Genomic DNA, 57671 nt, shown 5'->3' with positions numbered 1-57671 from the left:
GTCGCACTCATTATCGCAATTGCCCGAGGTGTAACGGTATTGATGGATGGCGGCATGATCAGTGACTCTATTCTGCATGCCAGCGCCTCTATGGTTGAGGGGATGGATAAAGGCCTCTTCATTGTAGTGATGATGTTCCTGTTCGCAGGCGTATCGTTCTTTGTACCTTCTTCATCAGGTTTGGCAGTGCTGTCGATGCCTATCATGGCACCATTGGCCGATGTGGTCGGGATTCCGCGTGACAACATTGTCAGCTCATACCAATTCGGCATGGGGCTCATGGCCTTTATTACGCCTACCGGTTTGGTACTCGCTTCACTAGCCATGGTGAATGTCACCTTCGATAAATGGTTGCGGTTTGTTATGCCGCTACTGGGCATTCTCGTTGCGATGGCAGCCGCTACCTTGTTAATCAGCGTTTATATTTAATCCCACCTCAACATCATCTATCACTCTCAATTCATACTTTTGGATTGAGAGTGAGTCATAATATATTCACTATGCTTTAACTACCGAGCGTTTATTTCATTGGATAACTATGTCAGAAAGCCAGTCTGTCCCATCTATACCGCAATTTACAATCACGGTATTGCTCTATGACCAATTTGATTTGCTGGAGGTCTCCGGCCCGCTTGAAATGTTTGGCACCCTGCCCGAGCATTTTGACATTCAGTTCGTCTCGCAGTCAGGTCGCCCGGTAGCCAGTCGACAAGGTCCCAAACTAGTTGCTGATTTCAGTATCTATAACTCCCATAAAACAGATATTTTATGGGTTCCCGGCGGTGAGGGCGTAGAACAGGCAATAACCAATACATTACTCATTGACTGGCTCCAGCAGCAGAGCAGCAATGCCAGTTACATTTGCTCGGTCGGAACAGGGGCTGCTTTGCTTGCGCAGGCTGGCATACTAAAAGATAAAGCAGCCACAACAAACAAAAAGCGTTATCGTTGGGTTACCGGTATTGGCAGCGATATCAACTGGTATCCCGTTGCCCGCTGGGTTAAAGACGGCAGGGTGTTTACTTCATCCGGTGTCTCGGCAGGCATCGATCTCTCTCTGGCAGTAATCGCACAGCTACTCGATGAGGAGACCGCTCGTAAAACCGCGATAGAGGCTGAATACATCTGGATCAATGATCCCAGTGATGACCCTTTCGCTCCCCTGCATGTTGTTCATTAGTACAGTGATATTACGATGCAGACTGTTACTCCCACATGATGTAGCATTGCTCTTTTTCTGCCGCTTTCAGCATGTCGATAAGAGGCAAGGCACGTGTGTTCAGGCTAATCACAGGCTCTACATCTTGCTCATCACACGCGTCGACCTCCCGATCCTGTAATTCTCCGTTCTCCCGGGAATCAAGTTCTAGCTGATGTATTCTGCTCGCCGCCTGCTGCAGATTAGAAAGCGCCAGCGAAATATGCTCAGCGTCAATCGCACCGGGAATATTCTCGCACTGTCCCATCATTCTCAGCATTTGTTTAGCTACATCGCCAAACATGACAACGTTGCCGCTCACCTTGCAACTAAAAGTCACTAACATATTCGCTCCAATATTTAATCTATCGTTTTATTACCAAGCACCCTACTAGGTTACGAGTTCCCGTTGTTTATCACGTCGAGCAAAAATATAGCCTGCCAAAACGCCCGCCACTGCACCAAAGAAATGGCTTTCATAGCTGACCCAGCTATGAGCCGGGATGAACCCCCACACCATTGAGCCATATAAAAACATCACAATGACTGCAATTGCTATTGATTTAAGACTGCGGTACATAACGGCGTAGACCAGCAAATAAGCCCACAAACCATAAATAATACCGCTGAGACCGACATGAAAATGCATCCGGCCAAAAATCCAAACCCCGACACCGCTCCCGGCCCAACTGATCATAAACACTGCTATCAAGCGGGCTAAACCCGAGCGAGATACTAAGTAACCCAATACCGAGAAGGAAACCAAATTACTTATGAGGTGGGCCCATGAGCCATGTAGGAACGGATAAGCAACAATACCGGTGAAGTGACTAAAATGCCTCGGCAATAGCCCGTAATCATTCAACTGTCCACGAAAAAACACATTGGCAATATGTATCGCAGTGGTGAACAAACAAATGAAGCCAATCAGTATTAGTGAGTCTTTATCACTTTGTCTCAACAGCTCGCCCTCAAAAGTTTCATACTGTTAGTATAAGGCGTTTTTCTATCTGATTCAGTGAATTATACCCGAACTACTTCAAGGAGCCTGGGTATATACCCAAGCTACCTCAAGATGCAGGATTCAGAGTGAGGCCAGCGAGCTCAATTCAAGGACAGTAACGGTTAGAATGGCTTCAATATCAAGTAGCTCCCCGCTTTGACCTGGCTTACCAAAACGATTGGCGATGCTGGTAATCTATGTTGTTCTTGGAGCGCTGGCGCTTTCCGGCAATAAAGAAATTACGCCCAAGTAACAGTCGTATTTGGCTAAACGTTTCTCTTGCCAACAGGTTGCGCTCACTGCCAGTCCAGCAGCGGTTCATTGTATGCTTAATGGCTGCCAGTGCATCCGGGGATGCTTGCGAGATCTGGCGACAAAAAGCCTTGGCCGCCGCCATCGGATCATCGCTGACATCGGTGACTAATGACAGTTGTTGCGCTTGTTCACCAGAGACAATCTCACCAGTCATAGTAAGTCGCATCGCAACATCTTTAGGCACCACCTCTCTTAACGACAGTAATCCAGCCATGTCCGGAACCAACCCCCAGCGGACTTCCATAATAGAGAGCTCGCTGTCGGGAGTTACAAACCTGAAATCCGCCCCCATCACAATTTGCAGTCCACCGCCGTAACAGCGTCCTTCTATAACTGCAATAACCGGAACAGGGATCTGACGCCAATTCCGAGAGACCCTTTGTGCAAGGTTGGCATTCCCCGGCAAAATTTTTGCCAATAATCGCAAAGCCTTGCTTTTCGAAGTCGCGACACTTTTTATATCCAGCCCGCTACTAAAGCTTCCTCCGTTACCGGTCAGGATCACGGCGCGTATATCTTTTCTCTTTCTCAGCTGCTTACTGACCGAATCCAGTTCACGAAACATCTCCATATCCAGCGCATTCAACTTTTCCGGCCGATTTAAGGCCACCGTCACAATGCCCTGCTCTTCCGTCACTTCCAATTTGTTCCAATTCATGAATAATACCCTTATCTGGTCCGTCCAGTTAAACTTAACACAAAGAAAACAAAAGGCTAACTTTTAAGCGGAATAACTGATGCCATTGACAAGATTTATTTCTCCGAGTCGAGTTATACCAGAAACAACAGCATATTGGGCGATTGTTGTTCACCCTTTAAAACAACGATATAAATCAATTGCATATTGATATTTTCTCGGTACACTCTTCCAAAAACAAGAAGAAAGGCAGCAAGGTTTCAGTAAATATGAATGTTATTGAAAAGTTATGCGTAGTCACTGCTGTTTACGGTCTGGCGGCATGCAAAACTGAAAACCAACTCGATCTTAGTTCATTGAGCATTAATCCATACAATCGAGAAGTTGCTATTTCAGGTCTTGTCGTAACAAAGCAGCACAGCCCATTATCGGTTCCTGATGAATACACTCATATTCATACGCTTTCCTCTCACCTGTTCGAACATCATTGGTTGCAACACGCTAACTTTCTTGGTGATCTCGCCGAGTTAAAGGCTATGTTCAAGAAAACAAGCCTACCTGAAGCGGCTTCATTCATCACCGCTCTGGATAAATCCAAGGAACGTTATCTCAGTTACCTCAATAACGTTGACGCAATAGCAGTAGGAATGCAGCGGCAAATCGACAAAGATCTCAAGAACTATCGCCATTCAATATATGAACTAAGCAATAAGATTCACTTTTTAAAAACGTCTGAGATCACTTATCAAGAGAGAGTTAACTCACTTGAAGCAAAGGTAAAATCTCAATCTAGTCGATATAACCAACTCTCAGCAGCATTTCGTCAAGCATTACAGCGCACCATCAATAACCATGATTCCAGCATCAAGCTAATAGATGAACTCAGTTTCAGTTTTGACAACCGGCCGCATGACATTTGTCGTCAATATCATGGGATGTCAGAGCTACTGACAACAGTCACAACGAACTGTGTATACATTAACCGTGATCAGTTGCTAGCACCCTTTCCTGACTCTTTGAAAGACAAGGCATCGAAAGTGATTGATAGCTATGCAGCTGATATATGGCATGCGATGACCAAGCTCAATGGCTATTTTGATACGGCAAATAACACACAACATTTTCCCAAGAATCTAAACTACCAACTTGCGCAGGCCCGACGGGCACTAAGAGAAAAAACTTATATCAACGAACGTGAATCGGCATTGCTGCTTCACCGCTACCAACAAGAGCTGGCCCATATCGAGCAACAACGAGACGAAGTACTCAGCTTAGCTTTTCTCGATGAACACCTGCGCATTGACACACAATCCGAGGCCTTTATTCGCAAGCTCAACTTATCTGTTTCTCCCCTTGAGCCCTTCGCAAACCTTTATCAGTCAGCGGATATCAAACAGCGATTTACCCATGCGTATGCCGAAAAGATCATCCGCCAGTATCCATACGAGCTTTCCTTTAATGTCTCTTCATCTGGGTATTTCTCGATTCCGAATAAAAGTGACGCCACAGGTGTAATTTTCTATTTCAACGATATCAAACAATTTCTTAGCTACGACCTGACAAAACATGACCAACACCCGAAAATCATTAATCAAGACAGTGCTGGATTGTCACTCAGCACTCAGTCGCTAATCGATGTGGTAAGTGGTAAGCTAAAGCAACATTGGGCTATTTAGCCTCCCGTTCGAAACCAAAGGCTTCGGCGGTTATCAACCACTCACTGGCTGTTGCTGAAGAAATCGGCTCCCTATTGTGAATAATGGTTGTGAGATCTCCGCCTGTACACGTGGTGCCGTTCTGCTCGATCGTGGCACTAAACAAAGGAAGGTGATGATTCAGCGACACACACCACTCCCCTTTGAAAACACCATCTTTCAATTTACAGACCTGTGCCATTAACTCGATATATTCTTCCACAGATCCTTTTTCTTCATCAATACACCAAAACCGTTCATAGCTAATGTAACCATCACGCGGATGGTATATTTTACCGGGGATAACAGCTGTTACATCCAATACGCCCCCGCGGGTCGCTTTCACAAACTGCTCAGAGATTGTTGAAATATCATCAGAGGTGTTGGCGGTAGGCTTCGAATAAAGATCACTTATACACGATGCCGTAAATACACATGCAAAAACAAACAAGATCTTGGTTTTACTCATATTCAGCAATACCCCTACGCCATCTCATCATGCCATCGTCTATCTTCACGCAAGCATGTTACTAAGCATATACCCAAAGGCACCGAAATACTGAATCCTGCACCATCAGATATGGCGGCTAAAATAATCGAGAAACACCCGAATTTTTGGAGACACCAGCTCACGCTTTAGGTAAATGGCATAGGTAGAGCTCAGTACTTCATAGGGACTGAAGGTGTGTTGTGGCAGCACGTTAATCAGCTCACCACTTTGCAGCTCCTTTTGTACGGCCCATAAAGGCATCAACGCGAGACCGGCATGACTGAGCAACAACTGCTTTTGTCCGTTCACCGTATTTACCGTAATGGCACTGCCAATATCGAGCCGCTTGATGGGCGCTTCCATCCAATACCACTCACGCCATCCCGCATAACCATATCGAATACACTGATGATTACTGAGCGACTGGGGTGAGTCAGGTGTTCCTCGCTTTGCCAGATACTCCGGACTGGCACATAACAAGAAATTATTGGCTAGCAGCTTTTTGGCTATCATGGTTGAATCTGGCAAGCGGCCGCTGCGTATGGCCACATCTGTATTTTCTTCAACCAAATCAACTACCCGCTCTGTGAGTTCCAGATCAACATCAATATCTGGATACATAGCCAGGAAGTCTGGTATCAGTGGCAAGATGACAGACTCACCAAATCCAACCGTCATACTGACTCTCAGCCGTCCTTTCGGACTTTGCTGTAAATCGTTAACGGCCCGCTTCGCCTCATCAAGCTCGGCAACGATACGCTGCGAATAGTCATAGTAACGCTGTCCTGCCTCGGTGAGCCCCAGGTTACGGGTGGTACGATTTAGCAACCTCACACCAAGCTCTTGCTCCAACGTTGCTATTTGGCGAGATATCGATGAAGGTTGCACATCGAAAACTCGGCTGGCCTCTGAAATACTGCCTGTTTCTACCACGCAGTTGAAATATTGCAATCGGGTGATCATATCGAACCTTGATATTCTAGCTTTCAGTACATTAAACCACCTTTGCACAAAAGACAAAAGTGTATTTACCGCTGCCATATTGTTAGCCATAAGGGCAATAATTATGATGACAACCACTTAAACACTAGGTTTCAAAAGGAACGCATTATGAAAGCAATGGCCATTAAATCCCTGGGTAACAGCGATGTTTTTCAGCAGGTTGAACGGGAGAAACCACAGGCCAAGACGGGACATATGGTTATTGCAGTAAAGGCAACGAGTGTTAACCCACTTGATACCATGTTGCGCTCAGCCGAGACTCCTTGGTCTGCAAACCTACCGGAAATATTACATGGTGATGTCGCTGGTGTTGTTGTGGAGGTGGGTGACAGCGTAACAAACTTCACGGTCGGTGACGAAGTCTATGGCTGTGCCGGCGGCATTGCTGGAACAGACGGCGCCCTTGCCGAGTTCATGCTAGTTGATGCTGATTTAATGGCGCTGAAACCATCCTCCCTAAGCATGCGTGAAGCGGCTGCACTTCCACTGGTATCTATTACTGCCTGGGAAGCCCTGGTCGATAAGCTAAAAGTTCAGCCGGGAGAAAACGTGCTTATCCATGGTGCTACAGGCGGTGTCGGGCATATTGCTATTCAGCTAGCCAAGCACCTTGGTGCAACGGTTACCGCCACAACATTACCGCGCAACCTTGAAACGGCAGCAACATTGGGGGCCGATAACTTGGTGAACGTGACGGAGCAAGATGTGCAAAGCTACGTCTCCCAATATACTGGCGGCAATGGATTTGATGCTGTTTTTGACACAATTGCCGGCGAGAATATTCAACGCAGCTTCGAGGCCGCCCGATATAATGGTTCAGTTGCCACCACGTTGCCAATTAATGACGTGCTGCACGTTGCTCTTAAAAGCTTGAGCTTTCACAGTGTGCTCATGCTAATCCCTTTGGTACACGGCCTGAACCGCTGCTCACATGGCGAGATCCTTGCTCAAATTGCAACACTGGTTGATAACGGAGCAATCAAACCACTGATCGATGACTCACACCATTCAATCTGGGAGGTATCAGCAGCCCATCAACGTCTGGAATCTGGCCAGGCTGTCGGCAAAATTGTACTAACGGCGTAAGCTCAGTATCCGAAAGGCTGTCATACTTGTATGTCAGCCTTCTTGTATGCCAACTTAGGTAACTGTAATTTTCAGTACCGTCTTTCAGACGTCTCAGAGTTAACACATTTCTTCTCTTCCAAGCTCCCTACACTGAATTTAAGTGCAACAGCTGGGCCGGTAAAATGGAAGACAAAGTACTCATCGCAGACACTAAAGATATTTTAGATGCGTTTGTTGATAACGGATTGCATAAAGAATTCGCGATTTATTGCCAATTCCCCCACAGCAATAAAGTGCTCCACGATATCCGGATCCGTGAAGTTCGCTCTATTGAATTCAACGACGGTTTCAGGTTGCAAAGAAAATAACCAGACATAATAAAAGACCTCTTATCTGGAATAAGAGGTCTTGGATAATAGAACTACAATAATATTGCTAAATTAACGCTAAGTTAATGCCAGTAAGGTTTATGAACTGGCTTCACCGCTCAGGTCCATGTCAGATGCAAAATGGCTCTTTGTTCTATTGGCATAAGCCACCAGCGATAGCATTACAGGCACCTCGACAAGCACACCCACAACAGTAGCCAGCGCCGCCCCCGAGTGAATACCAAACAAACTAATAGCCACTGCAACTGCCAACTCAAAGAAGTTAGACGCACCAATCATACTACCTGGAGCAGCAACACAATGTGGTTGTTTCCACTTCTTCATCCAAACGTAAGTCACCGCGAAAATAAGGTATGTCTGGATGAGTAATGGAATTGCAATCAATACAATATCAACCGGGTTATCTAGAATTGTCTGCGCCTGAAAACCAAACAGCAGGATAACCGTACCCACCAAGCCCATAATTGAAAGCGGCTTCATTGTTGCAGAAAGCTTATCCAATTTAGACTTGTTGCGAACAAACTGACGCGTTAATGCACCGGCAACTAGCGGAATAACTACAAACAAACTTACCGACAGCAATAATGTATCCCAAGGAACAGTGACATCGGTTACTCCTAGCAAGAATGCAGCAATCGGTGCAAAAGCAACTACCATGATCAAATCATTAATCGCTACCTGGGCAACCGTATAGTTTGCATCACCTTTCGTTAGCTGGCTCCAGACAAACACCATCGCGGTACAAGGCGCTACACCAAGCAAGATCATACCAGCAATGTACTCTTCACCTAATGATGGCGAAATCCAGTCACCAAATACATAACGCATGAACAACATAGCAAGCAAAGCCATAGTGAAAGGCTTGATCAACCAGTTCACCGCAATAGTAATGATCAGCCCTTTTGGCCGACGGTGTATATCACGAACCGATTTAAAATCAACCTGCATCATCATCGGGTAGATCATCAACCAAATCAGAACCGCAATGACCAAATTGATCTGGGCATACTGTAATCCGCCCAAAAAAGAAAAAACGCCAGGGAACAGCGAACCACCCACCAAGCCCGCTAGCATGCCGAGCCCGACCCATATACTTAGAAAACGTTCAAAAATACCCATGCATTTACACTCGCATAGTTAATCGTCGATTGACGATATATTGTTGTTTAAAAAAGGCCATTCGTGATGGCCAACCTCTGTACAAGTTGCTATAAATACGACAGCAACTCTCGAAATTCTTCTAGCTTTTCCTGGTTTACCGTAAAACAGGTTCTTGGCGGCTTCGGCTCTGCAATCACCAGACCGGCAGCCTTCAAAATCCGCAGGTGTTCAGAAACAGTCGACTGTGCCAAACCCAGTTCACCGACAAGATCGCTGTTCAAGCAACCTTGCTGCCGGGTCAGGATCCTCAGAATTCGAACTCGGGCCGGGTGCGACAATGCTTTCGACAAACTTGCCAAGGCAAGCTCTTTTGTTTCATCGATTTCAATACCGTCCAATACCGTGACACAAGCCATTTTTCACACCTTTCGTTCATCGTCGAATGACGATGATAGGAATAAGACAAGCCACTGTCAATCTAATTTTCAAACAGATACCCCAGCCAGTTGGCAAGATCGGCTTTGCTATAATTGGTGATGTAGCGTTATCAAAGGATACTAGCGATGTTGCCTTTTTTTCGTCCAATCTTGATCAGCGTCGCCATAGTTGGTTGCAGCGCCGATGTCGCCACTGACTATGATGCCCAAGTTAACTACTACCAATTCAAAACCTATCAGTTTGCCTCTTCTCCTGCTAACACGGTGATCACCCTGGACTCCTCACGAGTCGAAAATGCCATCACTGCGCAGCTTGATAACAAAGGACTTACCGCTGAACCCAACGCAGCCGATCTCACCGTTAAGCACTACATACAGCAACAATCTGATTTCCGCTCTTACGGTACCACTCTCGGCTTTGGTTACAGACACCGAAACGTCGGAGTGGCCTATACAAGCCCATCGCAGTATCGCGAATACCGGTATGGCAAATTAGTCGTCGAACTGATCGATAATGACAACAATAAAATTGTCTGGCGCTCGATATCACAGCGCAAACTCACGGAAACAATGACATCAAAATCGAGGGATGAATTTATAGACGAGCAAGTTGTCGAGATGTTTAAAAACTATCCGCCTCAGTGATTATCGACATATAACCCCTAACGCAAAAGGCCTGATTGTCTATCAGGCCTTTGTTATTCTCAATTCAGTTATTGATTACTTCTGGCGGCGCTTGCTGACATCACTTGCCAGTTGGCGAAGCACTTTTTCCGTATCAGCCCAGCCAATGCATGCATCGGTAATGCTCTGACCATAGGTAGCGACTTTACCGTCGACAATATCCTGACGTCCTTCGACCAGATGACTTTCAATCATAACGCCGAAAATAGCATCATTGCCATCAGCAATCTGACTGCCCACATCTTCAGAAACCACCAGCTGACGCTGGAACTGCTTCAAACTGTTAGCATGGCTGAAATCGATCATCACTTTCTGGCGCAAACCTGCTTTATCTAGCTGATCAGTGATCGCATTAACATGCTCAGCACTGTAGTTCGGCTCTTTACCGCCACGAAGAATGATATGACAGTCTTCATTGCCCGCCGTTGATACAATGGCGGAATGGCCGTACTTGGTTACTGACAGGAAGTGATGAGGCGCACTTGATGAACCAATCGCGTCAGTAGCAATTTTGATGTTACCGTCAGTACCGTTCTTGAAACCAACCGGACAAGACAAGCCTGAAGCCAACTCACGGTGAACCTGTGATTCGGTAGTCCGCGCCCCGATTGCACCCCAGCTGATCAGATCGCCCATGTACTGTGGAGTGATCATATCCAGGAATTCACCGGCGGTCGGTACTCCCATATCAGTCAAATCAAGCAACAGTTTACGTCCGATACGCAGACCGTCGTTTAGCTGAAAGCTTCCATCCATAAACGGGTCATTGATCAGCCCCTTCCAGCCAACTGTAGTACGCGGCTTTTCAAAATACACACGCATGACCACTTCCAACTCGCCTTTTAGCTCTTCTCGGAGCGATTTGAGCTTCTTACCATACTCAAGTGCAGCTTCTGTATCATGAATCGAACAAGGGCCTACGATGACAAGTAAACGATCATCTTCGTCATTCAAGATATTGTGGATCGACTGACGTGCCTGAAACACCGTTTCAGATGCATTTTCAGTTGCCGGAAAACGCTCCAATACTGCAACTGGTGGTAAAAGTTCTTTAATCTCGCGAATGCGTACGTCATCTGTTTTATGCATGCTCATTACTTCCCGTATTACTATCACCTGTCAACGTGTAAACTTAGATGTACAGAGATCGTTGACAGTAAATCTCACATCCCATTGACTTTAACTTATCGCCTTAACAGCGGTAGTGCAAACGCTATTTGAAATTAAATTACACATTTCTCGCTCTATCGAGATGGGATAGCACAATATTGCTACGAAATTTATCCCTGCCGAATTTTTACCACCGCACACCTGCTCAAAATTCAAGCAAAGGTATTTCAATGAAACAGCTTATTTTGCCTTTTGAGTGCTATCACTTTGAAAATAATTTGTAAAAGCAATAGCATATGAACAACAACTTATGATTTTCGAGGTCGCTACGGTGCCTGATAATACAGTCGTTTCATTTCGAAACGTCGATAAATGGTATGGCGATTTCCATGCCCTCAAGAATATTAACCTGACTATTGAACGTGGTGAGCGCCTGGTGATTTGCGGCCCGTCCGGCTCGGGAAAATCGACCCTGATCCGCTGCATCAACGGACTCGAGCAATACAACACTGGCGAACTGCTGGTTGCAGGCCAGCCACTAAATAATAAACATTTAAAATCCATCCGCGGTCAGGTCGGTATGGTATTCCAGCACTTTAATCTGTTCCCGCATATGACTGTGCTCGATAACCTGACCCTGGCGCCACGACGTACCCTTAAAATGTCCCGACCCGATGCCGAAAAGCTCGCACGGGAATACCTTGATCGTGTGCATATCGGTCACCAGGCCAATAAGTATCCGGCCCAACTCTCCGGTGGCCAGCAACAACGTGTGGCTATTGCCCGTTCGCTGTGTATGAAGCCTGATATTTTGCTGTTTGATGAGCCAACTTCGGCACTTGACCCGGAAATGATCAGAGAAGTGCTCGATGTCATGAAAGAGCTGGCCACAGAAGGAATCACCATGGTCTGTGTCACCCATGAAATGGGCTTTGCAAGACAAGTCGCCGACCGCGTTGTCTTTATGGACGAGGGCGAGATTGTTGAAGTCGCCCCACCAGCCCAATTATTTGATACACCTTGCCAGGCTCGTACCCAACAATTCCTTGAACAGATACTGAGTTATTAAGCCTTGAACTTGAATCCAAACACCCCGACTGCGCCCGCGAGCTATGGGTATAAAATCCTAAAACCGGTGTTATCTGGCTTTTTGCAGGTAGCACTAGTTGGTCTGGGCCTGTACTGGCTGCTTAATAGCGGGGCCGAGGCAATGAACTACCGCTGGCAGTGGTATCGTATTCCTCAGTACCTGTGGTTCGTTGAAGATGGCGAATGGTTTCCTGCAGAATTACTGGAAGGACTATTAGTCACGCTGAAAATATCAACAGTCAGCCTTGTATGCACCTTGGCTGTCGGACTGGCAACGGCGCTGCTTAGGATGTCTGATTCCATTATCGGCCGCGGACTGGCGCGCGGGTATATCGAGCTCATCCGGAATACTCCGCTCCTTGTACAGATTTACCTGCTGTACTTCGTGTTCGGCCCGGTACTCGGACTGGAGCGCTTTACCACCGCCGTTCTGGCTCTGTCTCTATTTCAGGGGGCCTATACCGCAGAAATTTTCCGTGCCGGTCTGAACAGCATAGCCAAGGGGCAATTTGAAGCCAGCCAGAGCCTAGGACTGTCATACAGCGATAGCTATCGCTTTGTCATCCTTCCTCAGGTTATCAAAAAGATCCTGCCACAGCTGACCAATGAGGCGGTGTCTCTTGTTAAAAACTCATCGATTGTCAGTGTGATGGCGATTTTTGACCTCACGACAGAAGGAAGGAACATCGTCGCCGATACCGCTATGCCGTTTGAAGTATGGTTCTCTGTCGCCGGCATTTACCTATGCGTCACCTTAGTGCTATCCGGCTTTGCCGCCTGGCTTGAACACAGGCTCAATGTCCCTGAGCACTAATTTTGCTATCAACTATTACAACAATTGGAGAAAGGAAGCATGAAACGTCTGATAACAGCATGCATTGCTGTATTTTTATTACTAGCGGGCTCCTCTGCGTTCGCGGCAGATAAAAGTACGCTGGTAGAAATCAAAGAACGCGGTACGCTGCGTGTGGGCTTGTCCACTTTCGTGCCATGGGCAATGCGAGATAAACAAGGTGAGCTCGTCGGATTTGAGGTGGATGTCGCCCGCAGACTGGCAGAAGATGCGGGCCTTAAGGTAGAGTTCATTCCTACCGCCTGGGACGGCATCATTCCGGCACTGCTTGCCGGTAAATTCGATGTCATCATCGGCGGTATGTCGATTACCCCGGCACGTAACATGAGTGTTCTGTTTACTTCGCCATACGCCCACTCAGGAGTCCAATTGGCTGCGCACAAAGAGAAAGCGGCAGACAAAACGGCTATTGCGGACTACAACAAACGCAGTGTAACCCTTGCAGTGCGTCGCGGCGCTTTCACGGTACAGACAGCCAAGAAATACTTTCCGAAAGCCAAGCTACGTCAATTTGACGATGATGCCCAGGCGTTTCAGGAAGTACTGAACGGCAATGCCCACGCCGTGCTCGCCTCGTCGCCGAAACCTGAGCAGATGTCGATTCAATACAAAGACAAGCTCTATATCCCCCTTTCTGAACGCCTTAGCAGAGGGTCTGAAGCTTTTGCGATTCGCCATGGCGAATTCGACCTGTTGAACTTCTTCAACAACTGGATCTTACTTCGTACCGAAGATGGCTGGCTAAAAGAGCGTCATGACTACTGGTTCACCACGCTTGACTGGCAAAACCAAATTGCAGAAGGGCAATAACGTTTGTCACAGGGTAAAGCAAACAAACTGTCGGGAGGCTCTCTCCCGAATCTGACCCGGTTGAACACACTGGATCTGCTGTTAATCGTGATCGTCGGTAGTTTCATCGGCTGGTTATGGTACCGGTCATCGGCCGGTATTCACTATCAGTGGAACTGGGACAAAGCCTTTAACCTCATTCTGTCCAGCGGGAAAAATGGCGATCTGCCCTATTTCATCCAAGGATTTATCGCCACCATTAGACTGAGCCTATGGGGAATGCTGTTTGCCGGTATACTTGGCCTGATACTGGGGCTAGCCCGTCGCTCTCCGTTGATGATTCTGAGGCTGCCGTCCCAGGCTTATATCCAGCTGGTACGCAACATTCCACCTCTGGTGTTTGTGTTTATCTTCTACTTTTTCATTTCCAGCCAACTAGTCCCTGCGCTTGGCCTTGAATCAGTACTTCGCCATCAGAGCGGAGAGATTAACAGCCTGCAACAGTTTCTGTTCGGCCCTGCCAGACTATGGGAAAACCTGTTTTCAGGCGTTCTTTGTGTCGGGCTGATCGCTGCTGCCTACATTGCCGAAATAGTTCGATCTGGCATTGATGCAATCGCCAAAGGACAATGGGAAGCCGCCGATTCGCTTGGACTTTCTCGCTGGCACCGCTTCCGTGACGTCATTTTTCCGCAAGCGCTGTCTGGTATCGTTCCGCCTCTGGCCGGGCAATTTATCTCCCTGGTCAAAGACTCATCCATTATCTCTCTGATATCAATTCAGGAACTGACCTTTGTTGGTAGTGAAATTGCCAACTCGTCAGGCTTAATTTTTGAGATTTGGCTTTTGGTCGGTGCGGGTTACTTATTCCTTTGCCTCGGCATGTCCTTACTCTTCAGTAAACTCGAAGCGCACACATTAAAGCACAAACAACGCTAATCAGCCCCAACAGCATTACTAATAAAAAAGCCCTTGAGAAAACTAATCTTCAAGGGCTTTTTGCTGAATATCATTCAAAGATGAACAGACGCTTAGGCTATGCAGAATTACTCCGTTATAAACTTATCTGCCCACTCAGGCCAAAGCTTGGCAAGGTCCATATATTGTTCAATCGTATCGGCAACGCGATCGATCCCTTGCTCCCGCATCAGATCAAAATCGGGTGTTTGGGTTGCCTCTAGGCCAGCCCAGCGCAGTATGGCGCCGCAGGCTTCTTTCTGCTCAAAAATGCCATGGAGATAGGTACCAAACACCTGATTGTCGATACCCAGTTGACCATCCGGCCCATCAACTAGCTGCACCGGCGCATCGGCGCTTACCCCTTGCGTCACACCTGCATGGATCTCATAACCACGCACGGCAACAGGCTCCTGTCCCGGCAGTTGTAGTTGACCAGTTGTTTGCTTAAGCTGCTTTTCCGGTTCTAATACAGTGGCAGTTTGTAAATATCCTAACGCCTGACTCTCGCCTGCCTCGCCTTCGATACCATGAGGATCGGCAATGTGTTCACCAAGCATCTGGTAACCACCACAAATCCCCATCAATTTACCGCCCAGGCGAACATGACGGGCTATCTGTTTATCCCAGCCCTGTTGGCGAAGGAAAGCCAAGTCGCTTCGAACACTCTTTGTGCCTGGTAGAATAATAAGATCGGCCGGAGGCATTAGCTCACCCTTGCCGACAAACTGCAGGTTAACCTGGGGATGCATACGAAGCGGATCGAAGTCTGTATGGTTGCTTACTCGAGTGAGTACAGGGACAACAACCTTCATTTGCTGCTCGGCGGCCTCAACCTGCTGTACGTTAATCGCATCTTCAGCTTCCAGCATCAACCCGTGCAGATATGGCAGCACACCCAAAACAGGTTTGCCTGTTTTTTCTTCCAGCCAGTCAAGCCCTGACTCAAGAAGCTTGATATCTCCTCGGAAGCGGTTGATAACAAATCCTTTAACGCGGGCCTGCTCAGACTCTGACAACAGCACAAGTGTGCCATACAGATGAGCAAAAACCCCGCCACGGTCAATATCAGCAATGATGATAACCGGGATATCCGCCTTTTCGGCAAAACCCATATTGGCCACATCATTTTCACGCAGGTTAATTTCAGCCGGGCTCCCGGCACCTTCGACAATCACGGTCTGGAACTCTGACTGCAACAAGCCAAATGACTCCATCACCGGCCCCATCACCACTTTTTTATAGCCGTGGTAACCAACAGCGTCCATATCAGCCAGGGCTTTGCCCTGCACAATAACCTGAGCGCCGATATCTGTATTAGGTTTTAACAATACCGGATTCATGTGAACGGTCGGTTCAATGCAGCAAGCCTGAGCCTGAACAGCCTGCGCCCGGCCAATTTCACCACCATCTTTGGTCACGGCACTGTTAAGCGCCATATTCTGTGATTTAAAAGGGGCGACCTTGATACCTTTTCTTGCCAGTACCCGGCACAGGCCTGCTGCCAGCACACTTTTACCGGCATCAGATGTCGTTCCCTGCACCATAAGTGCCTGAGTCGTTAGTTGCATTTTCTTCTCACTAATATTGCTGTTGCACCGGCCATTGCACTTGAGGCCAATACTCTCCATTTTTGTCACGATAGACGGTGACACGGTAACGTGCCGCATAAGGTAAATCGATTCGTTGCAGATAGCTGGCACTCTCTGGCATATCAAGCAAAATACGAAGGAGTTGCTTCATCACACCTCCATGGGTGACCAGCAAGATACGTTTGCCCTGATAACGGTTTAACAAGAGTTGCCAGGCTTTTACTACCCGGCTGTCAAACTCCTGTAATGTCTCACCACCATGGGGAGTTGACTGCCAGGGATCTTTCCAATAACTGCTCAACAGCTCTCGCTCTGTTTGCCACAAGCTGTCACGACTTTGGCCATCCCAACGGCCAAAGTTCATCTCTTTCCAGTCAGGACATTGTTCGAGCGGCAGAGCAAGATTCGCAGCAAACTGTTTGGCAAAATCATGACAACGCTGCAAGGGTGATGAAAGAACCTGCTCCACATCATGCAGCCCTTCAACGGCAGCATGCATTTGAGCCAAGCCTTCTGTTGTGATGGGAAAATCTGTGTGTCCCCGTAAACAGCCATCACCTTCTGGTAAGCCATGGCGCAGAATGTCGATACGTGTTGTTGAAGTCTGGTTCATTTTCCCTCCCTAGCCCTCGCTTGGTAATAAGCCCGGCCCTTTCAGCACCTGAGGAATACCCGCGGTTACAAAGACAACCCGCTCAGCCTGTTTGGCAATTGCCTGGTGCAGCCACCCGCTTTCATCAACAAACAGACGCGAAACCTCACCCATTGGCACCACCCCCTGACCAACTTCATTACTGACTAGAATGATTCGGCCTTGCGCTTCATTAAGCGCCTGGAGAAACTCCTGCTTTCTTTGCTGCCAGGGATATTGGTCCGCCTCCGGATCAAACAAACAGTTGGTCAGCCATAAGGTAAGGCAGTCGATAAGCAGGCAATAGCCGGGTTTGCTGTACTCCCGGATCACTGCGGCCAGATCTCTCGGCTCTTCAACCAGCAGCCAGTGCTGTGGTCGTTGCGTTCTATGGCGGGCAATACGGGCTGCCATTTCATCATCTCCGGCAGTAGCTGTTGCAATGTAAACCACCTTCAGTTCAGATTCAGTTGCCAACGTTTCGGCAAGGCTGCTTTTACCCGATCTTGCCCCACCGAGTATCAGTTCTGTTCCGATAAATCCCGTCATCACTCCACTTACAAACCGCTTTTCAATCCACAATACTATCCATTGTATGGCACTCACTAAAGCATTACTATCTAAACACTTTCATTGCTACTGCCACTATAATGGCAAGCCGATTTTATGTTCGATACATCACAAATGATTCCCGACGGCCTCGTCTGGTTACTGCTGGCATGCAGCATTACCGGCCTATTTATTAACAACACCCGGTATTGGCCATTTTTTCTCGCAATCGCGCTCTCGTTGGCCTTCTGGCTTGAACGGCTGACACCTGTTGCTGCAATATTCTCACTTATCGGTTTGGGGATTGCTGCCTTTTCTAAAAATCTGGCAGGTAAATGGCTTGCTTTGGCACACTTTGGGGTAATACTCTGGGGCACGGCCCTGGCGCTTCATCTTGTTCCCGGCTTCGGCAACCTTCTTATCCTCGATAAGGTAGTCAGCGGCCCTGACAGTATCCCGTTTACTATGTATCTTAACCTTGATAAGCCACTTATTATCTTCGGTTTATTTCTGCTTGTTCCGGGCATGCTAGGCCAGCACAGAGAAATCTCGCTATCCAAAGTAGCAGTATTGGCTGGCCTGTTTGTTCTGACACCAACACTAGCAGCCCTGTTAATGCTCGTCAGACCCGAGTTTTCATTTCCCGAGTGGATATGGGTATTTGCCTTCAATAACCTGTTACTCACCTGTGTTGCCGAAGAGACATTATTTAGAGGTTATGTACAAAACCTGCTGACTCAGCGGTTTAACCACTGGATCGGTATCAGTGTTGCTAGCATGCTCTTTGGTCTTGCACATTTTGCTGGTGGCCCTTTGTTTATTCTGGTTGCAGGCTTTGCCGGTGCTCTCTACGGCCTGACCTATCACTGGACGGGGCGTTTAAGTATGGCGGTTGGAGTACATTTCGGATTTAACCTTTTTCATCTGGTGTTCTTCACTTATCCGCTAGGGAAATAGTTGAATATGAACGAAATCTGAATATTCAACTCATCACTAATTCAGAACACTTGTTGTTTAATAGCACCATAGACAACAAGGAGACAGAATCATGATTAAGAAAACTATCATCGCTATCGCAACTATCGCAGTAATGGCACCTACAATGGCACTGGCAGACGATCACGAGAAAGGACAAGCCCTTTCATACTCAGGGCCGGTAGATACCGTAACAGTGGCTGAGCTACTGGAAGATACAGGCATGCTAACCGAGAGAAATGCAGTTGTTGAAGGCAAGCTTATCAAACAAATCAATGCTGAAACCTTCATTTTTAGTGACGGTACCAAAGAAATTCAAGTTGAAATCGATGACGACATGCGTCTTCCACAAACCATCGATGCCACAACACAGGTGAGACTGTTTGGCGAATATGAAGGCGGCAACACCCCAGAAATCGAAGTCGACCGCCTGCAAATTTTGTAACACGCATTCCACGCCTTTTCTTTGCCCCCTGCTGCAGGGGGCTTTTTTCTTTCCGGCTTCCGCTTATTGACATATCTTCTCACAGTTATCAGCCACCTTCATAAAACAGGCATGATAAAATTCCGTTTTTGCTGCAATTTATGGTAGTTTTGCAGTGTAGCTATAGAGGTCAGAATGTCAGATACACTGTTGTTCCACAAAACTTTCCATCATCCATCCAGTAAAGACTGGGTCGTATTTGTCCATGGAGCCGGGGGCAGTTCGTCTATCTGGTTCAAGCAGATAAAGGCTTACAAAGAGCATTTCAACATACTGCTCCTTGATCTTCGAGGTCATGGCAAGTCGAACTCCATGTTCAAGGACATGATTGCCAATCCCTATACATTCAAGGCGGTGACGACTGATATTATTCAGGTCCTCAATCACCTAAAGATCCAATCAGCGCACTTTGTCGGGATATCGCTTGGCACGATCATTATACGAAACCTGGCAGAACTGGCACCGGAGCGTGTAAAGACAATGGTACTCGGCGGTGCAGTGACTCGCTTGAACGCTCGCTCTCAGATCTTGGTCAAACTTGGCAACCTGTGCAAACACATTATTCCCTACATGTGGTTATATGAGCTCTTCGCCTACATAGTCATGCCACAAAAAACCCAAAAAGAGTCACGCTTGTTGTTTGTCAATGAAGCCAAAAAACTCTGCCAGCAAGAATTTAAGCGCTGGTTCAAACTGGCGGCAGATGTCAATCCGATCATGAAGTACTTCAAGGAGAAGGAGCTATCAATCCCTACCCTGTATCTCATGGGAGAAAACGACTACATGTTCATCAAGCCGGTAAAAGAAATGGTAAAAAGGCACGAGCATAGCTACCTGACTGAATTTGATGACTGTGGTCACGTGTGTAATGTCGAACGCCCTGATGAATTCAACCATCACTCTATCGCATTCATTCAGAGATATCAGGCTGAACTACCAACGCTAAGTGCCTAGTTAGCATCCAGGATGTAAAATACAAAGAAACCTCATCCCAATATTTTTGATGAGGTTTCTTTTTAGCAGCGATCAGTCAAAAGAGGCTGAGAGCACACAGCAATGCTAAGCGATAGCAGCATCCAAAAATTCAACAAGGTGCTTTGTAACAAACTCCGGCTGTTCAAGGTTACTGATATGGCCCGCTTCCGGGATAATGACATATTGGCTACCGTCAATGGCATCATGCATCAGCTGAGCTTCAAGCGGCGGGCGTGGTGAGTCTTCTGCACCAACCATGATCAGTGTCGGCAACGTCAGCTTTTCCACTTCTTCAAACGTATCACGACGGCCAAATACCATACGACCGATTCGAGTGATATCCAAAGCATGCAGCCCACTCAATCCAGCCAGGTGGCTTCGGAATTGAGCAACCAGTTCCGGGCTGTTCTGCTCTGCATTTCGAGCAAAGAACATCGGCGTAATCATGTCAATCATAGGGGCAGGAACAAGCTTCAGCTCCGCAATAGTATCCAGCATCGCGAAGTACTTCGCGTGCGTAACTTCAGGTTCATAACCGATAAAGGTATCCATCAGAACCAAAGACTTAACACGAGCAGGCGCCTTCAATACCAACTCAGCTCCCCACATGCCGCCGACAGACAGACCAATGATTGAGAAGTTATCGATATTCAAATGGTCCAGCAATGCCAGAATATCATCAGCATAATCGCGTAGCGTACGGGTCTTTTCCGGAGCCGATTCAGACTTACCATGACTCCACAAATCCGGAACAATACAGCGATAGTGCTGGCTCAGGGCTTCAACCTGCGGTGCCCACATAGCACTATCCCACAAGTAGCTGTGGCCAAAAACGAGTACCGGCCCTTCACCCTTGTCAAGAAAGTGCATGGTCTTATTATCAATAGTAAATGTACCCATTAATCCGGTTCCTTTTCCCAAATAGTATTCGCGCAAGATAATACCAAGTAAATGAACTAACTACACGACCTGCAGATACAAATACGCCCGGTATATACCGGGCGTAGCAATGTAAGGTAACGAGTGACAAGCAACTTATAAAGCTGACTCTCTGCAATACTTAGCAATCACACACTTCAGCCCTTGCTGGTACAGCACCCAGGCGGTGATCCCCGCTGCTACGTTACCGATCATGGCGCCGACAAACAGCCCTTCTAGCCCACCTAGCTGAGCACCTAACCAAATCGCTGGTAGGAAACACACAAACAAGCGCAAGCCTGAAATTAGCAGAGCCCTCATAGGCAGCGCCAAAGCGTTACAGATTGAAACCATCAGCATACAGACACCAAGCGGCCCCAAACTTACCGGTACCCAGAATAGGTGAACCGACAGAATTTCGCTTACCGACACCTCGCTGGTCAGCAAGTTACTCAACACTGGCGTACCGATAAACAACGAAGCCGCAATCACAAACTGCCAGACCAAAACAAACTTCACTGCAAGCTTTATCAAAGCCTTTATTTTACAGATTTCACCGGCACCAAGCATTCTACCGACCATCGGCGGCATTGACATGGTTAGGGCCAATACCACTACAATAGAGAAGAACTCCAAGCGTGACCCCAGAGCCCATGCGGCAACTGTGGCCGCCCCAAACCCGGCCACAAGCTTAGTTGCCAACATCGATGACAGTGGTGGCAATAGCTGGCTTAGCATCGCCGGTGCCATAATATTCACCAGCTCCTTGATTGATACCAAGATATCCAGCCCCTGCCAATCCAGACTCATCCAGTGACGTTTAAGCACAAGTGGATAAACAACTAGCAGACCGACACCAAAGGCCGCAATTGTTGCCCATGCCGCACCAACAAGCCCCATATCAAGAGTAAAAATGAAAATCGGATCCAACACCATATTCAACACACTGGTTACCATCATCATGATCCCCGGCAGCATAGTATTACCGTTTGCACGACATAAACTGTAGGCGAAATACAGCATCGCCCCCGTCCATGAACTTGCCAACCAAACAGGCCAGTAGGCATCAATGACGGAATAGACATCTGACGGTGCACTTAGCAACATCAGGATCGGGCCGCGCAAAAACCAAATAAGGACACAGATTAAAAAAACGCTAACAGCACCAGTAAGTACCACCAAGCCACCGAGCTGCTTGGCTCGCAATGTTTCATCAGCACCCAACACCCTCGAGATTAACGAGGTTGTGGCAATACCCAAGCCCACTTGCAAGCCAATGATGACCATTTGCATAGGTAACGTGAAGCCCTGTGCAGCAAGTGGCAGCACCCCAAGCTGACCGATAAACGCACTATCAACCAGCTGAAAGCTCATCAACGACAATACGCCAAATAACATCGGCCAGGTCATGCTAAACAGCTGTCGGCCTAAATCGGGGTAATCAGATTGGGATTTAGTTAAACTATGAGAACTCATGTCACACTACGGTATTGGTAATCAAGCCGTATAGTGTACGTTCTTTGAAGACTGAGCTAAAGGAAAGAAAAGGATACGAGAAGAAATCAGTATGAATACAGAAATAACCGTGTTAGCGAAATTGAACACTCAAGACAGCATCAAAGCACAGCGCGACACGGTTATTTCAAAAGAAGTACCGTTACAGCGTAACCAGCTTAACGAGATCGGCTGGACGGTAGTAAACTGACTTTAGTACTTTTCCCTGGCGGATGATTTTACCTTCCAGATCAACATCTTTTGCGCATTTCGCAATGATGAAGTCGCCTTTTTGGCTACCGACAATCTCTACACCCTGCTTGGCGTAATGAGATTCTGTGTCACGAAACTCTTGCTCGTTACGGCACACTTTACTCATATTGCTGGAGTGTACTTCATTCCAGCAAGTGACAAAATCAATGTTCAGGCGCTCTGCAACCTGAAGTAACAGGTCGATGATATAGCTAATACCGATATTGGCTTCAACCTGCTTGTCACCAAGATGAACCAAACGTCCCATAAGCACGTAGACAGAATCAACTATCGCATCAGCCTGCTCAACCAAGGAGTCTGCTTCAGCCAGCTCAGTCAACTCCTCGACAGCCAATGACGTATGCAGGGTGTCCATTTTCTCATTTAGTGTCGATGGGGTTTCAATATCCAGGTCAAACGTTGTACGGAATTCACGGATATCTCGATAGAGATGATCAAATAATGTTTGATCCAGAACGGCAAGCTTCATTAAACAGTACCTTTTTTATTACAACTAAAGTAAAGACGACAATAAAAAATCAGTGCCGGCAGCACGACGCTACCGGCACTGATCTTAATAACTACAATACGTGATTAAAATGCTTTTGGTGCAAAGCCGGTTACTTCCTTGATACCCATTTCACGACCAAGCGCTGTCATCGGGTGTACCACAACCAGACCTTTTACAGACTTCTTCAGTTTACCCATATCAGCCTGTTCAGCTTTGGTCAGCACCCGGTTAAACGCCAGAGATTTTACATCTGCACCCTTCTTGCCCATTTGGCGCTTCTGCTGTGATTTTACTTTATTAATTTTTTTGGTTAGCGTCTCGATCTCTTGGGTTGCCTGACCAGCAATAGCCTTATCACCACGCTCTTGTGCCCCAGCAAGTTTACGACGTAACTTGTCTAAACGATTATTCATTTGCTGAAGCTCTTGCTTTAAATTCATGCTGTTACCTTAAAATACACTACCACAACTTGATTTTTGTCCAATGCAGCCCATTGGCTGATAAGTTGTCCGACCGCATAGTATATACAGTATGTACCCTCTTTTCATCGCTTGCTGCGAATAACTTCAATATTCACTGCTAGATAGCAACATTGACCGAACGAATTCGATCCTAATCCAATCCCGTGAGACATACCTCACAGGAATACCTCAGACAAACTTAGAACAAGTTACATACAACACTCAAAAATAAACAACCAAATTAACAGAATTCATGTATTTGGATGTATTCATTAGATTCAATAAGTGATCTGTATCACAGACAGTTGTAGCACAGTGTCTGTACACTCGCCCCACTCAATTGGCTGAGGTTTATTATGTGCGAATACTGTAAAGTAGGCACAAACGTCTATCGTATTAAGAGAAATTTTCTGGAAAAAACAATTACTCATAGACAGTACCAGAAATTTAAATGTGTCGAATGTAATAATCATTTCTTTGTAAAAATTGGTTCTAGGGCTATCGCTCGATAGCACAAGCAACGTCGAAAGTAAGGCCGCCATCCCTGGTGGCCTTTCTCTTTTATTATCTACCTGCTTTTTACCTAACCTCGATATATCCCATTAATCCGGTCTTCATATGCTCAATAACATAGCAGTGATACATCCAGCGACCCGGGTTGTCGCAACAAAGGCTGCCCGTACATGACCATTTGTACCTAGCAACACAGTATCGGTATGGAAAGGTGTCATTTCTTCCCATCCATTTATGAGCATCGCTATTGTAACGGCCACAAGAAAATGAAAAACACTCTCATTATCAGTTAATAAGCCATTTCTTATTAAATGCTCAAAATAGTCCTACTTATTGAGCAAATTTCATCTAAACACAGGAAAAGTACCTCCAACTGGACTAGGTTTATAATGTTATCAATATGAATTATGCCGTATATATACGTTATTCATAGAAAGGTGCGCAGGTGAACACTTTCCAGAAGCTGCTTTTTCCCATTGTTGTTGTTTTCATGGTGATAGTTGGCTTTCTCTACTCGTATATTCCTCAAATCATAGCGGCCAACACGGTTCGGCAGGCTGTCGCCTCTTCAGAACACACCGTCACCCAATTTAAAATTTTACGTGACGTATACTCAAAAACGGTTCTATCCGAGATCCTGGCCCACACCACGCTATCTGTCGGTACTGATGTTCAACAGGACAATGGTGTTATCCCGCTCCCAGCCACTCTTGTTCAAGAAATAAGCCGAAGGCTTCATGATAAAGGAACCCAAATCAGGCTCTATAGCCCTCACCCTTTTCCAAACCGTAAAGACAGACAATTAGATGAGTTCGGCACAACTGCCTGGGAGGCACTCTCCAAGGATCCGACAAGTACGTACTTCAAGGAATATCATTCTGCTGGAAAGTCATATATTCGTGTGGCTGTCAGCGATGTGCTTAGCAACCAGACATGTGTGAACTGCCATAACCAGATTACCGTTCCCACCGGCACTCAATGGAAAATTGGTGACCTGCGAGGGATTTTGGAAGTAAAGACAGACATCACACAGCCAATACAGAATGGTATTGTGATCAGCCGCCATATTATTTTTGCCCTTCTGGTTGGCCTGCTGTCGATTACCCTCACGCTATTGATTACGTATAGGGCGGCGGTTCAAAAAAGGCTCACAGCCTGTATAACTGCCATGGACAAAATCGCAAACAGTGACGGTATCTGCCGGGATAAATTACCGGAAGCCGGAAATGATGATATTGGCCACCTAAGCCAGACATTCAATAAGATGTCCTCCAGACTCAATGCTTCACTGCAATCATTAAAGCAAGAACGCACCCTGCTTGATAACAAAGTCAAAACGCGCACCAGAGAGCTTGAAGTTGCCACGCAGCACGCCAACAACGCTAACAAAGCCAAATCGCAATTTCTCGCTGTGATGAGCCATGAATTACGGACACCTCTCAATGGTATGCTAGGCATGGCGCAAATCATGTCCACTTCACAACAATCGGAGCAACAACCGGAGCAACAACGGCAACTCAATATATTGCTGGAATCTGGTCAGCATTTGCTTTCTCTTCTTAACGACATTCTCGACTTTTCAAAAATCGAGCAAAACAAGCTGGAGCTTGAAATCCATACTTTCCAGCTTGCCGATCTCATCGAACCCATTGAAGCGACCTATAAGCCGATATGTCATAAGAAAAATCTGGCATTTGATCTAAACACAACGCTTCCGTTGACTACAATGCTTCGCAGTGACAAATCCCGAATTCGGCAGGTGATTTACAACATTTTAAGCAACGCCGTCAAATTCACAGAAAGCGGCGGGATTGACCTATCTATTCATACCGAAAAATGCGGCTCCTGCTCAGAATCCTTGCTGGTTGTGACAATTTCAGACTCTGGCATCGGTATCAGAAAAGAGCGACTGAAACATATTTTTGAACCCTTCACTCAGGCAGAATCCAGCACTACGCGCTGCTACGGCGGAACTGGCCTCGGACTCGCCATCGTCAAACAGTTAACCGGGTTAATGAGCGGCAGTGCCAGAGTTGAAAGCACGCTCGGCAAAGGAACAACTTTCACAGTTAGCATGCGCGTCGATATCATTGATTCACAGCGCAATGAACAAGCCGAATCACTTACAGACAGTACCCCAGCTTCTGAGCCATTGCCTGAGAAGCTAAAGGTATTAATCGTTGAAGATAATAAGATCAATGCAATGGTTGCCCAGTCTTTCTGCCAGCGTTTAGGTTACCGTGTCACAATAGCTAAGGACGGCTCACAGGCAATCGATACGCTCCGGCAAGAACACTTCGACCTAATTCTCATGGACAATCACATGCCAACCATGGATGGGTTGACCGCAACCAAAATTATTCGCCAGCAACTTAAACTAGATACCATCATCTTTGCCTGTACCGCAGACATCCTTAAGAAGAACCAGAATGAGTTTCTCGATGCTGGTGCCGATACCATTCTTTCCAAACCGATACTTGACGTTAAGTTTCGGGAAACACTCAGACAGTTTTCTCGGCAATTTAAAGAGCAGCTAAATCAACAAACGGTGGCTTGCTCGACAGCCACTGAACTCATCAGCTACCGAAAACTTATTGAACAATGTGATGGTAACGAGCGTAAAGTCCTTCAATTACTTCAGCACTTTATTACATCAATGAGCTGTGAATATGAATCGCTGCCTCTCTATTATCGCTCCGATAGCTATCAGCAGCTCGCATTGAGTGCCAACAACATCAGACAAATTGCAACGGATTATAGGCTTGCATCGCTCAAGGCAATGGCAACCTATATTGTGGCTGTTGCCAATACCGGCAACCCACCAAAGCTTGAGGTTATTCGAGATCTCAGTCGTTTGATGAAGAAGAACATCGAGCAAGCCAGCTATTATTTACACAAACCTGAACGAAAATCTGGTGTTTCAACGTCCTATAACAAGCTTCAGCAAAGTAATTGAACAGACCTAATGCAAAAATCGGACATTTTTCAACCAATCACGTAAAATTAGTCCCCACAGATAAGCATTATTCATCTATAATCGGCGACCGTATTTTTGGTCAGGCTCAGCCGTCTGCTTTAGGAACAACGAATGTCATTTGCATCACAAAGCTTTTCTCCGGAAATTGTACGCGCACTTACCGAGTGCGGTTACGAGAAATTAACGCCAATTCAGCAACAAGCGATTCCACACGCTCGTCGCGGGCATGATATTCTTGCCAATGCACAAACCGGCACCGGCAAAACAGCAGCCTTCTCCCTGCCGATTATCCAGCAGATCTGTGATAACCCTAAGCAGCGTAGTCGTTTTAATGTACGCGCACTGATTCTTGCACCGACCCGCGAACTTGCAGCGCAGATTGCCAAAAATATTGAAGACTACACCAAATATGTCTCGATCAATGTTGCGGCCATCTACGGCGGCACCAAAATGGCCTCTCAGGAAAAGAAACTTGAGCAGGGTCTCGACATTCTTGTCGCCACACCGGGTCGCCTGCTTGAGCACATGGAGCTGAACAACGTTTCACTTGCGAACCTTGAGTTTCTTGTCTTCGATGAAGCAGACCGTATGCTGGATATGGGCTTTATTTCTGATATCCGCATGATCATGAATGATATCCGTACCCAGCCTCAGACAATGCTGTTTTCGGCAACTTTCTCTAGCCAGATGAACAAGCTGTCCAACGAGATCCTGCGTAAACCAAAACGCATTTCAGTAAGCCCTGAGAATGCGACAGCCGAGACGGTTGCCCATGTTGTTTATCCGGTAGACGATGATCGCAAACGCGAGCTTCTTTCTGAGCTTATCGGCAAGAAGAACTGGCAGCAGGTACTGGTTTTCGTTAACTACAAAGAGACGGCCAACGACCTGGTTAAAGAACTTAAGCTAGATGGCATCAAGGCAGTGCTCTGCCACGGTGACAAAGCACAAAGCGCCCGACGCCGCGCACTGGATGAGTTTAAGGAAGGCAAAGCCCGTGTGATGGTAGCGACCGAGGTTGCAGCCCGAGGTCTGGACATTCAGGGGTTACCACATGTTGTGAACTACGACATGCCATTCTTGGCCGAAGACTACGTACACCGTATTGGTCGTACTGGCCGCGCAGGACAACAAGGCCATGCCGTTTCCTTTGTTAGCCGCGAAGAAGAACTGACTTTGGTTCAGGTTGAAAAACTGATCAGACAACGTATTCGCCGTATCCAGCTTGCCGGCTATGAACCTGCCAACCGTGATGCATTGCTACATAAAATGCATACTAAATCGGCATTCAAAGATCGCCAAGGCCGCACCAATAACCCAACGGATCAGTCTGATGCCGAGCGACGCGCCCGCCTTCGCCGCGCAGTCCTCAATAAGTCAAAGATCACTAAGCTGAAAAAATAACGGCTAAATAAAAGCCCTGAAGATACACATCTTCAGGGCTTTTCACTTTTAACTATCATAACGAAGTTAAAAGCGATCTTAACCAGCAAGAATAATCAAATTCTTATACCGATTGATTTAAATACTGCTTCAACTTCACTCCCGGCACAGAGCTTTGGGTTCCCACCGCAAATGACGCCCACCTTGCACCTTCAGCCATAGCATCAATAATCGAGTGCCTGTTGACCAACGCATGGATCAAGCCTGAAGCAAACGCATCGCCTGCTCCGGTTGTATCAACCACATCCGTATCCAGAGCAGGAACAAAATAGGTTTCATCTGCCGTATAGGCCTTAGCTCCATTTTCACCATCTGTGACAACGAAATAGCGCAGAGCCTCTCCGGCAATACTCCGGCCATATTGCCACAATGGGAGCGTTGTTCGCCCAGCCAGATCGGACTCAGATGTGATTAATACATGGCACGGGCGTAAGCGTTCATCTTTTGCCAACTGTGCAATAACCAATGAATGATCCAATGCTTCCTGTGCCCAAAATTCACACCCTTCTGCCGACGAATTAATATAAAGTGCATCCCAGTTGGCAAAACGAGGCGGTGTTCCCAGCACAAACCTTGGTCGTTGCGGGCGGATAATTGTCCGTTCGCCATCTGGCGTCATCAAAAGCAGTAGCTCCGGCGTTACCACATCATTACGGTGTAACAAGGCACAATTTAAACCACTCAGACTCGCTTCGGCCAATAGCCAGTCGGCTGTTTCGTCTTTACCTACCTGGCTAACCAGGGCAACATCGTGGCCAGCCCATACCAGCCCCAACCCGGTATTAGCCCCACCACCGCCCAGGCGACGACCATCATCGAGATAGTGATGACGCCCACCCGTTACCAGCGGCTTATCCAGCTGCAGCACACGATCACAATTTAGATTTGCGATCAGCATTATATTTGCCAAAAACTCTCTCCCAAACCCACTTAAACACAAGTCGGATTATCATTATTCTATTAGTTATATACCCACTTTACGGATCAGTAAGCATTTTCTTGAATCCAAAAAAAAGCGTGAAGCCATTAGTTACTAACGGCTTCACGCTTTTAATGATACTTCAACTAGCTGTAATCAGCGTAAGGGTTTGTTTGCGGCAGCACAATTTCCTTATCAAACTCTGACAGCTTCAAGCTTTCTTGTGTCATTGATACCGATGACTCATCCATTACGCGCTCACCAAACTGGTAACGAATGTTTTCAGTACCGGAACAAGCCGCCTGGTCATTGCTGTCTGCAATGTGTTTTACTTGCATATTCTTATCATGGTAAGCCAGCATAGCCTTATCACCGTACTTGTTGCCAAGCATTGACAATGTTTGTGCCGGCGACAGTACTAAGCCCGTTGCATTGTTACCACCAAACCCTTTGGCATTTAGGATAACACCCTTGTAATCCTCTCCCTGTTCACCAGCAAAAGCATGGTTAGTCAGGATATTAAGATTTGACGAATGTACATCATCAGCAATATGGTCGATAGTTTGGATCCCTGGGATCCAGCCATACTGCCACACCCCCAAAGAAGCAATAAGCTGATCGCCTGCCGCAGCACTCATGGAATGACCGACATAGGATTTGATTGCGGTAACAGGCCAATTATCGATAGCAAATGTCTTAGCCACTTCATTAAGGATATGGCTTTCAGTCACACGGTTTTGTGGTGTTCCTGTTCCGTGCGCCTGCACATATGTCTGTTTAACGCCGTCTTCCCCTAGAATGGCCTTTGCCAGCGCAGTCGCCTTCGCCACTGTGACATAGTTACCAACACCCGGTGCTGAAATCGATTTTTTATTGGCATCGGCATTAATGAACACGTCAGCCACAGAACCATAAATTGTCGCCCCAAGCTCTAATGCCAGCTCATCGTCCATCAAAACAACAAACTGTGACGATTCAGCCATAGTGAAGCCCGCATTGGAAGAAAACGGACGACAGGCACGGCGATTATCAACCTTGTCACTATTATCCAGTGCCTTCAACTGATCATCTTCAGCCAACGCGCCCATGACACGGAACCCTTCCATTACTTCGGCAACAACCGGAGCTTCGGCATTACCCACTATCACAACTTTCGATTTGCCATGCTGAATGTCATACATGCCCTGGCGAAGGTTGTAGAGGAAGGTGGCACAAGCCCCCATATTGGTACCTGTTGTACCCACACTGTTGATGACATAGCCATTAATGAAGTCTGCAGGCATTTCAGCCAACGACAACGCCATCATCTTCGAGCTAACTCTGCCACCAATCAAGGGAGCAGCAAGCATTCCCGCCAAAGACTGGTCATCGACTTGTGACAATCCACTACCAGCATAAACAGACACTTCGTCAGGTTCGATATGAGTCAGCACTTCTTCCCAATTAATACCCATTGAATTTAAGGCATCTGAAGCGCCATAAACGGTAAGTTTTAGACCGCGAGGGTGAAAGCGTGAGTTGTAGAGCTTGCCCGGATCAAAGCCTGCAGGGATATTACCGCCGCTGCTCACTGGAAATGAGACGCGATCCTCAAGCAAAGCCCCTAACTCACCATTAACAGTGATCTTGACCTTGCTCCCCTGCTCTTCAACCACCCAGTTCTCCGGAATTTTATTTGGCAGTTTAGACTTACGCAGGGTGAATGAAATCTGATCGCTTTCACTGGTTAGCGACGCTTTATATTGATATAGCAAATTATCAGGGTCGAACGAATCGATACGGCGTACCAGAGTGCCAGCCTTAATGGCATCGGTAATTTCAGCATCCAGCACATCACTGTCCGACAGGCCCATCCGGAAGGCAAGATCCTGCCAGGTTGTCTTCATCTCATCATCGGATAATACATCAGCAATCATGCGCTTATAGCTATGAAAACCGGAGCTACGTCCGGCCGCATTCATTCCGCCAAAACCGACAATTAGAGGTAACTTTGTCATCCTAAACCTACATCAATATATTCAGTTGGCAATAGGGTACCAATTTACACTGTTCATTCACCTCGCATTCGTGCCAAAATTACCAACAATCCAGCCATTATATACAAAATAGGCATGTAATCATGAGAGTAGGATTTGTTTTATACCCCCGCGCACTTATTACCGGCATCTCTCTTGCCGCTGAAATGCTAAGCAGCGCTGCCAGCTTGCGCCCCCGTCAGCTTCAACGTAAAAAACCTTTCGATATCAAAGTCGTTGCTCCTTCCCTCAATCCACCCAAAGTACCTGCAGGCCTTAAACTGCAACCTGATACGACCTTTGATGATTTGAATACATTTGACCTTGTTATTTTACCGCCAATGTGGGGAAATCCGCTGGCCTCTATACGTCAGCATCCTGAAATCATTTCCTGGCTCAAACGCCAGTACCAACAAGGTGCCAAGCTTGTAGCTACAGGTACAGGAGTTATCTGGCTTGCCGAAACAGGCCTGTTAACAAATCAGGTGGCAACTACACATTGGTATTATTACGAGCAATTTTCGGCCCGCTATCCGGCTATCACCCTAAACAGGCAGGCATCTATTACTGAGGCCAATGGATTATTTTGTACCGGCAGTATCAACTCGCAGTCAGAGATGATTCTCTACCTGATCACGGAAAACTTCGGCCAGAAGATCGCAGGAACTATAGAAACGCATTTTGGCCACGAAATATCCAAATCCACCCAGCAACCCTTTTATCAAATTGGCGGCCAGCTCCAGTTTGATGAATCCATAGCCTTAGCCCAGGATTGGATGAAACGACAACTATCCAGTAGCATCACCGCACAGGATGTCGCCGATCATTGTGGTTTGCCGCTTAGGAGCTTCAATCGCAAATTCAAAGATCAGGTAGGAGAATCACCGCACCAATACCTGCAGAAAATACGAATGGAGGCCGCCCAGCAACTTCTGCGGGACTTTGGCATGTCAGTACAAGATGTGGCCGAACAAGTCGGCTATAAAGACGCCTACCACTTTTCGACCCGCTTTCACCGCCAGTTTGACATAACGCCAAGTCAATACCGCAGAATGGTCAAAGCTAAAATTTACAATCCGTAAAGATTCGCTTTTTTGCGATTTGTTTTTTAAATGAGACACATACAAAAGAGACTCCGTTACTAAGCTTTGCCTGAGCATTCTTAAATAGGGGTTAGGCTGTATGTGTTGTTTCATTTTCATGCGTTGGTTCAAAAAGGCGACTCTTTTCCTCTACGTGTTCTCTTTTCACACTCAAGCAGAGTTACTTCCAACCAGCACAACCCAGCTGAATGAAAAAAGCTGTCGCCTTGATCTGTACCACCTGACGAAAAATGAAAACAAAAAATTCGAAAGCAGTCTCCAACTTGCAATGATCACGGATAACATCCACAGGCAGCGCTACGTAGCAATAAAAGCGGATATCAATCATCCTCAAGGGTTCGAAAATATTAGCTATTATCGCATGGGACAGCCCGTAGAAATTTTCACCGCGAACTGGCGAAAGAAAAGAGATGAATACAGTGTTACACGATTGGTCATGTTAGGTGGAACCAGCGACAAACAAGCTTTTGATGTGTTTACTAAGCTGGTAAAACAAGACAAAGGACACCTTGAACTTCGAGCCTCTAACAAGCGATATCATTTCACCGCCAACAACAAAGATCTTAATGACTTCCTTGGCTGCCTAAATCAACACTACCGAAACTGACAACAAAGAATTAACACCATTTTTTTGACGCCAACCAATAAACAAACCATCGGCACTGAGCACAGAGTTGCAGTAAATAGCATTGACTAAAATATGCCACTTCTCCTTTCGCATTAAATAACAGAGCTGCACGCCCTAACCCTGCTCAATAACCACTCAACCCACGCCAACGCTGCTCATCCAGCACACCATACGTATGATTAACCATCACATCTCAAGCAAGATATCAATAATCTTTTTAAGCTGAAAACACTTAATATCGTGAAAATTCCACATTATAAAAGTCCAACAATAGTCAAATTTGTGACAAAATACCGCAAGAAATGGCATGACAAGAACATCAGGGCAATTATCCCCGCAACATGTTCAATAACAAGCGAATACCATTTTTTGATGAATGGATAACACATACGATGCAGTACATAAGTACCAAAAACCGAGAGGAACGGTAGTTTGAACCTTTCTATTAAAAACAAACTTTCCCTTACATTTGCAGGAATCATTCTTCTTATCGCCGCTGTGCAAACATGGCTTACCAGCGAGCGACTGACTGAAGAAGCTAACCGTTCAACCCAACAGTTAGCTAATTCACTAACTCAATCAAATATCAGTTCGATCAGCCAGTGGCTTGAGAGTAAAACAAAAATTGTCCAGGCCTCGATCGACAGCTTTAATCAAAATGCCGAACCGACGGCCGCTTTGGCTCAGGCTATTACCTCCGGTGATTTTGATTTGGTCTACGCTGGTACTCGCCAAGGGAATATGATCACAGGAAAACCTGTCGACTTTCCTGCTGGCTACGATCCGCGTCAAAGACCTTGGTACAAAGATGCTACTGCTGCAAATGGGCTCGTTGTTACCACACCTTACAACGACGCCTCCTCTGGAAAGCTGGTTATTACCATTGCTCAGCCGTTCAATGCCCAGATGAACAGCGGTGTTATTGCCGGTGATGTGTCTATTGATGCCTTGGTGAAAGATATTCTTGCCATTAATCAGAACGGCGTTTTTGCCACTTTGTTCAACGATGAGGGAACGATAATCGCCCACCCTAACCAATCTCTGACGCTCCAGCCGACCTCGGAGATGAACCCGGCATTCAATGCTAGCCTTATCCGTAAAGTGGCATCGCAGAGTGACCTTGTCACACTGAATGTATCGGGCGTCGATAGCCTGGTGAGTATTCAGCAAGTTCCTGGTACGGACTGGTACTTCTCGCTAGTACTCGATAAATCAGTTGCTTTCGCTCATGTTAGCGAAGCACTTATCGATGCCATCATCAGCGCTATTATCCAGTTGGTATTAGTATTAGGTGTAGCGACGGCTCTTATTTCACGTGCAATGAAGCCGCTCGATACCCTTTCTGAAGCCATGGCTGATCTCTCGCACGGCAACGGTGATCTGACTCGCCGCCTTAACTTCGATCAAGACGATGAAATCGGTCGCCTTGGGCAGCACGTCAATGCATTCATTGAAAAGCTGCACGTTTCTATTACAGGTATCTCTGGCTCATCGGAACATCTTTCACAACAGGCCAAAGATAGCCACGAGCTGGCATTACAAACCAGCGAAGCGTTAAACCTGCAACAAAACGAGATTTCTCAAATTGCAACGGCGATCCATGAAATGTCAGCGACGGCACAAGAAGTCGCCAGCCACGCCGAGCAAACTGCCGGGGCTGCAGTTGCCTCTCAAGATAACTGCAATGAAGGCAAGCAGGTGATCAGCCGAAACCAGCAATCGATCACTTACCTTGCCGACCATGTTGAAGATGCCGCAAGCATCATTAAAGAACTTGAGAACAACGCGCAGGGCATCAACGCGATTCTGTCCACTATTCAGGATATCGCCGAGCAGACAAACTTACTTGCCCTCAATGCAGCCATCGAAGCAGCCCGTGCCGGCGAACAAGGCCGTGGCTTTGCTGTCGTTGCTGATGAGGTTCGCGTCCTGTCTCAGCGCACCCATAGCTCAACCGAAGAAATCCGTGGCATGATTGAAACACTGCAACGCAACACTCACAGCGCGGTTGAAACCATGCAACAGAGCCAGTCTCTGGCCACGAGCAGTGTTGATGATGCCAAGAATGCAACCAATGCCCTTGAGCGCATTACCGAGTCTATTCAGCATATCTCTGACATGGCGACCCAGATCTCAAGTGCCGCCGAAGAGCAACGTGCCGTAACCGATGAAATTAGCCGCAATACTCAGGCAGTCAATGATGTCTCTGATCAGCTTTCTACCGAAGCACAGGATGCTCAGAAGATGTCTGAAGAGCTTAATGACATCGCGCAGCATCTTAACTCCGAGGTAAGCAAGTTTAGGATCTAAGAGAAGCTGTCCCCCTTAAAACCGGCAGCTCAAGATAAGAAAAAACGCCAGCGAATACTATCGCTGGCGTTTTTTAATGCTTAATTGGAAATTATTAGATTAAAGTGACTGAGCCATCTGGTTCATGTGGTGATTGCCCGTTTGGCTCTGGCTTTGTGCCTGAGACCTGTTGGTGATGTCATCATATTCACCGTCAATCACTGTTGAATTGGCAGTATAATCGCCGCCCTGTTGTTTAACGGCTTCGGCATATGCGGCTTCGACCTTCTTTTTAATAAATGGTCGGGCGATAAGCGCTGCTATCCCAATGAACAATCCCATAATCGCTGCAAATGTCACCGTGAAAAAACCAACAACAAGTGCCAGAACGCTTGCTACAAAATTCTTCATATTGAGCCTCTTTGTTTCTCAGTCATCTTCATTTCTATGGTTTGCAGTCTAGCTGAATGAAAATGAATCAAACATGAACACAACATTCATAAAGAAAAGTTGCTCTCTTATTCGTTTTACACTAACATCACGATTACTGTTTATTTATACAGGCCCAGTAATGATCACCACCTTATCTATCAGTAACTACCGCTCCATCCTTCAGCTAACGATGCCGCTCGGCCCACTTAATGTGATTACCGGAGCAAATGGCAGCGGTAAATCCAACTTGTACCGGGCGCTTCGGTTATTGGCTGATACGGCACAAGGTGGTGTTGTCAACTCATTGGCTGCCGAGGGCGGACTGGATTCAACCTTCTGGGCAGGGCCAGAAAGCCTGTCACCTGCGATGCGCCGCGGTGAAGTACCGATTCAGGATGTTGTCAGGAAAGAAGTCAAACGGCTACGACTCGGTTTTTCTACCGAGGATTTCGGCTACTCGATCTCCCTGGGATTACCTGAGCCGTCTCGCTCCGCATTTCGCCTTGATCCTGAAATTAAACAGGAAAGTATCTGGAGCGGGCCATTCTACCGCCCGGCAACCCAGCTAGTGGCTCGTCAGGGGCCGCTCATAAAAATCCGCGAGAATAGAAGCTGGAAAGTCGCTTCACAACATATCAGCCATTTTAACAGTATGTTCGATCAGATTGCTGATCCTACTACGGCACCTGAAGTTTTCCATATGCGAGAGCGAATTCGCAGCTGGCGATTCTATGATCACTTCCGTACCGACAAAGAGGCACCAGCCCGGCAGCCACAACTCGGGACACGCACGCCTGTCCTGCATCATGACGGTAGAGATCTGGCCGCCGCCTTGCAGACAATTCGTGAAATCGGTGACAAGCAGGCCCTCGACAAAGCCATCAATGATGCTTTTCCTGGCGCAAGTATCAGTATTGTTCAGCACCAAGATGGACGATTTTCGCTGGAGTTCTATCAAGAAGGATTATTACGCCCACTGACAGGTAGCGAGCTTTCTGACGGGACACTCAGTTACTTGCTGTTGGTTGCGGCACTGCTTACCCCTCGCCCACCCAGCCTAATGGTATTGAACGAGCCTGAAACCAGCCTGCACCCCGATCTGCTCCCGGCATTGGCCAAGCTCATTATCCATGCTTCGGAAAGCTCCCAGATATGGGTTGTCTCCCACGCAAGTCGCCTGATAGCGGCACTAAACCAGCACCCAGATTGCCATGCCATCGAATTGGACAAGGAGCTTGGGCAAACGAATATTCGCGGTCAAGGCATGCTGGACGAGCCTGCCTGGTATTGGTCGGATAAATAACAAAAAGCCCTATAACCAATTGAGGACTTAAAAACTTGAAAAACAAAAATTATCAAATATCCTTGTTATCATAATATTTTGTTCTCAATTTTGTCATGCTCAATACCCAGTGGCTACAAACCTTCATTACTCTGGTCGAGGTGGGACACTTCACCCAGACGGCAGAAAAACTCTTTATGACCCAACCAGGCGTCAGCCAGCATATCAAGAAGCTGGAGGCGCAAACCGGTACGCCTTTACTAGAACGGTTTGGTAAACGGTTTGAGCTAACCCCGGCTGGCGAAACGTTGTACCATTACGCCCGGCGAAGACGTGACGATGAGCTAGCACTGTTTCAAGCACTGCAGAATGATGATCCTTTCACGGGTGAATGTCGTATTGCTTGTTCAGGCTCGCTTGCGACATATCTTTATCCGCATTTCCTCAAGCACCAGCAAACTCACCCTAACCTCGCCATTCAACTTGAGGCAGCTCCGAACAAGCGGATCCTTGATAACCTGAATACCAACCAAATTGAACTTGGCATAATTACGCAAAATGTAGCCATTCCAGAATTAGAGCAAGAAAAAGTAGGTGCCGAGCAATTATGCCTAGTTATTCCCGCTGGTATGGAAAAGGTTGTCATTAATATGGAACAGTTAAACCAGCTTGGATTTATTAACCACCCTGACGGCGAACATTACGTAAGGCAAATTATTCAGGCTAATTTTGATCATAGCTTTAATAGCATCGATTCATTAAAAGTTGCTGGCTATATCAATCAGCTCAACCAGATCCTGCTCCCCGTTTCACTGGGGCTTGGCTATACCGTACTGCCTGAAAAAGCCGTAACCTGCTTTCCTCTGCAAACTAAAATCCATGTAGTTTCATTGGATAAGCCTGTATATGAAAACTTATACCTGATCAGAAAAAAGCATCGCCCATTGCCCAAGCGGTATGATTTCTTCATGAGACAAATCCGCACATTACTTTCATAACAGCAAATAAAAACAAAGCCTTGCAATAAGCAAGGCTTTGGACAGTCTCTCTGAGGAACCACCAGATCAGAACGGTTTATCACAGGTCGCGCATTAAGGTCTCATATTCTTCTTCAGCAGATTCGATCAGTTTCGCTAGCTCTCTGGCATCATCATTTGCAAGATTTAGATGCCACCGAACAGATTCTGCACCTAATTGGTCACGGCAAACCAATTCAGTTTCCTTACCGGCTGAATAGAAATATAACTCATCAAAATCAGCCTTAAGGCTATTATTATTCTCCTTAATGTTTACCTCTAACTCCCCGGTCGGAATAACGGTTACTTCAGCGTGTAACTCATTATGACCCGGCAGAACAAACTGCCGACATTCAGCTAACATGATCTCTGCCTCCATCTTCAACCAACCTGTTTATATTTTAGCCAAGATATAGCCCCCTCGATAAAGATTCACAAAAACAACACAATCATTCACTGTTAAGCTTGATTTAGATCACAGTATGTAGCCATATAATCACTATTAGATGAATCATTCGATAGATTCCTAATTACGATAATCAGTTAAGCACCCTAAGGACGAAGTAATGATAGATTTTCGCTCAGATACTGTTACTCAGCCATCGCTTGCAATGCGTCAGGCTATCGCTAATGCACCAGTCGGTGATGACGTGTACAGCGATGATCCAACGGTTAACGATCTGGAGCTGTGGGCGGCAAAACGACACGGTTTTGAAGCAGCACTATTTTGCAGTTCCGGAACACAAGCCAACCTGCTCGCATTAATGGCACACTGTGAGCGAGGAGATGAATACCTTTGTGGTCAGCAGGCACATAACTACCAGTTTGAAGGAGGCGGTGCTGCGGTTCTGGGTTCTATCCAGCCTCAGCCTATTGAGAATGAGAAAGACGGTAGCCTGTGTTTTAATAAATTAGCCGCAGCCATAAAACCGGATGATGCGCATTTTGCCCGCACCAAGCTATTGAGTATTGAGAACACCATCAATGGTAAAGTCCTACCGCTTTCCTACCTGCAGCAGGCTCGAGAGTTTGTCGATTTGCATGGATTAAAGCTTCATCTAGACGGCGCTCGTGTCTATAACGCAGCTATCGCCTTAGGTGTCGATATTACGGAAATCTCTAAACACTTTGACTCGATGACGATCTGCTTGTCCAAAGGTTTGGGAGCCCCTGTCGGCTCACTGCTTCTTGGCGACGCCTCACTAATCAAAAAAGCACGCCGTTGGCGAAAAGTCCTGGGTGGCGGCATGCGCCAGGCAGGTATTCTGGCCGCAGCCGGCAAGATCGCGCTGACAGAAAACATCGACCGTCTTGCTGACGACCACGCAAATGCTAAATACCTTGCTAAACAACTCACTGAAGTCGATGGTTTTGAGGTTAACATCGATCATGTAACCACCAATATGCTCTTTGCTAAGGTCGATAAAAACATCGATCAAGCCCAGCTAGTCGCAGCGCTAAAAGAGCAAGGAATCTTAATCAGTGCGGGAAACCCGATGCGATTGGTCACTCACCTGGATATCAGTCGCGAAGATATCGACAAATTTATCGCCGCTTTGAAAAAAGCAATGGAGTAATTAAGTCATTATAGTTGCAGATAGCATGAAGGCGCTCTCATGCTATACCCAAACTACCTCAAGATGCTCGTTTCAGCGAGAATTACTTGGCTACTAGGCTAGGCACCGATTAGAAAATCTAGTGGCTCTAAATTAATAATCGGTAACAACGCATAGAAGCCAAGTAAACTCGCCCTTTGGGAGTGNTAGGCTAGGCACCGATTAGAAAATCTAGTGGCTCTAAATTAATAATCGGTAACAACGCATAGAAGCCAAGTAAACTCGCCCTTTGGGAGTGAACCAGCGCGCCCACTTCTGTGTCAAATAACATTGAAAGGGGCTACCATTCCTACCGTTATTTTCCTTGAATTGAACACGCTGGCCTCACTCTGAATCCTGCATCTTGAGGTAGTTTAGGTATAATTATCAAAACCGGTAGCCAAAACTCAATGTCGACAACGCATGCCTGACTTCCACATCGTTACCATCCACTCTTGTCGGCACGGCAAACCTTAGCCCAAGCTCCCATTGCTTGTAGTTCATCACTGCTCCTAAATGCGCGTTAACACCGAATCCTGAATTTTCAAACGCTGTTTTGTCACCACTAATCGCAATCAAGTCACCGTCGGCATTCAGGTAGTTTATTCCCGCCCCCAACTCAAAACGCCAACTCTTACATTCGCGGCACAGTGTTTTGTCACTCCACTGATAGAAAAGTACCGGTGTAAAAGAAACAGAGTACCCTTCAAACTCTCCATCACGAAATCCCTGGCCGTTATCATCATCATAATCGAGCTTAAAATAAGCAGCATTCAGTTCTGTGTGGTATCCCCACCGGCTATCGTCAGAAAAGTAAAACGGCGATTGAATCAGAGTGACAACTGGCGTGAAAGATGTTGACGAGCTAAACGCCACATCGTCGAACTGCCCTTTGCTTGAAACGTCTATTGTACCGGCACTCTTAGCGATCCCTAATTTCAGGCTCGGCATGCGAAAAAGGGTCTCAGCTTCTAAAGCAAGAACCGATTGCGACGGATTTAGCATAACAATGCTAAAGCAAAACCATCCTTTTTTTTGCATATGCTGTCCTTTACTACTTCCTGTCTAACAATGATATTCGGATAATACCTGTTAGGGCAAATAACCTAGTAATTTCTACTCTCCGTTACTCGTTACCATGGCATAGCTCATCGGGAAAAGCCCGAACTTGCTTTCTGCCACAACGACATTAGTGACAAGCTACACAGTAATATTTAAAACCACAAAATTTCAGACAGTTAATAACATTATAATATAAATAATTTGCTCGAAGGATAATTGAGATGGGAACACACGCCAGGGAGTATAAGGAAATAAGAAGCAGTGGGTGAGATAAAGATGAACGGGCGGCCACCAATTATTGATGAAACCACCCGAATTCACAATATGTATTAGAAAAGCTGATGGTTAAGCAACAGGTGACAAATGATGCTGGCGATATATCCCAGTGCAATCACAGGCATCCACTTCAAGTGACCAAAGAAAGTATATTTACCATGCGCTGCTCCCATCAAGGCCACCCCGGCAGCCGAGCCAATAGACAGCATACTGCCACCAACTCCCGCTGTTAGAGTAACCAATAGCCAGTTGCCGAGAGTCAGATCGGGTTGCATGGTGAGCACTGCAAACATCACAGGGATATTATCAACAATGGCCGAAAGCACCCCAACCATAATATTGGCCCATACCGGGTTCCACTGGGTATACATAACCTCCGATACCATACCGAGATAACCCAGCAAACTAAGCCCACCAACACACATTACGACCCCATAGAAAAACAGCAAGGTATCCCACTCTGCATGCGAGACACGTTTGAAGACATCAAACGGTACGACCGAACCAAGTCGTTTTAACGCCGCTTCGTCATGATTGGCCATTGCAATGGCCTTCTTTTTGGCAAGCGAGCGCGGGAGGGTTTTACGAAGGTAGAAGCCGAAGAACTGAAGATAACCGAGGCCCATCATCATACCTATTACCGGTGGGAAATGAACCATGCCGTGGAAGGCAACAGCGGTAGAGATAGTCAGAATAAACAAGGCCACGATACGGCGTGCCCCCCGTTTTAGCTCAACATATTCGCCAATCGTATTTGGTTGGGTTTTCGGCACAAACAGCGACATGATCACAGCCGGAACCACATAATTTATCAATGACGGGATAAAGAGATCGGTAAATTCGAGGAATGAAACCAACCCAGCCTGCCAAACCATCAAGGTCGTAATATCACCAAAGGGACTAAACGCACCACCCGCATTGGCAGCCACGACAATATTGATACAAGCAAGATTAATGAAGCGAGTATTGTCGCCCCCCACTTTCATAACGACAGCACACATCAACAACGCGGTTGTCAGGTTATCGGCAATGGGGGATATTAAGAACGATAGAATGCCCGTCAGCCAAAACAAGCTTCTGAAATTAAAGCCCTTGCTCACCATCCAGGCCTGAAGCGCATCAAACAGTCGACGCTCTTCCATCGCGCTGATATAGGTCATCGCGACAAGGAGAAACAGTAACAGCTCTGCATACTCAAGCAAGTTATGTTCGAGTGCACTTTTTGCAACATCTATTTGACCTAGTTCCTGAAACACAAACCCTATCATCAGCCAGATAATACCGGCAGCCAGCAGTACAGGCTTTGACTTGCGAAGCTGTAAATATTCCTCGGCCATCACAAGGCAATAAGCCAAGGCAAATATCAACAAAGCCACATACCCTACAAAAGACTGGGTTAGATCAACCTCAGAACTCACTGCCATTGCTGGTGTCGCTGTCAGTAATCCAGCTATACATAATACAAGCTGTTGAACTTTCATCCTGTTTCTCTGCTCCTTGAGAAAAATACATCTACGCCCAAGTGTACACATAACTATTAGATATTAACGTGAAGCATACCGATAAGCCGACCAAAACTAGCAACATACCCTTAACAACCTTCAGTTGTTTGGCTAAATGAGTAATCAAAAGCGCAAATAATGAAACAGTTAATTAATTAATGTCGACCCCATCACCTTCTCTATTTATTCACTTTACATTAAACAGAAATGATAATAATTTTCATTGCGAATTAACTTATATTGTCTTAGGGAGAGAACCGTGGAACAGGCATTTCACCCCGAACCATTGGTAAGCATTAGAGAGTTGGAAGTCACCTATGTTACCGATCAAGGTGACTTTCGTGCGGTAGATAACGTCAGCTTTGATATAGGTAAAAGCGAGATTTTTGGACTCGCCGGCGAATCCGGCTGTGGCAAAAGTACCATTGCTTTTGCCATTAACCGTCTACATAAGCCGCCAGCCCTTATTACTCATGGTCAAATTCACTACGACGGCCTCGACCTCCTCACGCTTAGCGAAAGAGAAATGGGGATTATTCGCTGGAAAGAAATTGCTATGGTGTTCCAAAGTGCTATGAACTCCCTCAATCCTGTACTCCCCCTTAAAGAGCAGTTTGCCGATGTTATGAGGCACCATCTAGGATATAGCAACGAACAGGCCAATGATCGCGCTGAGAAGTTACTGGATTTGGTCAACATTCCGCGCGACCGTTTATCTGACTATCCGCATCAGTTCAGCGGTGGTATGAGGCAAAGGCTGGTTATTGCTATCGCACTAAGCCTAAGTCCCAAGCTGATCATTATGGACGAACCGACCACCGCACTCGATGTGGTTGTCCAGCGAGAAATACTGCAACAAATCTATCAACTACGAAAAGAGTTTGATTTCTCGGTACTGTTCATCACCCATGATCTTGCCCTCATGACTCAGCTATGTGATCGCGTTGCCGTTATGCGCAAGGGGAAAATTGTTGAAGTAAACAGTTCCAAAGAGATCAGAAACAACCCACAGCACCCATATACACAGCAGCTATGGGCTTCGTTCCCGAATATTCATGAAGAAGCCGAGCACATTCGTGTTACAGAGGATATTGCCCTATGAGCCAGCCGATTATAGAAGTAAAAAACGTTATCAAAGAATTCCTGGCGGGCGGCATGGGCTCGAAAGACATCTTCCGCGCACTCAATGATATCAGTTTCAAGCTATATAAAGGACGTACCCTGGCACTTGTGGGGGAATCCGGCTGTGGTAAAAGTACCTGTGCCAGGCTCATTACCAAAGTGCATGAGCCGACACAGGGAGAAATCTTATTTAACGGCAAAGATATTACCGAGATCACATCGAGAAAGGAACTCCTTGAGTATCGTGGTAAAGTGCAAATGATCTTCCAGGATCCATTCGGCTCGCTCAACCCTACTCACACGATTGAGCACCACTTGACTCGCCCTCTACTCATCCACAAGCAAGTCAGCAATAAGCAAGCATTACGAGCAAAATTGGAAGAGCTGATGACGCTCGTCGAGCTGCCGGTTTCTGATCTGAGTAAATATCCTCACCAGCTCAGCGGCGGTCAGCGACAGCGTGTTAACCTGGCCCGTGCCATTGCCGTTGGGGCCGAGGTAATTCTGGCCGATGAACCCACCTCCATGCTGGATGTTTCTATTCGCCTCGGCGTCCTCAACCTGATGAAACAGATGAAAGAGCAGATGGGCATTGGTTTTCTATATATCACCCATGACCTGGCTACAGCGCATTACATTGCTGAAGAGACTGCTGTAATGTACCGCGGCCGTATCGTGGAATGGGGAGACACCCGCTCTATTCTGAGAAATCCAACCCACCCTTATACACGATTATTGATATCGGCGGTTCCGGATCCGGATCTTCCTTTCCACCAGCTTGTTGATTCTGAGCCAAACTATTCATTGAGTGCAGATAAAATTCGTACACTGAGCCTCAAGGAAGTCGATGGCTATCAGCAAATCAGTGATAACCATTTCGTCGTCAACTGGGAGAACGAAAAGGAAAACGTTGCATGAATCAACTTAGTAGCTGGTTAACCGGGATTAAATCCTGGTACCACCCACAGCAACAGTCTGACATCTGTATATTAATTAATGCAGTCAGTCATGCGCCGGACGATATCTTCGGTTCAATAGAAAGTGAGCTTCACAGTGAGGCTTTAGCTTATTGGTTAGATGCCTGTACGCGATTGAGTTACTACTATCAAGATCTTCAAGAGACGGACAAAGCCTTCAGCTATCTGCAGTTTGCCTATGCCAGGTTGCAAGATATGGCATGCAAACCAGAACTTGATTGTGATATGAAGCGCTGGTGCCTGAAAAAGCTGGACCGGATGATTGTCGCCATCATGGAATTTTGTCAACGCCAGCCCGAGACAAAATGGCAACAAGAAAGTACACAGCTCATTGATCTACACGTGATGTTCATGGAAGGCCAGAATAACCTCAATCTTGCCTACTCCGATAACCACCCAGCATAAAAGTAATTTCCCGTAACATACTCAGCCTTACCAAACAGTAAGGCTGATGTAAAAATAATCCTCTCTTCACAAGTTTTTACTAAGCTAAAGATAGCGCAGCAAATAAGCTATTGAAGGTCTTAGAACTATGACGTTAAAGGCAATTATTAAGCACTTCTTATTTATCTCTGTTTTCTGTAGCACTAGCGTTAGTATTTCCGCACAGGCAGAGTCCATGCCCAGCCCACCAGAGATTGCCGCAAAAGCCTGGGTACTGATGAGCTACGAGTCAGGTCAGGTCATCGCCAGTGAGAATGAACAAGCACTGTTGGCACCGGCAAGCCTGACAAAGATAATGACAACCTACGTGGTGGGAAAAGAGCTCAATGCGGGGCATATTGCTGCGGACGACAAAGTTATTATCAGCGAGAATGCGTGGGGTCAGAAGTTTCCCGGCTCATCAAAAATGTTTCTTAATGTCGGAGACGAAGTCTCTGTTGATGATCTCAATCGCGGGGTGATTATCTCATCGGGTAACGATGCCACTGTTGCGCTTGCTGAGCATGTTGCCGGTCACCAGCCAGCTTTTATCGAAATGATGAACCGCACGGCAGAAAAGCTGGGAATGGATAACACCTATTTTGCCAACCCGCACGGCCTGGATTCTGAAGACCAACACACAACAGCCTATGACATGGCCCTGCTGACACGGGCACTCATTCAGGACCTGCCTGATATCTATCCCTTTTTTAAAGAGAAATCGTTTACCTTCCAGAAGATAAAGCAAGGAAACCGTAATGCCCTGCTGTGGGATACCTCATTGAACGTCGATGGAGTCAAAACTGGCTACACAAAGAAAGCCGGCTACAGTTTAGTCTCCTCTGCAGAGCAAAATGGACAGCGACTTATAGCCGTAGTGATGGGAACAGAAAGTGTGAATACACGGCGAATCGAAAGCAAAAAATTACTTACCTGGGGTTTCCGTTTCTTCCAGGATATAACGCCGCAATTTAGCAGCAAAGAACTATCTACCCTTAAAGTTTGGTATGGCTCCCCTTCTGCCATAGCCATTGAAGTAGCCGACGGTGGTACAATCACCGTACCAAGGCGCCAGCGAAAGAATATTGAACACAGGATCTTCTATAACAATGAGCTTGAAGCGCCCGTCGAAAAGGGAACACAGGTAGGCAAAGTGGAATGGTATCTAAATGATGAATTGCTAACAGAACAACCCATTCTAGCAGCTGAAAGTGCCAGCAAGGCCCCCTGGTATAAATCTATGATTGACGTTGTCTGGCGACCAATCGGCCAATGGTTTACCGAGCAAGATTGGGAGCCTAAATAACTCGCTTCTACTAATAAGAACAGGCCTACGGGCCTGTTCTCTCAATAACGGGGCGGACCATACATTTCTGTGACTAATCATAGTCATTATCAAAGATGACACTCTTATGAAGCTATGATGCAAGAATAATAAAACCACAGCCTAGCCATTAGTGCTCCGGTTTCATCCAAACCGATTTAAAATCAAACCATCCCATTGAGTTAGACTGCATCCCCTGAATAACCCCCGTATCATCAACCCCCAGCCAATTATGGAACAGCGGAAGGATCTGCCCGCTTTGAACGAGTTTAGCGCCGATGCTCTGACACGGTGAATCCATAGCAATGTCAGCACGCCAATGTGCAACGCTACGCTCTATTTCATCAAACTCCGCTTCGGGCATAGCGCGTGCGATATGGTCAAAATTATAAAACCAAGACAAGATGGCATCATCACGGTAGTTACTGAGGCTCATCCCCCCAAGCCAGATATCAATTTTGTCTGCATGCTTACCGGATAATATCTCCATCGTCGATAACTCCAGCACTTTAAGCTTAAGGCCGTCTTCTGCTAATAGTTTGCGCATAACTGAGGCAATATGCGGATAGACAGGATGCTGCTCAGCAAACGCTAATGTGATATTACGCTTTGCCGGAGCAGACACTTTCTCCGAAACCAGAGGCACATGAGCCCAACCGGGAAGGATGCCGTAGGCATTGGTAAGACGAAAATCACCGATTTCATCTTTATCGAGCAATGGCAGTATGTTCAATGGCGCCAATCGACACCTAAAATAAGCTAGCCATTGCTCATTATTCGCCAGACCAGTCATTCGATTGAACAGCAGATAATTACATCCTTCGTCCAGCTTAAGCCGTGTTGAAACACTGACACCACTCAGCTGGCTCGTATCTGCCGCAGGCTGTAGATAACATGAGGCGACTTCAGACAACATCCAGATATCTACCACGTCAATCAGCGCTCTCATACCGAAATAATGATCAAACGCCTCAAGCTTAAAGCGCTGCTTGTCATTTTGGATAACGCGGTATGGACCGGTGCCGATAGGGAAAAGTTCGTTATCCCTTTCATGCTCAGCATCAGCTGGCTGAATAACAGCACTAACGTTGCTCAGCAACTCGGGAAAGCGATAATCGTCACTTCGGAGGTGGATATCAATGGTATTGGGAAAAGGCGAATCAATGCTTTGAATATGCCTAAACAGTCGCTGTACTTTTACCTGCTCAAGCGTGGTGATGATATCCTGACTATCAAGCAACTTGCCGTCATGGAATCTGACTGCGGGGCGAATATAAAAGCGCCAGTGGCGTGGAGAAAGAGACTCCCAGTGGTGCGCCAAGTCACCCTCTACTTCCTCTTTTTCCTCATTTATTCGGGTTAGGCCGTTAAAGATCTGTCTGGCTAAGTGCTGTTCCGAACGACGAAGCGGACACAGCGGATTAAGGTTACTGAATGCTCGATAGTACGGTAGACGAACAATCTGTTTGCCTTGTGCTGTGGTGTGTCCTAGCTGTTCCTGGATGAGCTGTGCCAGTTTATCTGCGTTGTTTTCCAGCACATCGAGCGCTGGCTCCAGCTTGCCTTCTGCTACCAGCTTTCGCGCATGCATGTACTGTAATTCACTGTCAGAGCTGTGAAAAACAAGCTTTGACTGCTTTCCTCGCCCTACCGCGGGCTGCCAATCAATCCAGCCCTTTTCAACCATTTTGTTGATCACCATGCGTACATTACGACGGGTACAAAACAGTACTTCGGCAATATCCTGCAGGTTTGTTTCGCAGTCTTCTCCGGAAAAGTGGCTATAGAGGCGCTGAAATTGAATTTTAAGCCTTTGACTGCTCATAAAAGAGGAACCTTTGTAATTTATTTATTCTGTTTTTCACTTCCTATTTTAACTTAAAATCAAACGTATACAAAAACAAAGTGATTCCGATGGTAGCCAGTACAAGAGCTGATCATTTTTACCCCCATTCAATTGTGAATCTCCTGAGTGAATGCTGGCTACCATCTTTTTACTGAGTAACGGACATCGAAAAGCAATCAGTCGAGGCTCTTCTTAAAGCGCATCGAAGCAACAAGTAAACCAATGACGGTAAATCCGACCAGCCAAACGGCATCACGCCACAAATCAATCAAATCAGCCCCTCGCAAAACGATACCTCGGATCAGGCGCATGAAGTGTGTTGCAGGTAATACCTCGGATATCCACTGGGCAATATCAGGCATTGCCTCATACGGGAAGATAAAGCCCGACAACAAGATTGAGGGCAACAAGATAAACACCGTCATCTGCATGGCCTGAAGCTGAGTCTGGGCTATCGTCGATATTACTAGCCCCAAAGTCAGGCTGGCTGAGATAAACAATAAGGTACCAAGCAACAATTGCGATAACTCACCGTTTATCGGAACATCAAATATGAAATGCCCCAGCCCAAGGATGATCCCAACCTGAATGAGCCCGACAAAAATATAGGGGATGATTTTCGCTATCATCAGCTCGAGAGAATGTACCGGCGTGGTGATCAATAGCTCCAGGTTGCCCCGCTCCCGCTCGCGCACTATTGCTGCCGAGGTAAACAGTATCATTGTCATCGTCAGAATCACGCCAAGCAGACCAGGAACGATATTCACAGCTGAACGTCTGGATGGATTGAAATACAAAGCAACATCAAAAGTAGGCTCAGCAGGCGGCTGGTAGGTCAGGAGATCCTGCAATGGCATGGTCTGTAATTGCAGCAAGGCCGAACTGATCATTGTATCTGAACCATCCACCAGCCACTGCCCGACGGTGCGCTGCTGCACGATCCGCTGTGACAGATCTGAAGGAAGGACCAGCGCTGCTCTTACCGTACCTTCAGTAATCGCCTGTTCGGCTTCTGCCGCTGTAGGGTAAGACTCAGTAACCACGACCACTTGCGTTGCTTTCACGGCTTCGGTTATTACTCTCCCCACAGCAGAATGACTTTGATCAACTACCGCAACAGGAATATTTCGAACATCGGTATTGATTGCATAACCAAACAACAGCAACTGTATTAGCGGGATCATAACGACCATACCAAACGTAATGCGATCTCGTGACAGCTGGCGAAACTCTTTTACCATTATCGCACTCATACGAAACAGGCTATTCATTGCCTTCCCTCCCCCGTACTTGTCACGAACACATCTTCTAGACTTGGCCGTGCTATCGCTAATTCTGCGTTACCCAGCTCTGGATACTGCTGTCGCAGCCATGCTGTCGGCTCAGTAATATCCTGCTCGACAAGCACCCGTAACCGGATCCCCAATTGCGCCGCAGAGCGTATTTCGTCTCGCTTTAATAGCTCTGTTTTGAGCTGGCGGAGATTATTTGCCTGTACCTCGACAACCGTTACACCCATGTTCTTCATCAGCTCTTCCGGGGAGCCATTCGCTCGAACCACGCCCGCTTCCATAATTGCCAAACCATGACAGCGCTCTGCCTCATCCATGTAATGGCTGGTGACAAGAATTGTCGTTCCCTGATCACTCAAATCAAATAACTGCTCCCAAAAATCACGACGATTTTCAGGATCAACAGCCGAGGTCGGTTCATCCAAAAACAGTAAACTGGGTTGGTGCATGGTTGCGGCGGCAAGCCCCAAACGCTGCTTCTGGCCACCACTCATACTGCCGGCCCGCTGTCTGGCTAACCGGTCAAGTCCGTAGGTCGAAAGCTGCTCATCGATGCGTTTTGCAAGCGGCCTTGTCGACATACCAAAAATCTGTCCAATAAACTGAAGATTTTCTTTAACCGTCAAGTCTTCATACAGCGAGAACTTTTGGGTCATATAGCCAATTCGAAGGCGTAGCTTTTCTGCTTCCCGGGGCACTTCCAAGCCGAGAACTTCAACCTCTCCGGTTGTTGGGCTTAATAAGCCTGTCAGCATACGTATGGTTGTCGACTTCCCACAGCCATTCGGACCGAGAAAACCATAAATGCTGCCTGTGGGTACCACAAGATCAAGTCCATCAACAGCAGTAAAATCACTGAACTTCCGAGTGAGCTGCTTTGCGACTATTGCATTCTCACTCATGGGGCATCTCCACCTGCGCAGGCACGCCTGCAGGAAGATCTTTGGCTTCGTCAGGCATATCGACCTCAGCCAGATAAACCAGACGGGCACGGTCTTGTTCATTCAGTGCATAATATGGGGTAAAGGCAGGCTCTGTAGCAATCCAACGTAAAGTACCGGTATAACTGTTCGCCATACCATCGACATGCACTGTCAGCTTATCACCCGCCTTCAGTTTCACCCTATATGGCTCAGGTACATAAACACGCGCATAAGGAACTGTATCTGCCTGAACGGCAGCCACAATACTGCTCGTTGATACTCGCTCACCGACATTATATGGCAGGCTGTCTAACACCCCATCTCGGGTGGCGATAATAGTCAGATCATCGAGAATTTGCTGCTGCAGCGCAACCTCCGCACTGGCGGCTTCAAGGGATGCTTGGGCCTGAGTGATATTTTCCGGACGTTCTCCGCTGGTTAATTTGGCAAGGTTCTCAGCAGCGGAATGGTAATCAGCCTGGGCAGCATCACGCTCCGCCCTCGCCCTATCACGCTCTGAGTAACTTGCTAATTTTTGGGCAACAAGTTTGGTTATACGGCGATAGGAACTCTCGGCTTCGGTCAGTGTTGCTTTTGCTCGCTCAACACTGGCCTGTGCAGCTGCGATATCTTCGGGGCGCTCACCATTGGTCAACTTCAGCAAATATGCAGCAGCTTGAGCTTCTTCCGCCTTAACGCGAGCAATAACTGCAAGCTGTTGCTTGTTGTCTAACTGAACTAACACATCACCTTTTTTAACGAACTCACCTTCTTTAACAGGCTGCAGACGAACTATCTCATTAGAAGTGGCGGTCAGTGTGACCCTGTCACGCTCAAGTGTACCCAGAGCCTCCGTCGGCCCCTGCTCTGTACACGCCGTCACGGCAAACATTAACAATAAAGTGTGCAATACTCTTCCCATAGCAGCGCCCCTATCAATTTCAAGTCATATTAAAAGTGTACGCCGTTGAAACTAATGGACAATCGTTTTAATTCCCTAAAAGAAGAGGAAGTGATGAGCAAAATAATGCTCTATATCAAGTTGTTGCGAATTGCTTCATTGTCATGGCTCTGCTACATTCGTACGCCTAAACCCAAGAGCTAATAAGCACCTAATTTAATTTACTTTTCTCCCTTTATAACAATCCAATAATTTATAGGTATTACTTTGAAAACTGCTGATGACTTCATTCAACACCTGGAGCTGGAACAACATGTCGAAGGTGGTTACTACCGTTCCTCGTATAACTCACAAAGCAATTTCGACCAGACACGCTCTTTGTGGACCAGCATCTATTTTCTTCTTCGAACAGGTGAGGTTTCACACTTCCATCGCTTAACCGCCGACGAGATGTGGTATTTCCATGCCGGTGAGTCACTGACTATCTATATGATTTCAGAGCAAGGTGAGTTAACAACAGCACAGCTAGGCCTTGATCTCGCGGCAGGCGAACGACCTCAGTTCCTTGTACCCAAAGGGTGTATTTTTGGTTCAGCTATGAATAAACCAGGATTCTCACTCGTCGGGTGTATGGTATCGCCAGGCTTTACGTTCGAAGATTTCGAGCTCTTTAACCAAGAAACACTGCTGGATATGTACCCTCAACACGAAGAGATTATTAAACGCTTGAGCCGCCTTGAAAGCTAAACAGCGGCAGAGGTAAAAGGTGGGAGAAACTGAAACCTTCCTAGGTGCGTGCTGCATTCAAACCACGCTAGACGCACCTTGTTCAGCCTCTTAGTGAGTTTTTTGCTCAACTAATTGTATCTTCGCACCAACAGTGCTTAATTTCCCCGGGACTGGGCCACATTTGACTTCATATACCTCACCGGCCTTAACACTGGCTCTTACTGCTGGAAACGCATATTCATTACCAACTAAACATTGAGTCAATACAAAATACTCACCAGGCAACATATGAATTTCACGTGGATATCCTACTATAGCATCACCGACATCCTTAAAGTCTTTTTCATCTTTAGAGATATCGGTATAACTTGAAAACACTACACGATAGTTTCGACCAGCGAACTCTGTAACTTCACCTTTTAAAATAGCGACTTCTTCAGCGGGCTTTTTCACACCTTCATAAGTGTGAACGACACCGACACAACCACTCAAAGAAAAGACTGTCAGAAGAACCACCGACAAAAATACGCTATTTTTCACATATACTCCTTAATACCTATGATGAATAGAAATAGTTTCCATCCGAGCTGACTTCCCAATCATTCTAGAGAGTGTAATCAAAGTTAACTTTTGCCTGTGGGTGATTACTCTGGAATGTGCCCCTGAAACATACCGAGTCAAGATAGCCAAACGACGACATCAAGAATAGAGAAGAAAATCAAACTTACTTCCCTATACGTCTTTGTTTATTTGAGTTTTCTTGCACTACATCGTTTGCTAAGTTGCTAAACAAGGAGTCAATGATGTTGTATTTGAGGATAAACAGTGAATTTAAGCAGCCCTCCCTATGGAGGGCTACTCAAAGATATTAGGCCGTTTCAAGTACTATACGATAACGAGCCTTGTTGGCAGCAACCTTATCCATTGCCTCGTTGATCTCGTTGATTGGCATTACCTCAATCTGTGGCTCAATTCCATGTACCGCAGAGAAATTAAGCATCTCCTGCATGAAGTGACGACCACCAACGATACTGCCAACAACTGATTTTTGACCGAAAATCAACGGTAACAATGGCACTTTCATTTCTGAAACAGGTAACCCGACAAAGCAGAGTTTTCCATTATTCGCAAGAAGATCGAACGCCATATTCCAATCAGCATCAGCAGAGATAGTACAAACAATGAGATCGAATGTCCCTTTGGCCTCAGCCATTTCTTCTTCGTTGCCCCACTGGAGAAAGTTATGAGCACCAAAACTACGGGCTTCTTCTTCTTTCGACTTGGTCGTCGAAAATGCCGTTACTTCAGATCCCATTGCATTGGCATATTGAAGCGCAAGATGACCCAGACCTCCGATACCCATAACACCCACTTTCATGCCAAGTTTGTCGATATGAGTTCTAAGTGGGGTGTATACAGTGATACCGGCACATAGTAGCGGTGCTGCGGCTGCAGAGCTAAGCCCATCAGGAATTCGATAGGCAAAGTCGGCAGGGACGCGCACCTTGTCAGCAAATCCACCATGGTGCCCAACGATTAGGCCCGTGTACCCTTCACGGCAGATGTTCTCCTGACCACTGAGACAATGGTCGCAAGAACGGCACGAGTCTCGAATCCAGCCTAAGCCGACACGGTCACCGATATTGAGGTTTTTAACCAGTTTTCCTGTTCCTACGATTTCACCGACTACCTCATGACCTGCTACTAATGGAAACTGACTAATATCCCAGTCATTGTCCCTCATGTGCAGATCCGTATGACACACACCGTTATGGGTAATCTTGACATCAATATCCCAATCACCCCTTGCTTCAGGAGTATAAGACCAGGGAACTAACTTCCCTCCCGCTTCCATAACAGCATAAGCATTAAATTTATCATTACACATTCGCGATTCCTCATAAATTGATTGTTAGCTAAATAATTTATAAATTTCTAATCGCGTATTTATACATAAGTAATCAGTTTCATTAAGGCTTTTACTAAGAAAAGTTGATTTATCTATTTCCTTTTGCAAAGCATGACTGCAACAAATATGTGGTGCATGAAATTCTATGACTTTCATCTCTTAACTGAGAACAAAAGTAGTTACATCAAATTTAAAACATTAACCCTACACTAACAACAAAATCACGGAGTACTATGCTTGCAATAATAAGAAGCTATTTATAATCTAACCTCTTATTATTAACAATAACCAAAAACAGAATACTTTAAGTATCAACAAGACATAATAACGTTCAGAAATATTCTCAGATAATAGCGTTATACAGATCATCCGTTGCTTGTACACTATTTGCTTAACTACCGAGTATAACTAGATAGCCCTCAACCTATACCGACTTATCAAATGATCAGGAGCCTTATTAGCCCTACCAACTCCCATGTCCTATGCTTACAGAATCTATAATATAAAGGTGGTTAAACATTGAGAATTCTCATTATTGGCAGCTCTGGCGGTATAGGTTCAGCTCTGGTAAACCTGTTCCTTGCATCTGACACTGAAGCCATTATTTATGCAACTTACCGAACTAACAAACCTGAAATTGATAATGATCGTATTCATTGGTTCAACATAGACGCATCGTCTGAGCCTGATATTCGCTCACTCACAGACAGCATTCCGAGACTGGATATACTAATCAATGCAGCTGGATTTCTGCACCTACCGGACACAAAACCAGAAAAATCTATCAATGAATTTACTCGTGACTTTTTCGACCAGAACATTCATTCAAACGTCCTTCCTACTATCTACCTAGCAAAATACTTTTCTACTCAGCTAAAGTCGAAGCATAGAACATACTTCATTTCACTTTCTGCTCGAATCGGGAGCATAGAGGACAATAAAATCGGTGGATGGATCAGTTATCGATGCTCAAAAGCAGCGCTGAACATGGCCATTAAAACCATTAGCATAGAGTGGAAACATAAGCTACCTAACTGTTGTGTACTCGCGTTTCATCCAGGAACTACCGATACTGATCTATCAAAACCATTTCAGAAAAACGTACAACCAGACAAACTGTTTACAGCAGATTATGTAGCCCAGTGCGTATTGAATGTATTAAATACTGCAGCGCCTGCTGATTCTGGTAAATTCTTTAGCTATGATGGCTCAGAGATACCTTGGTAGCATACTAAATCTCACTACAAAACTAGATAGTTACACTACGCCCGGTAGGGAGGTGTTCAAGGCGATCCCCCAATACAGCTTTAAGTATGCCAAACGCTTTCATTCCAGTGCAATGACCTGTGTAGAGCTTGTCTATTGGATAACTCTCCAACGCCTTCCCGATAGCCTTAATCTCTTCTTTGGTTCCTCCGATACTGTCATATATCGGTAAGCCGACAAGGTGAAAACCACCCACAACAGCCTTTATCCTTGCGCTTGGAAAAAGCTCAACAGCAGTTTGAACCATATTGATAACCCCACTATGCGCACAACCTGTAAAAACAACGAGACCATCGCTTTCTTTGATAATCAGGAGTAGTTCATGGTCAAAAGTATCTGGCTTGCAATCCTTACCTGAATTAACAAACAGGTATTTATTACCTTTTGGTTGTTGATACCTGGAGCCTATATTCGTAACAACATAAATGTTAGGCAATATTTCTGTCATCTCGTTAACGAAAGAAAATCGTTCTGGTGCTTTCTCAAATATTTCCCTATCAATACCGATATTACTCTTAAAGCCAAATACCCTAAAAGAATAATCGGTTTCTTCACAGTCTCGAAAGTACACCTGAGCTTTAGCGTTGCAATCCAGAAAATGAGTAACACCATTGCAGTGATCATGGTGGCGATGTGAAATAACTGCAACATCTATGTCTCGAATTTCAACACCCAGTAATGCAGCATTATCGCAAAACGCTTTACCACTACCGACGTCAAATAAAATCTGCTGACCCATTGTCTCTACGTGGAGAGATAGCCCTCTCTCAACTGCGAGATCGGGTCTGCTGTTCAACCGTGAGTTATCAACTAAAGCTGTAAGTTTCATAATTACCTATTGAGATAGAAAATCTTTTCTGTGGCTTGGATTCATATACTAAGTGCAACACTCAAAACTAAAACAGTGAGCTGTCATAATCCTTGTATTTTCCTCCCGCCAAGAAGAAAAAACACATGAAATACAAACAGCTCACTGAGAATGAAAGGTATACGCTTTCTGTGCTTAGAAAGCAAGGCTATAACCAGGCTCAAATTGCCAACGCCCTTGGTCGACACTGAAGTACTATCTCCCGCGAGGTGAACCGGAGCTCATGCAGGATTGATAACGTATACCGGCCAAGTAAAGCTCAAAAGCGAACCAACGGTAGAAGGCGTCGCTCTAGACGAAACAAGCGCATCACGGTAGAACAACTTCGACAAATTAAACAGTTGCTCATTAAAGATTGGAGTCCGGAACAAATTACCGGATACCTGAAAGCAGAGGGCAAACCTACTATTATCCATGAGACGATCTACCTGTTTGTATGGTCAGACAAAGCCAATGGCGGCCGCCTCTGGAAGCACCTCAGGCAAGCGACCAAGAAACGCCGAAAACCGCAAGATTCGCGGCCATTGGGAAATTGATACCGTGATGGGTAAAGGCTCCAAACACTGCATCGTGACACTGGTCGAACGCAAAACAGGTCACACCTTGATAGGTCAGTTGGATGACAGAACTACAGCGTCACTCAACCGGCGAACCATTAAAATAATGAACAGACTCGATGGCCTGTTCACCAGTATTACTGCTGATAACGGTACCGAGTTTCATCAGTATAAAGAGATAGAAAGAGCCACTGGAACACGCTTTTACTTTGCAAATCCACACCACTCATGGGAGCGAGGTACCAATGAAAACACCAACGGACTGATCCGCCAGTACCTACCAAAAGGAACGTCAATGACGACACTGACACAAGCAAAATGCGACGCCATTGCTAAACGATTAAACACTCGCCCACGGAAACGGTTGGGCTTCAAAACACCAGAGAAATGCTTCATTGGATATTACAGCTAAGTGTTGCACTTCAAACTTGATATCAAGAATTGAACAAAGTCCACCGTAGCTAGTATTACCTCGTGCTGTAGACAAGCTGACCTCTAACAATTGTGAACAAGATAGAATTTCAACCTCGGCGTCACTATTACGAAGAGACCACCGTGCTGATTTTTGGAAAGAATCCAGCCTAACATTCGAGTTTTCAATCACATGGACAGATGTTCCAGGGTTGAGCTTTTCCAATGCCTTAAAATCTAATTCGGACGCCTTAACTACTCCCGAAATCGAAACTAACAAACCTAAAGCACATACTTTCTTCATATTTTCCTCTCGAGGCCTAACGCCCGCCACTTACGAATCCCCACAAAATACCTTTGTAGTTCAATAAGTAGACACGCACCTTACCTTCTGATCTAATGAATTCACCACA

Annotated in this window: 55 protein-coding genes and 2 pseudogenes (1 of these 57 running past the window's edge); 28 read left to right on the top strand and 29 right to left on the bottom strand. The window is 46.3% G+C overall.

Annotated elements, in window-relative coordinates:
• Positions 1-429, top strand: partial view of a YfcC family protein gene (locus BIT28_RS23655; protein WP_075767416.1) — the final stretch only. 1107 nt of this gene lie to the left of the window's left edge; the window shows 429 of its 1536 coding nt (coding positions 1108-1536); its start codon lies beyond the left edge, outside the window; the stop codon is at positions 427-429.
• A 109-nt stretch (positions 430-538) separates the two neighbouring features.
• The gene (locus BIT28_RS23650) at positions 539-1180 is read left to right on the top strand and encodes a DJ-1/PfpI family protein (RefSeq protein ID WP_075767415.1); all 642 of its coding nucleotides are present in this window, start codon (positions 539-541) and stop codon (positions 1178-1180) included.
• 25 nt (positions 1181-1205) lie between these two features.
• Here the strand turns inward: BIT28_RS23650 and BIT28_RS23645 are convergent, their stop codons facing one another.
• From BIT28_RS23645 to BIT28_RS23635, 3 genes are all read right to left on the bottom strand, one after another.
• Entirely contained in the window at positions 1206-1544 is a 339-nt protein-coding gene (locus BIT28_RS23645; RefSeq protein WP_075767414.1) for a DUF1840 domain-containing protein, read from the bottom strand.
• A 45-nt stretch (positions 1545-1589) separates the two neighbouring features.
• A complete protein-coding gene (locus tag BIT28_RS23640; RefSeq protein WP_245823871.1) occupies positions 1590-2081 on the bottom strand; it encodes a rhomboid family intramembrane serine protease in 492 nt (163 codons plus the stop codon).
• A 286-nt stretch (positions 2082-2367) separates the two neighbouring features.
• Entirely contained in the window at positions 2368-3174 is an 807-nt protein-coding gene (locus BIT28_RS23635) for a crotonase/enoyl-CoA hydratase family protein (RefSeq protein WP_075767412.1), read from the bottom strand.
• 248 nt (positions 3175-3422) lie between these two features.
• Between BIT28_RS23635 and BIT28_RS23630 the strand changes: the two genes are divergently transcribed.
• On the top strand, positions 3423-4829 hold the full coding sequence (locus BIT28_RS23630) for a hypothetical protein (protein WP_075767411.1): 1407 nt from the start codon (positions 3423-3425) through the stop codon (positions 4827-4829).
• On the opposite strand, the gene BIT28_RS23625 is transcribed toward BIT28_RS23630, so the two are convergent.
• Entirely contained in the window at positions 4822-5316 is a 495-nt protein-coding gene (locus BIT28_RS23625) for a hypothetical protein (protein ID WP_075767410.1), read from the bottom strand. The two genes, BIT28_RS23630 and BIT28_RS23625, sit on opposite strands and share 8 nt — an antisense overlap.
• Positions 5317-5421: 105 nt before the next feature.
• Positions 5422-6300 carry a LysR family transcriptional regulator gene (locus BIT28_RS23620; protein ID WP_075767409.1) on the bottom strand — a complete coding sequence of 293 codons (879 nt, stop codon included), beginning with the start codon at positions 6298-6300 and terminating at the stop codon, positions 5422-5424.
• Between the two features lie 147 nt (positions 6301-6447).
• Here BIT28_RS23620 and BIT28_RS23615 point away from each other — a divergent pair, with 147 nt between their 5' ends.
• On the top strand, positions 6448-7425 hold the full coding sequence (locus tag BIT28_RS23615; protein WP_075767408.1) for a zinc-dependent alcohol dehydrogenase family protein: 978 nt from the start codon (positions 6448-6450) through the stop codon (positions 7423-7425).
• 164 nt (positions 7426-7589) lie between these two features.
• Positions 7590-7775 carry a hypothetical protein gene (locus BIT28_RS23610; RefSeq protein WP_075767407.1) on the top strand — a complete coding sequence of 62 codons (186 nt, stop codon included), beginning with the start codon at positions 7590-7592 and terminating at the stop codon, positions 7773-7775.
• A 99-nt stretch (positions 7776-7874) separates the two neighbouring features.
• On the opposite strand, the gene arsB is transcribed toward BIT28_RS23610, so the two are convergent.
• Positions 7875-8915, bottom strand: a complete 1041-nt coding sequence (gene arsB, locus BIT28_RS23605) for an ACR3 family arsenite efflux transporter (RefSeq protein ID WP_075767406.1) — start codon at positions 8913-8915, stop codon at positions 7875-7877.
• Positions 8916-9004: 89 nt separating this feature from the next.
• Positions 9005-9313 carry an ArsR/SmtB family transcription factor gene (locus BIT28_RS23600; protein ID WP_075767405.1) on the bottom strand — a complete coding sequence of 103 codons (309 nt, stop codon included), beginning with the start codon at positions 9311-9313 and terminating at the stop codon, positions 9005-9007.
• A 147-nt stretch (positions 9314-9460) separates the two neighbouring features.
• Between BIT28_RS23600 and BIT28_RS23595 the strand changes: the two genes are divergently transcribed.
• The gene (locus tag BIT28_RS23595; protein WP_075767404.1) at positions 9461-9979 is read left to right on the top strand and encodes a DUF4136 domain-containing protein; all 519 of its coding nucleotides are present in this window, start codon (positions 9461-9463) and stop codon (positions 9977-9979) included.
• 75 nt (positions 9980-10054) lie between these two features.
• Here BIT28_RS23595 and aroG read toward each other — a convergent pair whose 3' ends face one another.
• On the bottom strand, positions 10055-11107 hold the full coding sequence (gene aroG / locus BIT28_RS23590; protein ID WP_175577599.1) for a 3-deoxy-7-phosphoheptulonate synthase AroG: 1053 nt from the start codon (positions 11105-11107) through the stop codon (positions 10055-10057).
• A 331-nt stretch (positions 11108-11438) separates the two neighbouring features.
• Between aroG and BIT28_RS23585 the strand changes: the two genes are divergently transcribed.
• From BIT28_RS23585 to BIT28_RS23570, 4 genes are all read left to right on the top strand, one after another.
• Positions 11439-12197 carry an amino acid ABC transporter ATP-binding protein gene (locus BIT28_RS23585; protein WP_075767402.1) on the top strand — a complete coding sequence of 253 codons (759 nt, stop codon included), beginning with the start codon at positions 11439-11441 and terminating at the stop codon, positions 12195-12197.
• A gap of 81 nt (positions 12198-12278) precedes the next feature.
• Complete coding sequence (locus tag BIT28_RS23580; protein WP_245823857.1) at positions 12279-13031, top strand: amino acid ABC transporter permease; 753 nt, start codon at positions 12279-12281, stop codon at positions 13029-13031.
• Positions 13032-13070: 39 nt separating this feature from the next.
• The gene (locus tag BIT28_RS23575) at positions 13071-13880 is read left to right on the top strand and encodes a transporter substrate-binding domain-containing protein (protein ID WP_075767400.1); all 810 of its coding nucleotides are present in this window, start codon (positions 13071-13073) and stop codon (positions 13878-13880) included.
• 3 nt (positions 13881-13883) lie between these two features.
• Positions 13884-14798: an amino acid ABC transporter permease gene (locus tag BIT28_RS23570; protein ID WP_075767399.1), complete on the top strand. Its 915-nt coding sequence runs from the start codon at positions 13884-13886 to the stop codon at positions 14796-14798.
• 107 nt (positions 14799-14905) lie between these two features.
• Here BIT28_RS23570 and BIT28_RS23565 read toward each other — a convergent pair whose 3' ends face one another.
• The 3 genes from BIT28_RS23565 to cobU are packed head-to-tail and all read right to left on the bottom strand — an operon-like array spanning position 14906 to position 17588.
• Positions 14906-16387: a cobyric acid synthase gene (locus BIT28_RS23565; RefSeq protein ID WP_075767398.1), complete on the bottom strand. Its 1482-nt coding sequence runs from the start codon at positions 16385-16387 to the stop codon at positions 14906-14908.
• 10 nt (positions 16388-16397) lie between these two features.
• Entirely contained in the window at positions 16398-17021 is a 624-nt protein-coding gene (locus tag BIT28_RS23560; protein ID WP_075767397.1) for a histidine phosphatase family protein, read from the bottom strand.
• A gap of 9 nt (positions 17022-17030) precedes the next feature.
• On the bottom strand, positions 17031-17588 hold the full coding sequence (gene cobU / locus BIT28_RS23555) for a bifunctional adenosylcobinamide kinase/adenosylcobinamide-phosphate guanylyltransferase (RefSeq protein ID WP_075767396.1): 558 nt from the start codon (positions 17586-17588) through the stop codon (positions 17031-17033).
• A 117-nt stretch (positions 17589-17705) separates the two neighbouring features.
• On the opposite strand from cobU, the gene BIT28_RS23550 reads away from it, so the two are divergent.
• The 3 genes from BIT28_RS23550 to BIT28_RS23540 all read left to right on the top strand — a co-directional run bounded on the left by BIT28_RS23550 (position 17706) and on the right by BIT28_RS23540 (position 20001).
• Positions 17706-18545, top strand: coding sequence for a CPBP family intramembrane glutamic endopeptidase (locus BIT28_RS23550; protein ID WP_245823856.1), 840 nt, complete (start codon positions 17706-17708; stop codon positions 18543-18545).
• Between the two features lie 94 nt (positions 18546-18639).
• A complete protein-coding gene (locus BIT28_RS23545) occupies positions 18640-19008 on the top strand; it encodes a YgiW/YdeI family stress tolerance OB fold protein (RefSeq protein WP_075767620.1) in 369 nt (122 codons plus the stop codon).
• Between the two features lie 174 nt (positions 19009-19182).
• Positions 19183-20001: an alpha/beta fold hydrolase gene (locus tag BIT28_RS23540; protein WP_075767395.1), complete on the top strand. Its 819-nt coding sequence runs from the start codon at positions 19183-19185 to the stop codon at positions 19999-20001.
• Positions 20002-20106: 105 nt separating this feature from the next.
• On the opposite strand, the gene BIT28_RS23535 is transcribed toward BIT28_RS23540, so the two are convergent.
• From BIT28_RS23535 to BIT28_RS23510, 5 genes and pseudogenes are all read right to left on the bottom strand, one after another.
• Entirely contained in the window at positions 20107-20922 is an 816-nt protein-coding gene (locus BIT28_RS23535) for an alpha/beta fold hydrolase (protein ID WP_075767394.1), read from the bottom strand.
• A gap of 135 nt (positions 20923-21057) precedes the next feature.
• A complete protein-coding gene (locus tag BIT28_RS23530; RefSeq protein WP_075767393.1) occupies positions 21058-22416 on the bottom strand; it encodes an MATE family efflux transporter in 1359 nt (452 codons plus the stop codon).
• A gap of 181 nt (positions 22417-22597) precedes the next feature.
• Positions 22598-23176: a nucleoside triphosphate pyrophosphohydrolase family protein gene (locus BIT28_RS23525; RefSeq protein ID WP_075767392.1), complete on the bottom strand. Its 579-nt coding sequence runs from the start codon at positions 23174-23176 to the stop codon at positions 22598-22600.
• 104 nt (positions 23177-23280) lie between these two features.
• Positions 23281-23637, bottom strand: a complete 357-nt coding sequence (locus tag BIT28_RS23520; RefSeq protein WP_075767391.1) for a YibL family ribosome-associated protein — start codon at positions 23635-23637, stop codon at positions 23281-23283.
• A gap of 600 nt (positions 23638-24237) precedes the next feature.
• Positions 24238-24386: pseudogene (locus BIT28_RS23510) on the bottom strand (multicopper oxidase domain-containing protein); the annotation flags it as partial.
• Positions 24387-24616: 230 nt separating this feature from the next.
• Between BIT28_RS23510 and BIT28_RS23505 the strand changes: the two are divergent.
• On the top strand, positions 24617-27127 hold the full coding sequence (locus BIT28_RS23505) for an ATP-binding protein (RefSeq protein WP_075767389.1): 2511 nt from the start codon (positions 24617-24619) through the stop codon (positions 27125-27127).
• Positions 27128-27259: 132 nt separating this feature from the next.
• The gene (locus tag BIT28_RS23500; protein WP_075767388.1) at positions 27260-28552 is read left to right on the top strand and encodes a DEAD/DEAH box helicase; all 1293 of its coding nucleotides are present in this window, start codon (positions 27260-27262) and stop codon (positions 28550-28552) included.
• A gap of 103 nt (positions 28553-28655) precedes the next feature.
• Here BIT28_RS23500 and BIT28_RS23495 read toward each other — a convergent pair whose 3' ends face one another.
• Positions 28656-29489: a PfkB family carbohydrate kinase gene (locus BIT28_RS23495; protein ID WP_245823855.1), complete on the bottom strand. Its 834-nt coding sequence runs from the start codon at positions 29487-29489 to the stop codon at positions 28656-28658.
• Between the two features lie 167 nt (positions 29490-29656).
• Positions 29657-31507: a beta-ketoacyl synthase gene (locus BIT28_RS23490; RefSeq protein WP_075767386.1), complete on the bottom strand. Its 1851-nt coding sequence runs from the start codon at positions 31505-31507 to the stop codon at positions 29657-29659.
• 122 nt (positions 31508-31629) lie between these two features.
• Here BIT28_RS23490 and BIT28_RS23485 point away from each other — a divergent pair, with 122 nt between their 5' ends.
• The 3 genes from BIT28_RS23485 to BIT28_RS23475 all read left to right on the top strand — a co-directional run bounded on the left by BIT28_RS23485 (position 31630) and on the right by BIT28_RS23475 (position 35566).
• Positions 31630-32607, top strand: coding sequence for a GlxA family transcriptional regulator (locus tag BIT28_RS23485; protein ID WP_075767385.1), 978 nt, complete (start codon positions 31630-31632; stop codon positions 32605-32607).
• Positions 32608-32707: 100 nt separating this feature from the next.
• Positions 32708-33235, top strand: coding sequence for a hypothetical protein (locus tag BIT28_RS23480; protein WP_075767384.1), 528 nt, complete (start codon positions 32708-32710; stop codon positions 33233-33235).
• 453 nt (positions 33236-33688) lie between these two features.
• Positions 33689-35566: a methyl-accepting chemotaxis protein gene (locus tag BIT28_RS23475; protein WP_075767383.1), complete on the top strand. Its 1878-nt coding sequence runs from the start codon at positions 33689-33691 to the stop codon at positions 35564-35566.
• 99 nt (positions 35567-35665) lie between these two features.
• Here BIT28_RS23475 and BIT28_RS23470 read toward each other — a convergent pair whose 3' ends face one another.
• Positions 35666-35956: an FxsA family protein gene (locus tag BIT28_RS23470; RefSeq protein ID WP_075767382.1), complete on the bottom strand. Its 291-nt coding sequence runs from the start codon at positions 35954-35956 to the stop codon at positions 35666-35668.
• Between the two features lie 160 nt (positions 35957-36116).
• On the opposite strand from BIT28_RS23470, the gene BIT28_RS23465 reads away from it, so the two are divergent.
• Together BIT28_RS23465 and BIT28_RS23460 are read left to right on the top strand one after the other, a co-directional pair.
• Complete coding sequence (locus BIT28_RS23465; RefSeq protein WP_075767381.1) at positions 36117-37280, top strand: AAA family ATPase; 1164 nt, start codon at positions 36117-36119, stop codon at positions 37278-37280.
• Between the two features lie 95 nt (positions 37281-37375).
• Entirely contained in the window at positions 37376-38257 is an 882-nt protein-coding gene (locus tag BIT28_RS23460) for a LysR family transcriptional regulator (protein WP_075767380.1), read from the top strand.
• A gap of 79 nt (positions 38258-38336) precedes the next feature.
• On the opposite strand, the gene BIT28_RS23455 is transcribed toward BIT28_RS23460, so the two are convergent.
• Positions 38337-38639: a hypothetical protein gene (locus BIT28_RS23455; RefSeq protein WP_075767619.1), complete on the bottom strand. Its 303-nt coding sequence runs from the start codon at positions 38637-38639 to the stop codon at positions 38337-38339.
• Positions 38640-38841: 202 nt separating this feature from the next.
• On the opposite strand from BIT28_RS23455, the gene ltaE reads away from it, so the two are divergent.
• Entirely contained in the window at positions 38842-39852 is a 1011-nt protein-coding gene (gene ltaE, locus BIT28_RS23450) for a low-specificity L-threonine aldolase (RefSeq protein ID WP_075767379.1), read from the top strand.
• 405 nt (positions 39853-40257) lie between these two features.
• On the opposite strand, the gene BIT28_RS23445 is transcribed toward ltaE, so the two are convergent.
• Entirely contained in the window at positions 40258-40911 is a 654-nt protein-coding gene (locus BIT28_RS23445; RefSeq protein ID WP_075767378.1) for a hypothetical protein, read from the bottom strand.
• Between the two features lie 350 nt (positions 40912-41261).
• A complete protein-coding gene (gene nhaD / locus BIT28_RS23440; protein WP_075767377.1) occupies positions 41262-42689 on the bottom strand; it encodes a sodium:proton antiporter NhaD in 1428 nt (475 codons plus the stop codon).
• Between the two features lie 280 nt (positions 42690-42969).
• Here nhaD and BIT28_RS23435 point away from each other — a divergent pair, with 280 nt between their 5' ends.
• The 4 genes from BIT28_RS23435 to BIT28_RS23420 all read left to right on the top strand — a co-directional run bounded on the left by BIT28_RS23435 (position 42970) and on the right by BIT28_RS23420 (position 46538).
• Positions 42970-43812, top strand: a complete 843-nt coding sequence (locus BIT28_RS23435; protein WP_075767376.1) for an ABC transporter ATP-binding protein — start codon at positions 42970-42972, stop codon at positions 43810-43812.
• Positions 43809-44750, top strand: coding sequence for an ABC transporter ATP-binding protein (locus BIT28_RS23430; protein ID WP_075767375.1), 942 nt, complete (start codon positions 43809-43811; stop codon positions 44748-44750). Before BIT28_RS23435 ends, BIT28_RS23430 begins: the two co-directional genes overlap by 4 nt.
• Entirely contained in the window at positions 44747-45214 is a 468-nt protein-coding gene (locus BIT28_RS23425) for a hypothetical protein (RefSeq protein ID WP_075767374.1), read from the top strand. Before BIT28_RS23430 ends, BIT28_RS23425 begins: the two co-directional genes overlap by 4 nt.
• 214 nt (positions 45215-45428) lie before the next feature.
• Positions 45429-46538 (top strand): D-alanyl-D-alanine carboxypeptidase family protein, encoded by a 1110-nt coding sequence (locus tag BIT28_RS23420; protein ID WP_245823854.1) that lies wholly within the window; start codon positions 45429-45431, stop codon positions 46536-46538.
• 148 nt (positions 46539-46686) lie between these two features.
• Here BIT28_RS23420 and sgrR read toward each other — a convergent pair whose 3' ends face one another.
• From sgrR to BIT28_RS23400, 4 genes are all read right to left on the bottom strand, one after another.
• On the bottom strand, positions 46687-48381 hold the full coding sequence (sgrR, locus tag BIT28_RS23415) for an HTH-type transcriptional regulator SgrR (RefSeq protein WP_075767372.1): 1695 nt from the start codon (positions 48379-48381) through the stop codon (positions 46687-46689).
• A 197-nt stretch (positions 48382-48578) separates the two neighbouring features.
• A complete protein-coding gene (locus tag BIT28_RS23410) occupies positions 48579-49673 on the bottom strand; it encodes an ABC transporter permease (protein WP_075767371.1) in 1095 nt (364 codons plus the stop codon).
• Complete coding sequence (locus tag BIT28_RS23405) at positions 49670-50596, bottom strand: ABC transporter ATP-binding protein (protein ID WP_075767370.1); 927 nt, start codon at positions 50594-50596, stop codon at positions 49670-49672. The genes BIT28_RS23410 and BIT28_RS23405 overlap by 4 nt, the downstream gene beginning before the upstream one ends.
• The gene (locus tag BIT28_RS23400) at positions 50589-51539 is read right to left on the bottom strand and encodes an HlyD family secretion protein (RefSeq protein WP_075767369.1); all 951 of its coding nucleotides are present in this window, start codon (positions 51537-51539) and stop codon (positions 50589-50591) included. Before BIT28_RS23400 ends, BIT28_RS23405 begins: the two co-directional genes overlap by 8 nt.
• 246 nt (positions 51540-51785) lie before the next feature.
• Here BIT28_RS23400 and BIT28_RS23395 point away from each other — a divergent pair, with 246 nt between their 5' ends.
• Complete coding sequence (locus BIT28_RS23395; protein WP_075767368.1) at positions 51786-52265, top strand: cupin domain-containing protein; 480 nt, start codon at positions 51786-51788, stop codon at positions 52263-52265.
• Between the two features lie 90 nt (positions 52266-52355).
• On the opposite strand, the gene BIT28_RS23390 is transcribed toward BIT28_RS23395, so the two are convergent.
• Both BIT28_RS23390 and BIT28_RS23385 read right to left on the bottom strand, forming a co-directional pair.
• Positions 52356-52787, bottom strand: coding sequence for a hypothetical protein (locus BIT28_RS23390; RefSeq protein ID WP_075767367.1), 432 nt, complete (start codon positions 52785-52787; stop codon positions 52356-52358).
• Between the two features lie 328 nt (positions 52788-53115).
• The gene (locus tag BIT28_RS23385; protein ID WP_075767366.1) at positions 53116-54135 is read right to left on the bottom strand and encodes an NAD(P)-dependent alcohol dehydrogenase; all 1020 of its coding nucleotides are present in this window, start codon (positions 54133-54135) and stop codon (positions 53116-53118) included.
• Positions 54136-54675: 540 nt separating this feature from the next.
• Here BIT28_RS23385 and BIT28_RS23380 point away from each other — a divergent pair.
• A complete protein-coding gene (locus tag BIT28_RS23380) occupies positions 54676-55383 on the top strand; it encodes an SDR family NAD(P)-dependent oxidoreductase (RefSeq protein ID WP_075767365.1) in 708 nt (235 codons plus the stop codon).
• 22 nt (positions 55384-55405) lie between these two features.
• Here the strand turns inward: BIT28_RS23380 and BIT28_RS23375 are convergent, their stop codons facing one another.
• Positions 55406-56251 (bottom strand): MBL fold metallo-hydrolase, encoded by an 846-nt coding sequence (locus tag BIT28_RS23375; protein WP_075767364.1) that lies wholly within the window; start codon positions 56249-56251, stop codon positions 55406-55408.
• A 125-nt stretch (positions 56252-56376) separates the two neighbouring features.
• On the opposite strand from BIT28_RS23375, the pseudogene BIT28_RS23365 reads away from it, so the two are divergent.
• Positions 56377-57259 (top strand): annotated as a pseudogene (locus tag BIT28_RS23365) (IS30 family transposase).
• Positions 57260-57671 lie beyond the last annotated feature (412 nt).

The organism is Photobacterium proteolyticum, assembly GCF_001939735.1.
In the GTDB taxonomy this organism is placed as follows: Bacteria; Pseudomonadota; Gammaproteobacteria; order Enterobacterales; family Vibrionaceae; genus Photobacterium; species Photobacterium proteolyticum.
The sequence above is the reverse complement of the archived record's forward strand: the minus strand, read 5'-3'. Positions and strand labels throughout refer to the sequence as shown.

Bases quoted from the DNA above. Each gene is read 5' to 3' on its own strand.
- BIT28_RS23650 (WP_075767415.1), top strand. From the start codon at position 539: ATGTCAGAAAGCCAGTCTGTCCCATCTATACCGCAATTTACAATCACG.
- BIT28_RS23645 (WP_075767414.1), bottom strand. From the start codon at position 1,544: ATGTTAGTGACTTTTAGTTGCAAGGTGAGCGGCAACGTTGTCATGTTT.
- BIT28_RS23635 (WP_075767412.1), bottom strand. From the start codon at position 3,174: ATGAATTGGAACAAATTGGAAGTGACGGAAGAGCAGGGCATTGTGACG.
- BIT28_RS23630 (WP_075767411.1), top strand. From the start codon at position 3,423: ATGAATGTTATTGAAAAGTTATGCGTAGTCACTGCTGTTTACGGTCTG.
- BIT28_RS23625 (WP_075767410.1), bottom strand. From the start codon at position 5,316: ATGAGTAAAACCAAGATCTTGTTTGTTTTTGCATGTGTATTTACGGCA.
- BIT28_RS23620 (WP_075767409.1), bottom strand. From the start codon at position 6,300: ATGATCACCCGATTGCAATATTTCAACTGCGTGGTAGAAACAGGCAGT.
- BIT28_RS23615 (WP_075767408.1), top strand. From the start codon at position 6,448: ATGAAAGCAATGGCCATTAAATCCCTGGGTAACAGCGATGTTTTTCAG.
- BIT28_RS23610 (WP_075767407.1), top strand. From the start codon at position 7,590: ATGGAAGACAAAGTACTCATCGCAGACACTAAAGATATTTTAGATGCG.
- arsB (WP_075767406.1), bottom strand. From the start codon at position 8,915: ATGGGTATTTTTGAACGTTTTCTAAGTATATGGGTCGGGCTCGGCATG.
- BIT28_RS23600 (WP_075767405.1), bottom strand. From the start codon at position 9,313: ATGGCTTGTGTCACGGTATTGGACGGTATTGAAATCGATGAAACAAAA.
- BIT28_RS23595 (WP_075767404.1), top strand. From the start codon at position 9,461: ATGTTGCCTTTTTTTCGTCCAATCTTGATCAGCGTCGCCATAGTTGGT.
- aroG (WP_175577599.1), bottom strand. From the start codon at position 11,107: ATGCATAAAACAGATGACGTACGCATTCGCGAGATTAAAGAACTTTTA.
- BIT28_RS23585 (WP_075767402.1), top strand. From the start codon at position 11,439: ATGATTTTCGAGGTCGCTACGGTGCCTGATAATACAGTCGTTTCATTT.
- BIT28_RS23575 (WP_075767400.1), top strand. From the start codon at position 13,071: ATGAAACGTCTGATAACAGCATGCATTGCTGTATTTTTATTACTAGCG.
- BIT28_RS23565 (WP_075767398.1), bottom strand. From the start codon at position 16,387: ATGCAACTAACGACTCAGGCACTTATGGTGCAGGGAACGACATCTGAT.
- BIT28_RS23560 (WP_075767397.1), bottom strand. From the start codon at position 17,021: ATGAACCAGACTTCAACAACACGTATCGACATTCTGCGCCATGGCTTA.
- cobU (WP_075767396.1), bottom strand. From the start codon at position 17,588: ATGACGGGATTTATCGGAACAGAACTGATACTCGGTGGGGCAAGATCG.
- BIT28_RS23550 (WP_245823856.1), top strand. From the start codon at position 17,706: ATGTTCGATACATCACAAATGATTCCCGACGGCCTCGTCTGGTTACTG.
- BIT28_RS23540 (WP_075767395.1), top strand. From the start codon at position 19,183: ATGTCAGATACACTGTTGTTCCACAAAACTTTCCATCATCCATCCAGT.
- BIT28_RS23535 (WP_075767394.1), bottom strand. From the start codon at position 20,922: ATGGGTACATTTACTATTGATAATAAGACCATGCACTTTCTTGACAAG.
- BIT28_RS23530 (WP_075767393.1), bottom strand. From the start codon at position 22,416: ATGAGTTCTCATAGTTTAACTAAATCCCAATCTGATTACCCCGATTTA.
- BIT28_RS23525 (WP_075767392.1), bottom strand. From the start codon at position 23,176: ATGAAGCTTGCCGTTCTGGATCAAACATTATTTGATCATCTCTATCGA.
- BIT28_RS23520 (WP_075767391.1), bottom strand. From the start codon at position 23,637: ATGAATTTAAAGCAAGAGCTTCAGCAAATGAATAATCGTTTAGACAAG.
- BIT28_RS23500 (WP_075767388.1), top strand. From the start codon at position 27,260: ATGTCATTTGCATCACAAAGCTTTTCTCCGGAAATTGTACGCGCACTT.
- BIT28_RS23495 (WP_245823855.1), bottom strand. From the start codon at position 29,489: ATGCTGATCGCAAATCTAAATTGTGATCGTGTGCTGCAGCTGGATAAG.
- BIT28_RS23490 (WP_075767386.1), bottom strand. From the start codon at position 31,507: ATGACAAAGTTACCTCTAATTGTCGGTTTTGGCGGAATGAATGCGGCC.
- BIT28_RS23485 (WP_075767385.1), top strand. From the start codon at position 31,630: ATGAGAGTAGGATTTGTTTTATACCCCCGCGCACTTATTACCGGCATC.
- BIT28_RS23480 (WP_075767384.1), top strand. From the start codon at position 32,708: ATGTGTTGTTTCATTTTCATGCGTTGGTTCAAAAAGGCGACTCTTTTC.
- BIT28_RS23470 (WP_075767382.1), bottom strand. From the start codon at position 35,956: ATGAAGAATTTTGTAGCAAGCGTTCTGGCACTTGTTGTTGGTTTTTTC.
- BIT28_RS23465 (WP_075767381.1), top strand. From the start codon at position 36,117: ATGATCACCACCTTATCTATCAGTAACTACCGCTCCATCCTTCAGCTA.
- BIT28_RS23460 (WP_075767380.1), top strand. From the start codon at position 37,376: ATGCTCAATACCCAGTGGCTACAAACCTTCATTACTCTGGTCGAGGTG.
- BIT28_RS23455 (WP_075767619.1), bottom strand. From the start codon at position 38,639: ATGTTAGCTGAATGTCGGCAGTTTGTTCTGCCGGGTCATAATGAGTTA.
- ltaE (WP_075767379.1), top strand. From the start codon at position 38,842: ATGATAGATTTTCGCTCAGATACTGTTACTCAGCCATCGCTTGCAATG.
- BIT28_RS23445 (WP_075767378.1), bottom strand. From the start codon at position 40,911: ATGCAAAAAAAAGGATGGTTTTGCTTTAGCATTGTTATGCTAAATCCG.
- nhaD (WP_075767377.1), bottom strand. From the start codon at position 42,689: ATGAAAGTTCAACAGCTTGTATTATGTATAGCTGGATTACTGACAGCG.
- BIT28_RS23430 (WP_075767375.1), top strand. From the start codon at position 43,809: ATGAGCCAGCCGATTATAGAAGTAAAAAACGTTATCAAAGAATTCCTG.
- BIT28_RS23425 (WP_075767374.1), top strand. From the start codon at position 44,747: ATGAATCAACTTAGTAGCTGGTTAACCGGGATTAAATCCTGGTACCAC.
- BIT28_RS23420 (WP_245823854.1), top strand. From the start codon at position 45,429: ATGCCCAGCCCACCAGAGATTGCCGCAAAAGCCTGGGTACTGATGAGC.
- sgrR (WP_075767372.1), bottom strand. From the start codon at position 48,381: ATGAGCAGTCAAAGGCTTAAAATTCAATTTCAGCGCCTCTATAGCCAC.
- BIT28_RS23410 (WP_075767371.1), bottom strand. From the start codon at position 49,673: ATGAATAGCCTGTTTCGTATGAGTGCGATAATGGTAAAAGAGTTTCGC.
- BIT28_RS23405 (WP_075767370.1), bottom strand. From the start codon at position 50,596: ATGAGTGAGAATGCAATAGTCGCAAAGCAGCTCACTCGGAAGTTCAGT.
- BIT28_RS23400 (WP_075767369.1), bottom strand. From the start codon at position 51,539: ATGGGAAGAGTATTGCACACTTTATTGTTAATGTTTGCCGTGACGGCG.
- BIT28_RS23385 (WP_075767366.1), bottom strand. From the start codon at position 54,135: ATGTGTAATGATAAATTTAATGCTTATGCTGTTATGGAAGCGGGAGGG.
- BIT28_RS23375 (WP_075767364.1), bottom strand. From the start codon at position 56,251: ATGAAACTTACAGCTTTAGTTGATAACTCACGGTTGAACAGCAGACCC.